47 protein-coding genes (1 of these 47 running past the window's edge) are annotated in these 57,671 nt (G+C 64.5%); 36 read left to right on the top strand and 11 right to left on the bottom strand.

The genetic code is table 11. From position 1 onward, the window contains the following. From J2D77_RS14860 to J2D77_RS14770, 19 genes are all read left to right on the top strand, one after another. On the top strand, nucleotides 1-1,695 hold the 3' portion of the coding sequence (locus J2D77_RS14860; protein ID WP_207847124.1) for a peptidoglycan D,D-transpeptidase FtsI family protein. It extends 477 nt beyond the left edge of the window; the window shows 1,695 of its 2,172 coding nt (coding positions 478-2,172); the start codon falls outside the window, past its left edge; it ends in the stop codon at nucleotides 1,693-1,695. Further along, nucleotides 1,692-3,179, top strand: a complete 1,488-nt coding sequence (locus J2D77_RS14855; protein ID WP_207847121.1) for a UDP-N-acetylmuramoyl-L-alanyl-D-glutamate--2,6-diaminopimelate ligase — start codon at nucleotides 1,692-1,694, stop codon at nucleotides 3,177-3,179. Before J2D77_RS14860 ends, J2D77_RS14855 begins: the two co-directional genes overlap by 4 nt. Continuing rightward, entirely contained in the window at nucleotides 3,176-4,597 is a 1,422-nt protein-coding gene (locus J2D77_RS14850; protein WP_207847120.1) for a UDP-N-acetylmuramoyl-tripeptide--D-alanyl-D-alanine ligase, read from the top strand. The genes J2D77_RS14855 and J2D77_RS14850 overlap by 4 nt, the downstream gene beginning before the upstream one ends. Further along, nucleotides 4,597-5,691, top strand: coding sequence for a phospho-N-acetylmuramoyl-pentapeptide-transferase (mraY, locus tag J2D77_RS14845; protein ID WP_207847118.1), 1,095 nt, complete (start codon nucleotides 4,597-4,599; stop codon nucleotides 5,689-5,691). The genes J2D77_RS14850 and mraY overlap by 1 nt, the downstream gene beginning before the upstream one ends. Continuing rightward, on the top strand, nucleotides 5,688-7,100 hold the full coding sequence (gene murD / locus J2D77_RS14840; RefSeq protein WP_207847117.1) for a UDP-N-acetylmuramoyl-L-alanine--D-glutamate ligase: 1,413 nt from the start codon (nucleotides 5,688-5,690) through the stop codon (nucleotides 7,098-7,100). The genes mraY and murD overlap by 4 nt, the downstream gene beginning before the upstream one ends. 3 nt (nucleotides 7,101-7,103) lie before the next feature. After that, nucleotides 7,104-8,267, top strand: a complete 1,164-nt coding sequence (locus J2D77_RS14835; RefSeq protein ID WP_207847116.1) for an FtsW/RodA/SpoVE family cell cycle protein — start codon at nucleotides 7,104-7,106, stop codon at nucleotides 8,265-8,267. Beyond that, nucleotides 8,264-9,409 carry an undecaprenyldiphospho-muramoylpentapeptide beta-N-acetylglucosaminyltransferase gene (gene murG / locus J2D77_RS14830; protein WP_207847114.1) on the top strand — a complete coding sequence of 382 codons (1,146 nt, stop codon included), beginning with the start codon at nucleotides 8,264-8,266 and terminating at the stop codon, nucleotides 9,407-9,409. The genes J2D77_RS14835 and murG overlap by 4 nt, the downstream gene beginning before the upstream one ends. Further along, entirely contained in the window at nucleotides 9,406-10,839 is a 1,434-nt protein-coding gene (murC, locus tag J2D77_RS14825; RefSeq protein WP_207847113.1) for a UDP-N-acetylmuramate--L-alanine ligase, read from the top strand. Before murG ends, murC begins: the two co-directional genes overlap by 4 nt. 65 nt (nucleotides 10,840-10,904) lie before the next feature. Continuing rightward, nucleotides 10,905-11,822 carry a UDP-N-acetylmuramate dehydrogenase gene (murB, locus tag J2D77_RS14820; protein ID WP_230975855.1) on the top strand — a complete coding sequence of 306 codons (918 nt, stop codon included), beginning with the start codon at nucleotides 10,905-10,907 and terminating at the stop codon, nucleotides 11,820-11,822. Next, a complete protein-coding gene (locus J2D77_RS14815; RefSeq protein ID WP_207847111.1) occupies nucleotides 11,819-12,784 on the top strand; it encodes a D-alanine--D-alanine ligase in 966 nt (321 codons plus the stop codon). The genes murB and J2D77_RS14815 overlap by 4 nt, the downstream gene beginning before the upstream one ends. After that, the gene (locus tag J2D77_RS14810) at nucleotides 12,781-13,800 is read left to right on the top strand and encodes a cell division protein FtsQ/DivIB (RefSeq protein ID WP_207847110.1); all 1,020 of its coding nucleotides are present in this window, start codon (nucleotides 12,781-12,783) and stop codon (nucleotides 13,798-13,800) included. Before J2D77_RS14815 ends, J2D77_RS14810 begins: the two co-directional genes overlap by 4 nt. Continuing rightward, on the top strand, nucleotides 13,793-15,229 hold the full coding sequence (gene ftsA, locus J2D77_RS14805; protein WP_207847109.1) for a cell division protein FtsA: 1,437 nt from the start codon (nucleotides 13,793-13,795) through the stop codon (nucleotides 15,227-15,229). Before J2D77_RS14810 ends, ftsA begins: the two co-directional genes overlap by 8 nt. Nucleotides 15,230-15,316: 87 nt before the next feature. Beyond that, nucleotides 15,317-16,921 (top strand): cell division protein FtsZ, encoded by a 1,605-nt coding sequence (ftsZ, locus tag J2D77_RS14800; protein WP_207847108.1) that lies wholly within the window; start codon nucleotides 15,317-15,319, stop codon nucleotides 16,919-16,921. A gap of 153 nt (nucleotides 16,922-17,074) precedes the next feature. Continuing rightward, nucleotides 17,075-18,058 (top strand): UDP-3-O-acyl-N-acetylglucosamine deacetylase, encoded by a 984-nt coding sequence (gene lpxC / locus J2D77_RS14795; protein ID WP_207847174.1) that lies wholly within the window; start codon nucleotides 17,075-17,077, stop codon nucleotides 18,056-18,058. 159 nt (nucleotides 18,059-18,217) lie between these two features. Then, the gene (locus J2D77_RS14790) at nucleotides 18,218-19,294 is read left to right on the top strand and encodes an outer membrane protein assembly factor BamD (RefSeq protein WP_207847107.1); all 1,077 of its coding nucleotides are present in this window, start codon (nucleotides 18,218-18,220) and stop codon (nucleotides 19,292-19,294) included. A 187-nt stretch (nucleotides 19,295-19,481) separates the two neighbouring features. Next, a complete protein-coding gene (gene recN / locus J2D77_RS14785) occupies nucleotides 19,482-21,200 on the top strand; it encodes a DNA repair protein RecN (RefSeq protein ID WP_207847106.1) in 1,719 nt (572 codons plus the stop codon). Continuing rightward, complete coding sequence (ligA, locus tag J2D77_RS14780) at nucleotides 21,197-23,329, top strand: NAD-dependent DNA ligase LigA (RefSeq protein WP_207847104.1); 2,133 nt, start codon at nucleotides 21,197-21,199, stop codon at nucleotides 23,327-23,329. Before recN ends, ligA begins: the two co-directional genes overlap by 4 nt. 200 nt (nucleotides 23,330-23,529) lie before the next feature. Continuing rightward, the gene (gene ppdK / locus J2D77_RS14775; RefSeq protein ID WP_207847100.1) at nucleotides 23,530-26,205 is read left to right on the top strand and encodes a pyruvate, phosphate dikinase; all 2,676 of its coding nucleotides are present in this window, start codon (nucleotides 23,530-23,532) and stop codon (nucleotides 26,203-26,205) included. A gap of 47 nt (nucleotides 26,206-26,252) precedes the next feature. Then, nucleotides 26,253-27,080: a pyruvate, water dikinase regulatory protein gene (locus J2D77_RS14770; protein WP_207847098.1), complete on the top strand. Its 828-nt coding sequence runs from the start codon at nucleotides 26,253-26,255 to the stop codon at nucleotides 27,078-27,080. Nucleotides 27,081-27,315: 235 nt separating this feature from the next. Here J2D77_RS14770 and J2D77_RS14765 read toward each other — a convergent pair whose 3' ends face one another. Continuing rightward, nucleotides 27,316-27,705: a hypothetical protein gene (locus J2D77_RS14765; protein WP_230975851.1), complete on the bottom strand. Its 390-nt coding sequence runs from the start codon at nucleotides 27,703-27,705 to the stop codon at nucleotides 27,316-27,318. Between the two features lie 145 nt (nucleotides 27,706-27,850). Between J2D77_RS14765 and J2D77_RS14760 the strand changes: the two genes are divergently transcribed. Next, nucleotides 27,851-28,447, top strand: a complete 597-nt coding sequence (locus tag J2D77_RS14760; protein ID WP_207847096.1) for an IMPACT family protein — start codon at nucleotides 27,851-27,853, stop codon at nucleotides 28,445-28,447. 19 nt (nucleotides 28,448-28,466) lie between these two features. Here the strand turns inward: J2D77_RS14760 and J2D77_RS14755 are convergent, their stop codons facing one another. Further along, a complete protein-coding gene (locus J2D77_RS14755) occupies nucleotides 28,467-28,877 on the bottom strand; it encodes a hypothetical protein (protein ID WP_207847094.1) in 411 nt (136 codons plus the stop codon). Between the two features lie 74 nt (nucleotides 28,878-28,951). Then, nucleotides 28,952-29,140, bottom strand: coding sequence for a hypothetical protein (locus J2D77_RS14750; protein ID WP_207847093.1), 189 nt, complete (start codon nucleotides 29,138-29,140; stop codon nucleotides 28,952-28,954). A 50-nt stretch (nucleotides 29,141-29,190) separates the two neighbouring features. Here J2D77_RS14750 and J2D77_RS14745 point away from each other — a divergent pair, with 50 nt between their 5' ends. The 4 genes from J2D77_RS14745 (at nucleotide 29,191) to gltX (ending at nucleotide 33,760) form a co-directional block, all read left to right on the top strand. Beyond that, a complete protein-coding gene (locus J2D77_RS14745) occupies nucleotides 29,191-30,582 on the top strand; it encodes a class II 3-deoxy-7-phosphoheptulonate synthase (RefSeq protein WP_207847092.1) in 1,392 nt (463 codons plus the stop codon). A gap of 85 nt (nucleotides 30,583-30,667) precedes the next feature. After that, entirely contained in the window at nucleotides 30,668-31,873 is a 1,206-nt protein-coding gene (locus J2D77_RS14740; protein WP_207847091.1) for a nicotinate phosphoribosyltransferase, read from the top strand. Next, nucleotides 31,870-32,334: a hypothetical protein gene (locus J2D77_RS14735; RefSeq protein WP_207847090.1), complete on the top strand. Its 465-nt coding sequence runs from the start codon at nucleotides 31,870-31,872 to the stop codon at nucleotides 32,332-32,334. Before J2D77_RS14740 ends, J2D77_RS14735 begins: the two co-directional genes overlap by 4 nt. Nucleotides 32,335-32,428: 94 nt before the next feature. Continuing rightward, entirely contained in the window at nucleotides 32,429-33,760 is a 1,332-nt protein-coding gene (gene gltX, locus J2D77_RS14730; protein WP_207847089.1) for a glutamate--tRNA ligase, read from the top strand. Between the two features lie 121 nt (nucleotides 33,761-33,881). Here gltX and J2D77_RS14725 read toward each other — a convergent pair whose 3' ends face one another. Next, a complete protein-coding gene (locus J2D77_RS14725) occupies nucleotides 33,882-36,353 on the bottom strand; it encodes a heavy metal translocating P-type ATPase (protein WP_207847088.1) in 2,472 nt (823 codons plus the stop codon). A 145-nt stretch (nucleotides 36,354-36,498) separates the two neighbouring features. On the opposite strand from J2D77_RS14725, the gene J2D77_RS14720 reads away from it, so the two are divergent. From J2D77_RS14720 to J2D77_RS14705, 4 genes are all read left to right on the top strand, one after another. Continuing rightward, a complete protein-coding gene (locus J2D77_RS14720) occupies nucleotides 36,499-37,059 on the top strand; it encodes a hypothetical protein (RefSeq protein ID WP_207847087.1) in 561 nt (186 codons plus the stop codon). A gap of 85 nt (nucleotides 37,060-37,144) precedes the next feature. Beyond that, nucleotides 37,145-38,857 (top strand): copper resistance system multicopper oxidase, encoded by a 1,713-nt coding sequence (locus J2D77_RS14715; RefSeq protein WP_207847086.1) that lies wholly within the window; start codon nucleotides 37,145-37,147, stop codon nucleotides 38,855-38,857. Nucleotides 38,858-39,156: 299 nt separating this feature from the next. Further along, complete coding sequence (locus tag J2D77_RS17560; protein WP_407927109.1) at nucleotides 39,157-40,041, top strand: copper resistance protein B; 885 nt, start codon at nucleotides 39,157-39,159, stop codon at nucleotides 40,039-40,041. A gap of 179 nt (nucleotides 40,042-40,220) precedes the next feature. Then, nucleotides 40,221-40,547: a metal-sensitive transcriptional regulator gene (locus J2D77_RS14705; RefSeq protein WP_207847084.1), complete on the top strand. Its 327-nt coding sequence runs from the start codon at nucleotides 40,221-40,223 to the stop codon at nucleotides 40,545-40,547. 66 nt (nucleotides 40,548-40,613) lie between these two features. Here J2D77_RS14705 and metF read toward each other — a convergent pair whose 3' ends face one another. Next, nucleotides 40,614-41,540: a methylenetetrahydrofolate reductase [NAD(P)H] gene (gene metF / locus J2D77_RS14700; RefSeq protein WP_207847082.1), complete on the bottom strand. Its 927-nt coding sequence runs from the start codon at nucleotides 41,538-41,540 to the stop codon at nucleotides 40,614-40,616. A gap of 334 nt (nucleotides 41,541-41,874) precedes the next feature. Between metF and J2D77_RS14695 the strand changes: the two genes are divergently transcribed. Further along, nucleotides 41,875-42,804, top strand: coding sequence for an ArsR/SmtB family transcription factor (locus tag J2D77_RS14695; RefSeq protein ID WP_207847081.1), 930 nt, complete (start codon nucleotides 41,875-41,877; stop codon nucleotides 42,802-42,804). Nucleotides 42,805-43,012: 208 nt separating this feature from the next. Here J2D77_RS14695 and J2D77_RS14690 read toward each other — a convergent pair whose 3' ends face one another. Then, entirely contained in the window at nucleotides 43,013-44,059 is a 1,047-nt protein-coding gene (locus J2D77_RS14690; protein WP_207847080.1) for an aldo/keto reductase, read from the bottom strand. Nucleotides 44,060-44,349: 290 nt separating this feature from the next. Between J2D77_RS14690 and J2D77_RS14685 the strand changes: the two genes are divergently transcribed. Beyond that, on the top strand, nucleotides 44,350-45,489 hold the full coding sequence (locus J2D77_RS14685; protein WP_230975849.1) for a PQQ-dependent sugar dehydrogenase: 1,140 nt from the start codon (nucleotides 44,350-44,352) through the stop codon (nucleotides 45,487-45,489). A gap of 261 nt (nucleotides 45,490-45,750) precedes the next feature. Next, nucleotides 45,751-46,701, top strand: coding sequence for a DMT family transporter (locus J2D77_RS14680; protein WP_230975848.1), 951 nt, complete (start codon nucleotides 45,751-45,753; stop codon nucleotides 46,699-46,701). Nucleotides 46,702-46,957: 256 nt separating this feature from the next. On the opposite strand, the gene ilvC is transcribed toward J2D77_RS14680, so the two are convergent. From ilvC to miaA, 4 genes are all read right to left on the bottom strand, one after another. After that, nucleotides 46,958-47,977 (bottom strand): ketol-acid reductoisomerase, encoded by a 1,020-nt coding sequence (gene ilvC / locus J2D77_RS14675; protein WP_207847166.1) that lies wholly within the window; start codon nucleotides 47,975-47,977, stop codon nucleotides 46,958-46,960. A 60-nt stretch (nucleotides 47,978-48,037) separates the two neighbouring features. Continuing rightward, nucleotides 48,038-48,556 carry an acetolactate synthase small subunit gene (gene ilvN / locus J2D77_RS14670; protein WP_207847079.1) on the bottom strand — a complete coding sequence of 173 codons (519 nt, stop codon included), beginning with the start codon at nucleotides 48,554-48,556 and terminating at the stop codon, nucleotides 48,038-48,040. A gap of 68 nt (nucleotides 48,557-48,624) precedes the next feature. After that, a complete protein-coding gene (gene ilvB / locus J2D77_RS14665; RefSeq protein ID WP_207847075.1) occupies nucleotides 48,625-50,475 on the bottom strand; it encodes a biosynthetic-type acetolactate synthase large subunit in 1,851 nt (616 codons plus the stop codon). 24 nt (nucleotides 50,476-50,499) lie between these two features. Further along, a complete protein-coding gene (gene miaA / locus J2D77_RS14660) occupies nucleotides 50,500-51,648 on the bottom strand; it encodes a tRNA (adenosine(37)-N6)-dimethylallyltransferase MiaA (RefSeq protein WP_230975846.1) in 1,149 nt (382 codons plus the stop codon). A 30-nt stretch (nucleotides 51,649-51,678) separates the two neighbouring features. Between miaA and J2D77_RS14655 the strand changes: the two genes are divergently transcribed. The 3 genes from J2D77_RS14655 (at nucleotide 51,679) to J2D77_RS14645 (ending at nucleotide 53,650) form a co-directional block, all read left to right on the top strand. Then, nucleotides 51,679-52,668, top strand: coding sequence for an HAD-IB family phosphatase (locus J2D77_RS14655; RefSeq protein WP_207847073.1), 990 nt, complete (start codon nucleotides 51,679-51,681; stop codon nucleotides 52,666-52,668). Nucleotides 52,669-52,720: 52 nt separating this feature from the next. After that, nucleotides 52,721-52,915 (top strand): hypothetical protein, encoded by a 195-nt coding sequence (locus J2D77_RS14650; protein WP_207847071.1) that lies wholly within the window; start codon nucleotides 52,721-52,723, stop codon nucleotides 52,913-52,915. Between the two features lie 294 nt (nucleotides 52,916-53,209). Next, on the top strand, nucleotides 53,210-53,650 hold the full coding sequence (locus tag J2D77_RS14645; RefSeq protein ID WP_230975845.1) for a DoxX family protein: 441 nt from the start codon (nucleotides 53,210-53,212) through the stop codon (nucleotides 53,648-53,650). Here J2D77_RS14645 and J2D77_RS14640 read toward each other — a convergent pair. Continuing rightward, nucleotides 53,647-54,573: a mitochondrial fission ELM1 family protein gene (locus J2D77_RS14640; protein ID WP_230975854.1), complete on the bottom strand. Its 927-nt coding sequence runs from the start codon at nucleotides 54,571-54,573 to the stop codon at nucleotides 53,647-53,649. The two genes, J2D77_RS14645 and J2D77_RS14640, sit on opposite strands and share 4 nt — an antisense overlap. Before the next feature lie 254 nt (nucleotides 54,574-54,827). Here J2D77_RS14640 and J2D77_RS14635 point away from each other — a divergent pair, with 254 nt between their 5' ends. Further along, complete coding sequence (locus J2D77_RS14635) at nucleotides 54,828-56,162, top strand: DEAD/DEAH box helicase (RefSeq protein ID WP_207847068.1); 1,335 nt, start codon at nucleotides 54,828-54,830, stop codon at nucleotides 56,160-56,162. Between the two features lie 215 nt (nucleotides 56,163-56,377). After that, nucleotides 56,378-57,523 carry a M14 family metallopeptidase gene (locus J2D77_RS14630; protein WP_207847067.1) on the top strand — a complete coding sequence of 382 codons (1,146 nt, stop codon included), beginning with the start codon at nucleotides 56,378-56,380 and terminating at the stop codon, nucleotides 57,521-57,523. Nucleotides 57,524-57,671: the final 148 nt, after the last annotated feature.

Genomic DNA, 57,671 nt, shown 5'->3' with positions numbered 1-57,671 from the left:
GACATAACCCCGCAGCAGGAACTGGCGATCAACAACCTGGGCATTCCGGGCATTTATTTCGAACCCGGCGAACGCCGCCATTACCCGCTGGGCCATATGGCCGCCCAGATCATGGGGGCTGTGGATATCGACGATCACGGCATTGCCGGGGTGGAGCGGTTTTTCGACAAGCGCCTGCTGGCCAGCCATCACCCGCTGCGCCTGTCGCTGGATATTCGTGTGCAGTCCGCCGTGCGTGAGGAAGTGGCCAACGCCATGCAGACCTTCCAGGCCATTGGCGCGTGCGGCATTGTCATGGATGTGCGCACGGGCGAAGTGGTGGCCATGGTCAGCCTGCCTGATTTCGACGCCAATAATTTTGCCCATGCCAGCAATGACGAACGCTTCAACCGCGCGGTGACCGGGCTTTACGAACCGGGTTCGACCTTCAAGCTCCAGACGGCGGCCATGGGGCTGGCGACCGGCACCATCCATATCTGGGACAGTTTTTCCTCCATCCCGCTGCGGATCGGTCGCTTCACCATCCGCGACATGAAGAACGACCATTTCGCCCCCTGGCTGTCCCTGCCCGAGGTCATGGCCTATTCGTCCAACCCGGCGGCGGCCCATATCGCGCTGGACGTGGGCGGGACCAGGCAGGCCGAATGGCTGCGCAGCATGGGGTTTTTCGCGCCCGTGCCGATCGAACTGCCTGAAGCCGCCCGCCCGCTGGTGCCGCGCCAGTGGGGCCTGGCCACCACCATGACCGTGGGCTTCGGCCATGGCGTGGCCGAACCCCCACTTTCCATCGTGCGCGGGACCGCCGCCACCGTGAATGGCGGCATACTGGTCACCCCCACCCTGCTCGACACCGAAGACGGGGCGGATACGGACGATACCCCGAACGCGGGCGCAAACGGCATGGCCCTGGCCGCCACGCCGGCCGTGCTCCAGCCAGGCCTCACCCAGAACGGCGCGCAGGCCGGAATATCCGGCGGTGCACAGGCCAATGCGCAGGCAGGTATGGCTGGCAGTCCGCAGGGTACCGGGCAGGTGGGTGTGCAGCCGGCATCGCTCACCACCGCCATGGCCGCGCACCCTGCCCCGGCCACCGGCGTGCCAGGGCCCGATGCCCCCGTAACCCCGCATGGCCCGCGCGTGATGTCCGAGAACGTATCGGCCCTGTTGCGGCGGCTGCTGCGGCTGGACGTGACCCAGGGCACCGGCCGCACGGCTGAATCGCCGGGCTATTTCGTGGGCGGGAAGACGGGTACTGCCGAGAAGATCGGCCCGCATGGCGGCTATCTCAAGCATGTCAATATTGCCGCATTCACCAGTATTTTCCCCATGAACGCGCCGCGCTACGCCGTGTATGTCATGCTCGACAGCCCCCAGGCCACGCCGCAGACCCATGGCTGGACCACTGCGGGGTGGAACGCGGCCCCCACCGTATCCAGGATCGTGTCGCGGATCGGCCCCATGCTCCAGATTTTTCCCGACATGGAGCACGCAGCCCAGATCGATGCGCAACTGGCCCTGCCCATGCACCCTGCCGTTCCGCGCGGTGTGCGGCCCCTTGGCCCCGGCAACGACCCCGGAGACCCGCGCAACCAGGTCGTGGAACACCGCGCCATCAAAGCGGGCGTGACCCGGCCCACCGGCAAACAGGTTCTGGCGGACCGCCGAAAACCGAACCAGGAGACGCTTTCCGAATGAGCCTGCCGCTTTCCAGTCTGTTGCTTGCGGCTGGCCTGCCGATATCCGGGCAGGACGATACATCTATAGACGCCATAACCGCGGATAGCCGGACCGTTCGCCCCGGCACGCTGTTCGCGGCCCTGCCGGGCGTGAAAATGGACGGCCGCGACTATATCGCACAGGCGGTGGAGCATGGGGCTGTCGCCATTCTGGCCCCCCTTGGCACGCAATGGCCGCAGGGCGTGCCCGCCCGCCCGCTTGTTCTGGCGGCACGACCCCGCCATGCCCTGGCCGTGATGGCGGCAAGCCTGGCCGGGCCGCAGCCGCCCTGCCTGGTCGCGGTCACGGGCACCAATGGCAAGACCAGCACGACCGATTTCGTGCGCCAGATCTGGACCATGCAGGGCCGCAAGGCTGCGGCGATCGGCACGCTGGGCCTGACCGGGCTGGAAGACATGGGCCCCGGTGCGGCGTCCATCGCCATGCCGCACCTGACCACGCCTGACCCGGTAGCCCTGGCCAACGGGCTTGCAGCACTGGAACGGCTGGGCGTGCACCATGTGGCACTCGAAGCGTCCTCCCACGGGATCGCGCAGGAACGCCTGGACGGGCTGGCGCTGAAGGCTGCGGCCTTCACCAACCTGACACGCGACCATCTGGACTATCACGGCACGGTGGATGCTTACCGACAGGCCAAGCTGGACCTGTTCCGCACCCTCCTGCCCGAAGGGGCGGTGGCAGTAGCCAATGCGGATATGGACCCCACCACACTGGAAGCCATAAAGGACATAGCCCGTGCGCGCGGGCTCCGGCTGCGCCTTGTGGGCGAAAATGGCACCACGCTGCGGCTTGTGGGCCAGCGCGCCCTGCCGGTGGGCCAGGAACTGAGTGTGGAATGCAATGGCAGCCTGCTGAACGTATCGCTTTCGCTGCCGGGGCGTTTCCAGGCGGACAACGCCCTGCTGGCCGCCTGCCTTGCAGCAGAAGATGAGGCCGACCTGCCCGCGATCCTGGGCCTGCTGCCCGTGCTCCAGGGCGTGCGCGGCCGCATGGAACGGGCCGCAGTCCTGCCCGGGGGGGCCTGCGCCTATGTCGATTACGCCCACACGCCCGATGCGCTGGCCCGGCTTCTGGCATCCCTGCGCCCGCATGCGCGCGGCAAGCTGGTGGTGGTGTTCGGCGCGGGGGGCGACCGCGACAGGGGCAAGCGACCGCTCATGGGGCAGGAAGCGCTGCGCGGGGCGGATATCGCCATTATTACCGACGACAACCCCCGTTCGGAAAACCCCGCCGCCATCCGGGCGGATATCTGGGCGGGTGCCCCCAGCGCACTGGAAATAGCCGACCGGCGCACCGCCATTGCCGAAGCCCTGTCCCTTCTGGGGCCGGATGACGTGCTGGTGGTCGCGGGCAAGGGGCATGAGCAGGGGCAGGTGATCGGCACCGAAACCCTGCCGTTCGACGATGTCGAGGTGATCAGGACACTGGTGGGGCAGGCATGAGCGTTTTATGGACCCGCGACGCATTGCAGGCGGCCACCGGCGGGCGTTTCATGGGCCGCCAGGTCGACCGGTTCAGGGATGGCGGGCACGCGGATATCACGGGTATTTCCATCGACACCCGCACGCTGCGCCCGGGCGACCTGTTCATTGCCCTTAAGGGCGATAGCAGCGACGGCCATGCCCATATCGCCACGGCACTGGAGAAGGGAGCCGCCGCCGTCATGGCGCATGACGGCGGCAGCCTGCGCGACGGGCGTATCCTGCTGGTGGGCGACACCATGGTGGGGTTGCAGGACCTTGCCGTGGCGGCACGCGCGCGTTTTACGGGCAAGGTGGCGGCCATTACCGGCAGCGTGGGCAAGACCACCACCAAGGACATGCTGCGGCTGTGCCTGCAGGCCACCGGCCCGACCCATGCGGCCGAAGCCTCCTACAACAACCATTGGGGGGTGCCGCTGACACTGGCGCGGCTGCCGCGCGATGCGGCTTTCTGCATCAGCGAGATCGGCATGAACCACCCGGGCGAAATCCTGCCCCTGGCCCGCATGGTACGCCCCGATGTCGCGGTCATTACCACCATCGGTTCGGCCCATCTGGGCCATATGGGCAGCCTGGACGCCATTGCGGCGGAGAAAGCCTCCCTCATGACCGCGCTGGCCCAGGGCGGTATCGCCATTATCCCCGATGACGCGCATGGGCCCGATATTCTGGCCGATACCGCGCAGAAGGCCGGGGCCGTGCTGTGGCCCGTGGGCGCACGCCCCGAAAGCACGGTGCATTTCACGCACCTGCACACAGGGGCCGATGGCTCGGACTTTACCGTTGTCTTTACGGGCCCGAAGGTGGAGGAAACGCTTGATGTGCATCTGGGGGCACCGGGCCTGCACCTGGTGCGCAACGCCGTGGCGGCCCTGGCGGCCTGTGCAGCCCTGGGTGCGAACACGCAGACCGCAGCGGCGGCCCTTGCCGCGTTCCAGCCCGGCAGGGGGCGTGGGGCGCTGACACGGATCGCGGGGGGCGATGTCACCCTGCTGGATGAAAGCTACAATGCGTCTGCCGCTTCTGTGCGGGCGGCGCTGGACGTGCTACGCCACATTCCGGCCAGCCGCCGCATTGCCGTTCTGGGCGACATGCGTGAACTGGGCGATTTTTCAACCACGGAGCATGGCGCACTGGCCGAACCGGCCGCCATGTCAGCCGACCTTGTTTTTTGCTGCGGACCCCATATGAAAACCCTTTTCGAGGCCCTTCCACCCGAACGGCGGGGTGTCTGGGCCCCTACTGCCGCCGCCCTTGCCCCCGATCTGTGCGCGGCTATCAGGAAAGGAGACGCCATTGTGGTCAAAGGCAGCCTTGGCAGCCGCATGCGCGACGTGATCGACGCACTTCAAGCCCTTGGCCCGATGGGAGAGGGCTGATGCTGTACCTGCTTGCGTCCGATGCAGTCCATGGCGGGCATGTCACGCTGCTGAACCTGCTGCGCTATATCTCCTTTCGTGCGGGTTGCGCGTGCCTGACGGCACTCGGCCTCAGCCTGCTGCTGGGCAGGCCCTTCATTGCCCGGCTGCGCCAGATTCAGCGCGGCGGCCAGCCCATTCGCGCGCTCGGGCCCGAACGCCACCTTCTGGAAAAAGCCGGAACCCCCACCATGGGCGGCGTGCTGATCCTGATCGCGCTGAGCGTGTCCATGCTGCTATGGGGCGATTTGCAGAACGGGTTTGTGTGGGCGGTGTGGCTGACCACGCTGGGCTTTGGCGCCATCGGCTTCATGGATGATTACCGCAAGCTGGCCCGGCGCAATACGGACGGGCTTTCCAAGCGCGCCCGGCTGGGGGGGGAATTCGCCATTTCTCTGGTCTGTGGCGTTTGGCTCCAGTCCATGATGCCGCCCGACCTTGCCAACCAATTGGCCTTTCCCTTCGCCAAGGACCTGCTGCTGCCGCTGGGCATTGTGTTCCCCGCCTTCGCCATGATCGTCATTACCGGCTTCGGCAACGCCGTGAACTTTACCGACGGTCTGGACGGGCTGGCCATCGGGCCGGTCATTATCGCAGCCCTTGTCTTCGCCATCCTGTCCTATCTGGTGGGCAACCACGTCTTTGCGGACTATTTGCAGGTGCATGCCGTGCCCGGCACGGGGGAACTTGCGGTGTTCTGCGCCGCCCTTGTGGGGGCCGGGCTGGGGTTTTTGTGGTTCAACGCGCCCCCGGCCTCGGTCTTCATGGGGGATACGGGCTCGCTTTCGCTGGGTGGGGCCCTGGGCTCGCTGGCCGTGGCCATCAAGCACGAACTGGTCCTGTGCATTGTCGGCGGGCTGTTCGTGGTGGAGACACTTTCGGTCATCATCCAGGTGTCTTGGTATAAGCGCACCGGGCGGCGGGTATTCCTGATGGCCCCGGTCCACCACCATTTCGAGAAAAAAGGCTGGGCCGAGCCCAAGATCGTCGTGCGGTTCTGGATCATCTCCATCGTGCTGGGCATGTGCGGCCTGGCGACACTGAAACTGCGATGACCGCCTTCCCCCCTACCCTGTTCGCGGGCAAGCGCTTTGCGGTGTTCGGCCTGGGCCGCAACGGCCTGCCCGCCGTGCGCACCCTGGCAGCCTGCGGGGCCAGCGTGCAGGCCTGGGACGACGGGGAAGCCGCGCGCCACGCCCTGGCCGAACATATCGCCCGTTCCCGCCATGACGGGGGAGATATCGCGCTATGGCCCTTCGATACGCTGGAGGGGTTCGATGCGCTGATCCTGTCCCCCGGCATCGCGCATGTCCTGCCCACCCCGCACCCGATCGCGCTGATGGCGCGCGACGCGGGCATTCCCATACTCAGTGACGCCGAACTGTTGTACCAGGCCGTGCGCATGGCGGGCAGCAAGGCGCGTTTCGCGGGGATTACGGGCACCAACGGCAAGTCCACCACCACGGCCCTGCTGGCCCATATCCTGTCGGGTGCCGGGGTGCCTGTCGCAGCGGGCGGCAATCTTGGCCCCGCAGCACTCAGCCTGCCGCTCCTGCCCGATGACGGCGTGTATGTGCTGGAAATGTCGTCCTACATGCTCGAACGCCTGCTCACCCTGCGCTTCGACACCGCCTGCCTTCTGAACCTGACGCCGGACCATCTCGACCGCCACGGCGACATGGCGGGCTATACCCGCGCCAAGTGCGAGATCTTTGCCCGCCAGAGTGCGCTGGACCATGCCGTGATCGGGGTGGATGATCCGCTATGCGCCCAACTGGCCACGACATTGGCCAGGGGCCCGGCCCGGTGCGAGAGCATTTCGGGCTCAGACCCCGCATGTTCCTATTACGGGAAGGATGGCGCGATCTGGCACGATGGCGCGACGGTGGCCCCCCTCGGCCCCACCCTGCCCGGCGCGCATAACGCCCAGAACGCCGCCGCCGCCCTGGCCATGGCGCATTTCCTGGGCGTTGCCGCGGCGGCTGCGGCACAGGGTGTGCTGTCCTTCCCCGGCCTGCCGCACCGCCAGCAGCGCGTGGCCGAATGCACGGGCGTGACCTTCATCGATGACAGCAAGGCCACCAATGCCGATGCCGCGTCCCGCGCCCTGAGCTGTTACGACCGGCTGGTCTGGATTGCCGGTGGCATGGCCAAAGCGGGCGGCATTGCCACCTTGGCACCCTATTTCGGGCGTATTGTCCATGCTTACCTGATCGGGCGGGACGCGGCCGTGCTGGGCGCCACGCTGGATGAGCACGGCGTGGCCTACACCGTGTCGGAAACGCTGGAGAACGCGGTGCCCGCGGCCTATACCCTGGCGTGCGAGGCCAGGGTGCCGGTAGTACTGCTTTCCCCCGCCTGCGCGAGCTTCGACCAGTTTGCGGGGTTCGAGGCACGCGGGGCACGTTTCGCGCAACTGGCCAAGGGGGTCTGCGCGCAGCATACGGACGCAACAGGAGCGTGACCCATGGCCGGTTCTTCCCGCACCGATGACTCGCCGTTTGGCCGCTGGTGGCGGCATGTAGACCGCACGACCCTTGTCTGCACCTTCATCCTGATCGGCTTCGGCTATATCCTGATGCTGGCGGCAAGCCCCGCCGTTGCCGTGCGTATCGGTGCATCGCGCAACATGTTCATTTTCAAGCAGGTCGCGTTCCTGACCATTGCCGGGCTGATCGTGGTCAGTGTTTCCATGCTGTCGCGCCGGGCGGTGCTGCGCCTCTCGCTTGTGGGGGGGGCACTCATGCTGGGGGCCACGGCCCTGACCCTTGTCCACGGTATCGAGATCAAGGGCGCACGACGCTGGATCGCCCTGCCGATGATGTCGCTCCAGCCATCGGAATTCCTCAAGCCCTGCTTTGCCGTGGTCACCGGCTGGCTGCTGACGCAGCGGCGGGTGGCGGGCATGCTGCCGGGCATGCTGGTCAGCTTCATCCTGTTCGGGGTGATTGTGCTTCTGCTCAAGTCCCAGCCCGATATCGGCATGCTGACGGTCATTACCGCCGTGTTCCTGACCCAGCTTTTCGTGAACGGGCTGAACCTGATCCTGGTGGGCATGGGCTTTGCGGGCATGATCGGCGCGGGTGTGGGGGCGTTTTTCATCTTCCCGCATGTGCGTTCCCGCGTTGAGCGCTTTCTCCACCCCGATGTGGGCGACCATTACCAGATCGACACCGCCCTGCGCGCCTTCGGCAATGGCGGGCTGCTTGGGCGCGGCCCGGGGGAAGGCCGCGTGAAGGATCTCCTGCCCGACGCCCATGCGGATTTCGTGTTCGCCGTGGCGGGGGAGGAATACGGGCTTGTCATCTGCGCGCTGATCATTACCGTGTTCGGCATTATCGTCGTGCGTACCCTGCTGCGCCTGATCCGCGAGGACGATCCCTTCGTGGTCATTTCCACCACGGGGCTGGTCACGGGTTTCGGCCTTCAGGCGTTCGTCAACATGGCATCGAGCTTGCATCTTATCCCCACCAAGGGCATGACACTGCCATTCATCTCCTACGGTGGGTCTTCCGCCATGTCGGTGGCGCTGGCCATTGGCATGGTGCTTGCCCTCACGCGGCAGCAACCGGGTGGCGCGCGGGCAGGCAGCGGTTTTGTCACCACCCTCAGACACTGGCGGTCAGTATGAGGCCCTGTACCATTGTTATCGCGGCTGGCGGCACGGGGGGGCATTTCTTCCCGGCCGAGGCCCTGGCCGGGATACTGGCGGCCCGTGGGCATACGCTGATCCTGATGACCGACGAACGCGCAGGCAAGCGCGCAAGCGGCGTGTTCGCGCAAGGGGCGCAATATGTGCTGCCCGGTGCGGGCGTTGCCGGGCGCGGGCCGGTGCGGGCCATCCGCGCGGGGCTGACCCTGCTGCGCAGCGCATGCAGGGCCCGGACCATCCTGCGCGATATCCGCCCTGATGCGGTGGTGGGCTTTGGCGGCTATCCTTCCGTCGCACCGCTTCTGGGCGCGCGCATGCTCGGGCGTGCCCACCCCCGCCTGATCATCCATGAAGGCAACGCCGTGCTGGGCCGGGCCAACGCCGTGCTGGCCCGCTTTGCCGATGCGATCGCCACCTCCTTCCCCACCGTTGCCAAGCTGCCCATCGGTTCGCCCACGGTGCTGACCGGCATGCCCGTGCGCCCGGCCATTGCCGCCCTGGCGGGTGAGCCCTGGCAGCCCCCGGGCGAGCGGATCAACCTGCTGGTCTGGGGTGGATCGCTGGGGGCGCGCGTGTTCTCCCAGGTGGTGCCCGCAGCCCTTGCCCGCCTGCCCGACGATATCAGAACCCGCCTGAACGTAACGCAGCAGGCCCGCGCGGACGATGTGCAGGGCGTGCGCACCGCCTACGCCCAGACGGGCATTGCCGCACGTGTCGAACCCTTTCTGGATGACGTGCCCGATCTGCTGCGCGCGGCCCATCTGGTCATTGGCCGGGCGGGCGGATCCTCGGTTGCGGAAATCACCACCGCCGGGCGCCCGAGCATTCTGGTGCCCCTGCCCATTGCCGCAAGCGACGAGCAGACCGAAAACGCCCGCGCCATAACCGAGGTGGGGGCGGGCTGGATGATCCGCCAGCCCGACTTTACGCCCACCACCCTTGCCGCCCATCTTGCGGACCTGTTCCACGCCCCGGACGAACTTGCCCGCGCAGCCCAGGGTGCGGCCAGCCTGGCCCGCCCGGATGCCGCCCAGAACCTCGCCAATGTAGTAGAAGAATGCCTCCAGTTTTTTCCATTTCCTGCTCACCCAGCCTCCAGCGGGGAGAAGACACGCCCATGAGAGCCCTCCCTCTTTCCATCGGAACCATTCATTTCGTCGGGATCGGCGGGATCGGCATGTCCGGCATCGCGGAGGTGCTGCACCTTCTGGGCTACAGCGTGCAGGGCACGGACATTGCCGAAAGTGCCAATGTCAAGCGCCTGCGCGCGGCGGGTATTCCGGTCACGATCGGCCACAACGCCGACAATCTGGGCAGTGCGCAGGTGGTGGTGATCTCCACCGCCGTCAAGCGCGACAACCCCGAGGTTGTGGCCGCCCGCGCGCGGCTGATTCCGGTCGTGCGCCGGGCGGAAATGCTGGCCGAGCTTATGCGCCTGCGCTGGGCGGTGGCCGTGGGCGGCACACATGGCAAGACCACGACCACAAGCCTTGTGGCAGCCGTGCTCGAAGCCGCCAAGCTGGACCCCACCGTGATCAACGGCGGCATTATCGAGGCCTATGGCACCAACACCCGCATGGGCAAGGGCGACTGGATGGTGGTGGAGGCCGATGAAAGCGACGGGTCGTTCCTGCGCCTGCCCTCGGTCATTTCCGTGGTCACCAACATGGACCCCGAACATCTGGACCACTGGGGCACGGCCGAGGCGATGGAAGCGGGGTACGACCAGTTCGTCTCCAACGTGCCGTTCTACGGCTTTGCGGTGCTGTGCATCGACCATCCTTCCGTGCAGCAGATGATCCCGCGCCTGTCCGACCACCGGATCGTCACTTACGGATTTTCGCCCCAGGCCGATGTGCGGGCCGAAAAGGTGATAACCGACAAGCTGGGGGCCACGTTCGAAGTCACGCTGACCGACCGCGTGACGCGCCGCACCCGCAAGGCCGGGCCGTTCCGCCTGCCCATGCTGGGCTCGCACAACGTGCAGAACGCCCTGGCCGCCATTGCGGTGGCGACCGAGATGGATATCAGCGACGATGTCATCCGTTCGGGCCTGGCCAGTTTCCGGGGCGTGAAGCGCCGCTTCACCCGCACGGGCGAGACCGCGGGCATTACCGTGATCGACGATTACGGCCACCACCCGGTCGAAATTGCCGCCGTGCTCAAGGCCGCGCGGCAGGCCGGTGCGAACCATGTCATTGCCGTCATGCAGCCGCACCGCTATTCGCGCCTGAAAATGCTGTTCTCTGATTTCTGCGCCTGCATGAACGATGCGGACACCGTGATCGTGAGCGATGTCTACGCGGCGGGGGAAGACCCCCTGCCCGAAGCCAGCCGCGACAAGCTGATCGAAGGCCTGCGCGAACGCGGGCACCGTTCGGTCGTCCCGCTGTCCAGCCCGGACCATCTGGCGGAAATGATCAACGCCATCGCCAAGCCCGGTGACTATGTGGTGTGCCTGGGGGCGGGAACCATCACCCACTGGGCGCAGGCCCTGCCAGCACAGCTTGCGGCCCTGAAGGCACAGAACAAGGGCGGCAGCGCGGCATGAGCGATCCGGTCCTGGGCACTTCCGCCAATGACGTGTCCATCGCAGGCGACCCCGTGCTGGGCGACATGGTGCGCCACGCGTTCGACGCCGCCCGCGGGCGGCTGACGCCACAGGCCCCGCTGGGGGCCCGCACCTGGTTCAGGGTGGGCGGTGCTGCCGAATGGCTCTACCAGCCAGCCGACGCGCAGGACCTGGCTTATGTGCTCGGCCGTCTTTCGCCCGAACTGCCGGTGACCACGCTGGGGGCATGTTCGAACGTGATCATCCGCGATGGCGGGCTGGAAGGCATTGTCATCCGCCTGGCCCGGGGCTTTGCCGATATCACCATCGAAGCCGATGGCATTGTCGCGGGCAGCGCCTGCCTGGACGCGACGATCGCCGAACACGCGGCCCAGGCCGGGCTGGGGGGGCTGGAATTCCTGGCCGGCATTCCCGGCTCCATCGGGGGGGCCGTGCGCATGAACGCGGGGGCTTACGGTTCGGACATGGCCGCCGTGCTGGACTGGGCGGAGGTCATTACCCGCGACGGCGCGCTGCTACGCCTCGATAACGCGGGTCTGCGCTTTGGCTACCGCCGTTCCGGCCTGCCCGAAGGGGCTGTGGTGGTGCGTGCGCGCCTGCACGCCACCCCCGACGACCGTGCGGAGATCGCGCGCCGTATCGCGGGTATCCGCACCGCACGCGAGGACTCCCAGCCCGTACGCGCCCGCACGGGGGGCTCCACCTTCCGCAACCCCGATGCATCCGTCAGCACACGCAAGGCGTGGGAGTTGATCGATGCGGCGGGCTGCCGTGGCCTGCGCCGGGGCGATGCGCAGGTCAGCGAAAAACACTGCAATTTTCTTATCAATCTGGGTGGGGCCAGTGCCGCCGACCTGGAAGGCCTGGGGGATGAGGTGCGCGAGCGTGTGGCCCGGCATTCCGGCGTAAGCCTGCATTGGGAAATCAAGCGGCTCGGCCGGATGGAGACAACGCCGCAATGACAGCCCCGACCCTACCGCAAACCCCCAGGGCACCGGCAAAGCGCATCACCGTGCTGATGGGCGGCATATCCTCCGAACGGGAGGTCAGCCTGTCCTCTGGCAAGGGGGCGCGGGAGGCACTGGCCAGCCTGGGCTATACCGTCAGCACGCTGGACCCGGGGGCCGATCTGGCCGAACTGGTCACCGCCCTGGCGGCGCAAAAGCCCGACGTGGTGTTCAATGCGCTGCATGGGCGTTTTGGCGAAGATGGCTGCATCCAGGGCGTGCTGGACTGGATGGGCATTCCCTACACGCATTCGGGCGTGCGGGCTTCGGCCACTGCCATGAACAAGGCCGCCGCCCGCAACGTGTTCCTGGCAGCCGGCCTGCCCGTGGCCGAAGGCCGGGTGATCGACATTGCCGAACTGGCGGAAAAAGACCCCCTGCCCGCCCCTTACGTGATCAAACCCGTGTGCGAGGGCTCGTCCGTGGGCGTGTCCATTATCCGCCCGGGTTCCAATTCCCGCCCCGCCATCGTGCGGGACTGGACATTCGGCACGCAGGCGCTGGTGGAACGCTTTATTCCGGGGCGTGAAATCACGGTGGGCGTCATGGGCACGCGCGCGCTGACCATAACCGACATCACCCCCAGTGCGGATGGCCATTTTTACGACTATACCGCCAAATACGCGGCAGGCGGGTCGCGCCATGTCCTGCCTGCGCAGATCCACCCCAAGGCCGCACAGCAGGCATTGGAGGTCGCTGTAGCGGCCCATCAGGCGCTGGGCTGCGCCGGGGCGTCCCGCGCGGATTTCAGGCTGGACGACACAAACCCCGACAGCCCGCAGCTTGTGCTGCTGGAGGTCAACACCCAGCCGGGCATGACCGCAACATCGCTGCTGCCCGAACAGGCGGCCTATTGCGGCATTCCCTACCCCGAACTGTGCAACTGGCTGGTTGAGCAGGCCGCCTGCCGCACATGAGGCCCCTTACCCCCCCGGACCGTCCATCGCGCCTGAAGCTGTTTCTGAAACGGCAGAAGCAGCTTGTGCGGCCACTGGCGGGGGTATTGGTGCTGGCCGCACTGGGCGGGGCGGCGTACAGGGCATTGCAGCTTCCCTCCATGCAGGCGCGGCTTGCGCCCTTGCAGACCAGGCTGCTCGGCGCCAACGCCCTGCGGGTGACCGCCATCAATATCGAAGGCGCGCAACTGACGGATGAAGCCGCCATACGCCGCGCCCTTGCCATTTCGGTGGGCGACCCGGTGTTGAGCTTCAGCGTCTCAGGCGCGCGGGATCGGCTGAACGCGCTGCCCTTTATCGACCATGTCACGGTCGCGCGGCACCTGTCGGGGGAGATCGATGTCTCCATTGTCGAGCGCCCCCCTTATGCCGTGTGGCAGCACCAGGGCCATTTCACGCTGATCGACCGCCAGGGCCAGCCCGTGCCGGACCAGGGCGCCAACGGCAAGGACGCCCAGGCCTTTACAAAACTGCCGCTGGTAGTGGGCGAAGGGGCCAACGAAACCGCGACCGCCCTGATCGAGACGGTCGCCCTCGAACCCGAACTCAAGGCGCGGGTGACGGCGGCCGTGCGCGTCAGCAACCGGCGCTGGAACCTGACCCTGCGGGACGGCACGACCATATTGCTGCCTGAGGGGGAGGAAACGGCGGCCATCCACCGCCTGGCACAACTGAACACCACGACACAGTTGCTTGACCGCCCGGTGGCGTTTATTGACATGCGCCTGCCCGACCGGCTGACCATACGCGAACGCCCCGCCCCCGCGAATGACGCCCAGCCCGGCAAGGACACTCAGGCAGAAGCGGACATGCAGGCCGGGGCCGAGACGACACACCCGGCAGCCGATACCCCGCCCGGCACGCCTGCGGCCCGGCACCCGGTGGCGGCGCCCATGGGTGAGGGCCCGGCCCATGCGGCCCATGCCCCGGCGAAAGCCGTTCAGAAGAAAGCACCGGAGGATACACAGAATGAATGACACGGCGCGTTCACCCTCCCCCAATTCCTCCGAACTGTCTGAACGGCTGCAACGCAAGCGGGGTACGGCATCGGCCAACCTGTCGCTGCATGTGGGCGGGGCGGAAGGTGCACTGCCCCTGCCCCCCAGCGAGAAAAAACGCCACGTGCCGCAATGGCGCAGCGGCTACAGTGCCGTGCTCGATATCGGGTCGAGCAAGATCACCTGCCTGATCGGCAAGGGGGAACCCAACGGCGCCCTGCGGGTGGCAGGCTATGGCTGGCGCAAGTCCGCAGGGGTGCGCAACGGTGCGATCACCGACCTGCGCGATGCGGAAGCCGCGATCCGCGCCACCGTCGCGCAGGCGGAAACCATGGCCGAGCGGCCCATAGACAAGGTTGTGGTCAACCTGTCCTGCGGGCACCCGGCCAGCCGCCTGTTCAACGTACACTGGCCCATTGGCGGGCGCGTGGTGACGGAAGCCGATATCCGCCGTGTCGTGACCGAAGGGCGCGTGCAGGCGGCCGTACAGGGGCGCGAGGTCATTCACACCCTGCCCATAGACTTCACGGTGGACGATACCGAGGGCGTGTCCGACCCCAGGGGCCATTTGTGCGAAACGCTGCGGGCAAGGCTGCATATCATCGATGCGGCGACCACGGCCCTGCTCAACCTGGAAACCGTGCTGGCCCGGACCGAGCTGAAAATGGAGGCCCTTGTGTCCTCCCCCCTGGCGTCGGGCCTGTCGGTGCTGGATGCCGATGAACGCGACCTGGGCACCACGGTGGTGGATCTGGGTGGCGGGACGACATCGCTCGCGGTATTCGGGGAAGGCCAGTTGCTGCACACCGCCCAGATCGGTGTGGGGGGGCTGCATGTCACGCGCGATATCGCACGCGGGCTGAGCACCTCGCTCGACAATGCGGAGCGGCTCAAGACAGTGTATGGCAGTGCCGATCTGTCCGCCGATGTGGAAGACGAGCTTGTGACAGTGGAACTGCTGGGCAATGACGTGCCGCAGTTCGAACAGATATCGCGCGCGCAGCTTGGCCGGATCATCCGCCCCCGCATGGAGGAAACGCTGGAACTGGTGCGCGAAAAGCTGGACGGTGCCGGGCTGGGCATGGCGGCAGGCGGGCGGATCGTGCTGACCGGCGGCGGATCGCTGCTTGAAGGCATCCGCCCCTTGGCCGAGCGCATACTGGGCGCCCCCACCACCATGGGGCGCGCGGGCGGCGCCAGCTTTACGCGCTCGGTGCGCCTGGGGCGGCCCAAGCACATTGTCGGCCTGCCCGAAAATACCGCCGCCGCCGCCGGGTTCGCCACGGTGGCGGGGCTGCTGTTCTGGGCCGCCAGTGCCGAGCGCCCATGCGGCGATGTTGAATTCCGTGAGGCGGCGCCAAGTGGTTTTTTACGTAAACTCGTCGCTTTTCTACGCGAGAGGGTTTGATCTGGCGACAGGAACACTGGTAGACTTTGTGCCAACAACGGTCTTGCGACCCTTCAAGATAACCCCGTTAACATTCGGGAGCCGCCCATGACGCTCAACCTCACTGTCCCGCCCCAGACGCATGACGATTTCTCCCCGAAAATCACGGTTGTCGGGGTTGGCGGCGGCGGCACGAACGCGGTTGACAACATGATCGCCTCCAGCCTGAACGGGGTGGAATTCGTCGTCGCCAATACCGATGCGCAAAGTCTGGCCAAAAGCCTGGCCGATAACCGTATCCAGCTCGGCCCGCACCTGACCCATGGCCTGGGTGCCGGGGCCAAGCCCGAAGTCGGGCGGGCGGCAGCCGAAGAAGCGGCCGATGAAATCGCCCGTTACCTGGACGGCGCGCATATGGTGTTCATTACCGCGGGCATGGGTGGCGGCACCGGCACGGGGGCTGCCCCCATCATTGCCCGCATGGCGCGCGAGCGGAATATCCTGACCATTGGCGTGGTCAGCAAGCCGTTCAAATATGAAGGCAAGCGCCGCGCCGACATTGCCGAGGACGGTATTCGCGACCTGCAGCAATATGTCGATACGCTGATCGTCATCCCCAACCAGAACCTCTTTCGTATCGCCAATGAACGCACCACCCTGCGCGAAGCCTACAAGCTGGCGGACGAAGTGCTGAACATGGGCGTGCGCGGCGTGACGGACCTGATGATCGAACAGGGCTACGTCAACCTGGACTTTGCCGATATCCGCAGCGTCATGGCCGAAATGGGCAAGGCGATGATGGGCACGGGCGAGGGCGAGGGCGAAAACCGCGCCGTGGAAGCCGCCGAGCGGGCCATTTCCAACCCGCTGCTGGAAGACACCTGCATGGCTACCGCCAAGGGCCTGCTGGTGAACGTGACCGGCGGCGAGGACATGACCTTCTTCGAAGCCGAGCAGGCGTTCAACCGCATCTGCGCGGAAGTGCCCGAAGAAGCCAACATGATCTTCGGCACCGTGATCGATGAAAAAATGAACGGGCGTATCCGCGTCTCCGTGGTTGCGACGGGCATCGACACCCCCCCCGCGGGAACGCAGGCAGCCCCCATGCAGCCCCATGCGCAGATGGCCCCGCAGGCCGAAGCCCCCATGGCACGCCACCCCAATGCCGCCCCGCAGGGTGGGGCACCCGCCCAACCGCAGTTCGACCCCGCCGCACAGCATGCCCCGGCTGCACAGCGCGCCAATCCAGCCCCATTGGGGGCCCCGATGGGTGCCCCCCTAGGCGCGCCGATGGCCGGGCAGCAGCCCGCACCGCAGCCCGGCATGGGGCAAGGCGGGCCATTTGCGGGCAACGCCTATCCGGGCAATATTTCCGGCACGGGCATGCCCAACGCATCGGCCCCGCCCGCGCATTCCGTGCCCGGGCAGGCAGGTGCCGCCCGGCTGCAGCCTGCCCCGGCACCTGCTGCGTCCAAGCACGCGAACCTGTTTACCGAACCGCCGCGCCCGGCCCCCTACCCGCAGCAGGATCCCGCATCGCGCAGCCTGTTCGGTCGCGTAACCGGTGCGTTCCGGCGTAATCCGGGCACCGATCCCCGGCAGGAACCCGCCCCCCAGACCCGCCCATCCGTCAGTCAGGCAGAACAGAATGAAGGATTGCGCCCGGGTGAGGGAGAAACCGGGCTGGAAATTCCGACTTTTTTAAGGCGCTAGGTCATCTTTTATTCATAATTTGGGCCGCCCCGCCCTCGGGCGGCCCTTTTTTTATGTAATAGAACGCAATAATCATTGACTCGCATTGGTCGGTGCCGGGCTTTAAGCATTATTACAGATATTTCGGCCATCTAGACTTGGGATACCCAGATGATGGACAGCCTGCTGAGGGAACCGCCCCCTTCTTCCATTACGGCGGAAACGCGGAACTCTGCTGCATTTCCACTGCGGGGCAAGCCTGCCCTGGCGGTGCAGAAAACGCTCCGCCAGCCCATTTCGGCCTCCGGCACGGGGCTGCATACCGGCCAGAGCATTCGCCTGATCCTTCAGCCGGCGCCGGCGGGCCATGGCATTGTGTTCCAGCGCACCGACCTGGCGGATGCCGCCCCCCTGCCCGCGCGCTACGACACTGTGGTGGAAACGCGCCTGAGCACGGTGCTGGGTGAAAGCGCCCGCCCCGAAAACCGTATTGCCACCATCGAACACCTGATGGCCGCCTTCCATGGCTGCGGCATAGACAATGCCTGCGTGCTGGTGGACGGCCCGGAAATTCCCGTATTCGATGGCTCGGCGGCGGATTTCGTCTTCCTGCTGGACTGCGCGGGCACCGTGGCCCAAGGCGCACCCCGGCGGATGATCGAGGTTCTCAAGCCTGTTCGCGTCGAACAGGGCGATGCATTTGTCGAATTGCTGCCCGCATCGGGCGGGCGGCTGCATCTTTCGCTCAGCATCGATTTCGCGGCGCGCGCCATCGGGCACCAGAGCTATACGCTGGACCTGGGTGCGCGGGCCTTCCGCGAGCAGCTTGCGCGCAGCCGCACCTTTACCCTACGGGCCGAAATCGAGGCCCTTCACAAGGCCGGGCTTGCCCGCGGCGGCTCGCTCGACAACGCCGTGGTGGTAGATGACGACCAGGTTCTCAACCCCGGCGGGCTGCGCTGCCCGGACGAATTCATCCGCCACAAGGTGATGGATGCGGTGGGCGATCTTTATCTGGCAGGTGGCCCGCTTACGGCCCATTTCCGCGGGCATCGTTCGGGCCATGGGCTGAACAATCAGGTGCTGCACAAGCTTTTTGCCGACCCAAGCGCCTGGGCCTACGCATCGGACCGTCAGGCCATTGTTGCCGCGGCGTGAGTGCGGGTGTGTGCCTGGACTTGCAGGGGTCGGGCGGGCCCTGCACGCATTATTTTTCAGGAACTGCCTTTTTTCCATGCACCGCTGACAAACTTTGTTTCCTGACTTTTCTTGACCAGCCGGCATGCTATAAGACCCTGTCTCTATCTGCGAGCCGGTATGTCTGATATTTCTGTAAAAGCTTCGCCAGCCCGTCTTGGTCTGTCCCGTCTTCTTGCCACCATCATGCTCGGCGGGCTTGCGGGTTGCGGCCTGTTCAAGTCCGACAAGCCACAGGCCGTGCCCCAGCTCGCACCGCCCGAAACGCTGTACAATAACGGCATCGATGCGCTGCAAACGCACCGCTACGCGCTTTCGGCCCTTGAATTTGAAGTCCTACAACAGAATTATCCGTATTCCGGCTACATTCCCAATGCGCAGTTGATGGAAGGCTACGCCTACTACCTGCAAGACAAATATCCGGAATCGGTCCAGCAGCTTAACCGCTTTATCAGCCTGCATCCGACCAGCACCGACGCGGCTTATGCCTATTACCTGCGCGCCCTGTGCTTTTACGAACAGATTGCCGATGTCCAGCGCGACCAGCAGGGCACGGCCGAAGCCATGGACGCGCTGGAGGAAGTGATAACCCGCTTCCCGCAAAGCAAATACGCCCGTGACGCGCAGTTGAAGATCGATCTGTGCCGCGACCATCTGGCCGGCAAGGAAATGCTGGTCGGCCGCTATTACCAGCGCGAAAAAAATTACGAAGGTGCCATCAACCGCTATCAGCGCGTGGTGCAGGACTTCCAGACCACCAACCACGTGCCCGAAGCGCTGGAACGCATGGTGGAGGTGTACCTGACCCTGGGCCTGACCGACCAGGCCCGCAAATCCGCCACGGTGCTGGGCTACAATTATCCGGGCAATGAATGGTATGCCTATGCTTACGACAAGCTGAAATACCATCACGCGCTAAGCAACAAGCTGCCCCTGCCCGGCACGCCCGCAGGTGCTACCCTGACACCGCACCCGCCCGAGCCCGGCACGCCAGAGGCCCAGAAAACCCAGGCCCCGGCCCCCACCGCCCTGAATGACGGCCACGGGGCTGCCGGGGCGAATGCGCCGACGGATCTCAAGAAAGCGCCGCTCACGCCCGTGAAGGCGGAACCCGCCCCCTCCGACGACGCGCAGCCCCCCGCCCCGACCATTGCCCCCGCTCCGGCACCGGTGACGCAGTCACGCGTGCTCAATTAAAGCTGTGTCACGTTCTTTTTTCTTGAAATAGGAACGTAACAAGAACATACAGATGTGCGAAAAAGCTGCCCGTACGGCAGCAGGAGCAAGGTGCCCTTGCCATTCAGGCGCGTGCCGAACCGCTTGCGCATGAAGGGTGCGGGAAATCCTGGTCAACAGGGTAGGAAGCGGGACGCCGGATGTCGCGATGCTGACAAATCTTTCCATCAGAGACGTGGTTTTGATTGAAGCGCTTGATCTGTCGCTTCATTCCGGCTTTACGGCCCTGACGGGGGAAACCGGGGCTGGCAAGTCCATCCTGCTCGACAGCCTGGGCCTTGCCATGGGCGAGCGGGGCAATGCCGGCCTGGTCCGCGCCGGAGCGACCGAGGCCCGGGTGACCGCGTGTTTCGAAATGCCTGCGGAACATGCTGCTTTTGCCATGCTGGACGAACAGGGCATTCCGGCCGAAGCAGGCGATCCGCTGGTCCTGCGCCGCGTGATCTCCAAGGAAGGGCGTTCGCGCGCCTGGGTGAACGACCAGCCTGTGGGGCTTGCCCTGCTGCGCCGTATCGCCATGACGCTGATCGAAATTCAGGGCCAGCATGAACAGATGGGGCTGGCGGACAGCACCACCCATCGCGGCCTGCTGGATGCCTACGGCATCAAACCATCGCTGGCGGGGGATGTCGCGCGCGCCTTCGAGACCTGGAAGAACCTGTGCGCGGAACTGGAAACCGCCCGGCGCGAACTGGATGAGGCCGCGCGCGAGGAAGAATGGCTGCGCCACACGGTAGACGAACTGGCGACCCTGGCCCCTCAACCGGGAGAGGAAAGCCTGCTGGCCGAACAGCGCCACGGCCTGCAACAGGCCGAACGACGGGGTGAGGCCGTAGCCGCCGCCCTTTCGGAACTGACATCGCGCGATCGCCGCAATCCCGGGCCGGGAGCAGCCCTGCGGGCTGCCAGCCGTGCGTTGCTGCGCCTTCTCCCCAATGCCGGGGCTGCCACCCCCACCCAGCCCGACACGCAGGAAAGCCTGGCTACAGAGGCGCTCACCGCCTTGGAAAACGCGGAAAATGCCCTGGCGGAGGCCGAAAACCTGCTCTCCCGCCTGGCGACCGATACCCAGGCCAATCCGCGCCTGCTGGAAGATACGGAAGAGCGGCTGTTTGCCCTGCGCACGGCAGCGCGCAAGCATAATGTGGCGGTGGATGACCTGGCCGGGCTGCTGGCCACGTTATCCGCGCGGCTGACAGGGCTTGAAAACGGCGCCACCCAGCTTGAGGCCCTGCAAAAGGCCACGGCGGAGGCCCGCGCCACCTATATCGAAACCGCCCGCCTGCTGACTGACGCCCGCACCCGCGCAGCCCGCAGGATGGAACAGGCGGTTACGGCGGAACTGAAGCCCGTCAAGCTGGAAAAGGCGCGTTTCCTGGTGGAAATCCAGCCCCTGCCCGCCGAACAGTGGAGCCGGCATGGGGTGGAGCAGGTGACATTCCTGATCGCCGCCAATCCGGGCCAGCCAGCGGGCCCGCTGGCCAAGGTGGCATCAGGCGGGGAACTGTCGCGCCTCATGCTTGCCCTCAAGCTGGTGCTGGCCGGGCAGTCGGGCATTGGCACGCTGATCTTTGATGAAATCGACGCGGGCGTGGGCGGGGCTACGGCGGCGGCCATTGGTGAACGCCTGCACCGGCTGGCGCAGAATGTGCAGGTTCTGGCTGTCACGCACAGCCCGCAGGTGGCTGCCAGCGCGGATGCCCATTTGCGTATTGGCAAACAGACCCGCAACGGCCAGACACAGACCCACGCAACACCGCTGAACCACACAGAACGACAGGAAGAAATTGCGCGGATGCTCGCAGGCGATACCATAACAGACGCGGCCCGCGCGGCCGCAGCCAGCCTGCTGGGGTCCGGCGCATGACCCTGCCCGATCAGGAAGACGCAATCCGCACCCTCCCGCCCGAGGAACTGGACAGCGCACAGGCCCGCGCCGAACTGGCCCATCTGGCCACCCTGCTGGCCCACCATAACGAGGCCTATTACCGCCACGATGCCCCCGAGATCAGCGACGCCGCCTATGACGGGCTGCGCCAGCGCTACAACGCCATTGCCGCCCTGCACCCGGATGCGGAACCCAAGGACAGCGCCGCCCAGGCCGTGGGGGCAGCCCCCGACAGCGCCTTTGGCAAGCACCGGCACCTTGTTCCCATGCTCTCGCTGGACAACGTATTCGACCGGGAGGATTTCGAAGGGTTCATAAGCCGTGCGACGCGTTTTCTGGGCCTGAATGCTGAAGGGGCCGAGCATCTGACCCTGGTGGGCGAACCCAAGATCGATGGGCTGTCCATCAGCCTGACTTACGAAAACGGTGTGTTCACCCGTGGCACCACGCGCGGTGACGGTGCCGAGGGTGAGGATGTCACGGCCAATCTGCGCACCTTGCGCGACCTGCCGCACCGCTTGGCCGGTCCCTGCCCCGAGCTGATCGAAATCCGTGGCGAGGTGTTCCTGTCCAAGGCGCATTTCCTGGCCCTGAATGCAGCACAGGAGGCAGCGGGCAAAAGGCTGTTCGCCAACCCGCGCAACGCAGCCGCCGGGTCCTTGCGCCAGCTTGACGCACGCATTACGGCCGAACGTCCGCTCTCGCTCTTTGCCTATGCGCTGGGGTTTTCCTCCGCCGCACCCACGCAAAGCCACTGGGCTTACCTGCAGCAGTTGCAGGACTGGGGTTTTCCGGTCAATCCGCTCTCGCGCCGGATCGCAGGGGCCGCACAGGCGGAAGCCTTCTTCGATCAGGTCAGCACCGAACGCGCCGCCCTGGCCTACGATATCGACGGCGTCGTGTACAAGATAGACGACCTGGCCCTTCAGGAACGGCTGGGCTTTGCCGGCCGCGCACCGCGCTGGGCCATTGCCTGGAAGTTCCCCGCTGAACAGGCCACCACCACCTTGCGCGAGATCGAAATCCAGGTCGGGCGGACCGGCGCGCTGACGCCCGTTGCCCATCTGGACCCGGTCAATGTCGGGGGTGTGCTGGTCACGCGCGCGACCTTGCATAACGAGGATGAAATTACCCGCAAGGATATCCGCCCGGGCGATCGGGTGTTTATCCAGCGCGCGGGCGATGTCATTCCCCAGGTGCTGGGGGTTACCCCGGGCGCCCTGGACGCGCCGGACCGCGCGGCACCCTACATTTTCCCCACCCATTGCCCGGCCTGCGGCGCGCTGGCCCTGCGCCCCGAAGGCGAGGCCGTGCGCCGCTGCACGGGGGGGTTGACCTGCCCGGCGCAGGTCGTGGAACGGCTGATCCATTTCGTGTCGCGCCAGGCCTTCGATATCGAAGGGCTGGGGGAACGCAGTATCCGCGAATTCTACGAAGCCGGGCTGATCCGCACCCCGGCTGATATTTTCAGGCTGCACACCCATGCCGCCGAACTGGAAAAGCGCGAAGGCTGGGGCGAGCAATCCGTCGCCAACCTGCTGGGCGCGATAGAAAGCCGGCGCACCATAGAACTTTCGCGCTTCATCTACGCGCTGGGCATTCGCCGCATCGGGGCGAGCAATGCCCGGCTGGTGGCCCGCCATTACGGGTCTTACGCGAACTGGCTGGCCCAGATGCAGGCAGCATCCATCATCGGTTCGGACGCGCGGCTGGAACTGGGCTCCATTACAGGTATCGGCACCACCACGGCCGAGGATCTGGTGGCTTTCGTGGCGGAGGAGCACAACCGCACCACGCTTGAGGAACTGCACGAAGCCCTGGACATTACGGATGAGGTCGCACCGCAAAGTGGCGCCCTGGCGGGCAAGACGGTGGTGTTTACCGGCACGCTGCTGACCATGACCCGGCCGGAAGCCAAGGCCACCGCCGAACGCATGGGAGCCAGGGTTTCGGACTCGGTGTCGAAAAAGACCGATCTGGTCGTTCTGGGCGAAAAAGCGGGCTCCAAGGCGAAAAAGGCCCTGGAACTGAATATCCAGACCATGGACGAGGCAGAATGGAACGCCTTCTGCAATAGCCGAAACAGCAGTCCTGCACCGACGGATTGATAAGGGACAGCTTTGGTGCAGAGATTGCTCGACGCGGGAAATTGCGGCATGTTATGGTGACGTCAAGGGTGGATATATTCGTCGTCCAGAACCAAAAATAAAAATTCGTGCGCAATGCGGCCCCTTACCCCGGTACACACACCACCCTGACATCCGGGATTGTGGCCCTGCTGCACACAACAATGAAGTGAACGGCAAACATGACCAAGTGGATCTACAGTTTCGGTGCGGGCCAGAGCGAAGGCAACGCCGGAATGCGCAATCTTCTAGGCGGCAAGGGCGCCAATCTGGCTGAAATGGCCAATATCGGCCTGCCCGTGCCCCCGGGGTTTACAATCACCACTGAGGTCTGCACCGCCTTTTACGAAAACGGACGCAAATATCCGGCCGATCTGGAAGCCCAGCTCGAAGCGGCGATGGGCCTGATCGAAAAGGCCATGGGCCTGCGTTTTGGTGACGCCAAGGCCCCGCTGCTGGTTTCCGTCCGCTCGGGTGCGCGCGTGTCCATGCCGGGCATGATGGATACGGTCCTCAACCTGGGGCTGAACGACAGCACGGTCGAAGGGCTGGTCCAGTCCTCGGGCGATGCGCGTTTCGCGTGGGACAGCTACCGCCGTTTCATCCAGATGTACGGCTCCGTCGTTCTGGGTGTGGCCCATCACAGCTTTGAAGACCTGCTCGAACAGGTCAAGCGCGCGACCGGCAAGCATGACGATACCGCGCTGAGCGCCGAGGAATGGCAGGAAGTCGTCAAGGGCTACAAGCAGATTGTCGAGCGCGAGACCGGCAAGGCTTTCCCCGAAAACCCCAAGGATCAGCTCTGGGGTGCGATCGGTGCGGTGTTCGGATCGTGGATGAACCCGCGTGCGAACACCTACCGCAGGCTGCATGACATTCCCGCAAGCTGGGGCACGGCTGTCAATGTGCAGTCCATGGTGTTCGGCAACATGGGCGATGACTGCGCCACGGGTGTATGCTTCACGCGTGACCCGTCCACGGGCGAGAACATTTTCTACGGCGAATATCTGATCAACGCCCAGGGCGAGGACGTGGTGGCCGGTATCCGCACGCCGCAGCCCATGGCGGCCAGCCGCGCGGTCGAAGGCCAGTCCCCCATGGAGACGGTCCTGCCCGGCGCCTATCAGGAACTGCTCAAGGTTCGTGACCTGCTTGAACGCCACTACCGCGACATGCAGGATATCGAATTCACGGTGCAGGCCAACAAGCTGTACCTGTTGCAGACCCGTTCGGGCAAGCGCACCGCCGCCGCCGCCCTGCGTGTTGCCATCGACATGGCCAAGGAAGGGCTGATTACGCAGGAGGAAGCGATAACCCGCGTGCCTCCGGCATCGCTCGACCAGCTTCTGCACCCCGTGCTCGACCCCAAGGCCCAGCGCCAGTTGCTGACGCGCGGCCTGCCTGCCTCCCCCGGGGCTGCGACGGGTGTCATCGCCTTCTCCGCGGAGGATGTGGAAGACCGTGCGGCCAAGGGTGAGGATGTCATCCTTGTCCGAATCGAAACCTCCCCCGAAGACGTGCATGGCATGCACGCCGCGCGCGGTGTGCTGACCACACGTGGCGGCATGACATCGCACGCCGCCGTGGTTGCCCGTGGCATGGGCCGTGTGTGCGTGGCCGGTGCCGGCGGCATTGCCGTGGATTACGCCGCCCAGACGCTGAGCGTGGATGGCCATGTTCTCAAGGCCGGGGACTGGATCACGCTCGATGGCGGCACGGGTGCGGTCTATAACGGCCGCGTGCCGACCATTCCGCCCACGCTTTCGGGCGATTTCGCAACCCTTATGGGCTGGGCCGATTCCGTGCGCCGCCTTGGCGTGCGCGCCAACGCCGAAACACCCGAAGACGCCCAGACCGCCCGCCGCTTCGGTGCGGAAGGGATCGGCCTGTGCCGTACGGAGCACATGTTCTTCGGCCCCGACCGGATCGGCCATGTGCGCCAGATGATCATGGCCGATAGCGAAGCCGCGCGTGCCAAGGCGATCGATGCCCTGCTGCCGTTCCAGCGTTCCGACTTCGCCGATCTGTTCCGCATCATGGCGGGGCTGCCGGTGACCGTGCGCCTGCTGGACCCGCCGTTGCACGAGTTCCTGCCCCATGGCGAAAGCGAACTGGCTGAAATTGCCAAGGCCTTGGGCAAGGACGTGGAAAGCCTGCGGGCCCGTCGCGCTGCCCTGTCTGAAGCCAACCCGATGCTGGGTCATCGCGGCTGCCGTCTGGGGATCACCTACCCCGAGATCTACGCCATGCAGGTGCGCGCCATTGCCGAAGCGGCACTGGACGTTTCTGCTGAAACGGGCAAGGCGGTCATTCCCGAAATCATGATCCCGCTGGTGGGCACCAAGGCTGAGCTTGATCTGGTGCGCAAAGCCTGCGAGGCGACGCTGAACGCCGTGCTGGACGAACGCAAGGCCAAGCTGACCTACACTATCGGCACCATGATCGAACTGCCGCGTGCGGCCATTACGGCGGACCAGATTGCCCAGAGTGCCGATTTCTTCTCCTTCGGCACCAATGACCTGACGCAGACCACGCTGGGGCTTTCGCGCGATGACGCGGGTTCGTTCCTGCCGGAATACGTGGAAAAAGGCCTGCTGCCGCAAGACCCCTTCATTTCCATCGACCGTGAGGGCGTAGGCGCTCTGGTGCGCATGGGTGTGGAAAAAGGCCGTGCGACGAAGCCGGACCTCAAGCTGGGTATCTGCGGCGAACATGGTGGCGACCCGCTCTCGATCTCCTTCTTCGAGGAAGTCGGGCTGGACTATGTCTCGTGCTCGCCTTTCCGCGTGCCGGTGGCCCGGCTGGCCGCGGCCCAGGCCGCCCTTGCCGAACGCCGCAACAAGGCTGTCAAGGCCTGAGACCATAATGGCCGCCCTGCTGGGGCGGCCATTTTCAATCAGACATCATGCAAAACAAACTCACCCTTCATCTCGTTTCCGAAGCCACAGGCCAGACGCTCGATTCGGTTGCCCGGGCCTGCATTGCGCAGTTCCCCAATACCGATGTCAGGCTGCGGCACTGGAACCTTATTCGTACCCAGATCCAGCTCAGGCGCGTGCTGCGCAATATCGCGCTTGATCGCGGGCCGGTCATGTCATCCCTGACGGACCCGACCCTGCAGGCCGATATGGAGGCGGGGTGTGCCAGCATGCAGGTCCGCCTGCTGGACGTGCTGGACAACGCCCTGCGCTTCCTGACCGAGGAAACGGGGGAAGCCGCGACCCGCCACCCCGGCGGCCAGTACATCATGGATGAAAGCTATTACCAGCGCATTGAGGCCATGCATTACGTGCTGGCCCATGATGACGGGCAGGAGACCAAGGGGCTCGACAACGCGGATGTGATCCTGGTGGGTGTTTCACGTGTATCGAAAACGCCGACCTGCTTTTACCTGGCCAACCGGGGCATAAAAGCCGCCAATGTGCCGCTGGTCATGGGGCTTGAACCGCCCGCCCCGCTTTTTACCACCAAAAGACCCGTGATCGGGCTGACGATCGACCCCGAACGGCTGATTGAGATCCGCCGCAACCGTCTTTCGCAAATGATGCCGAGCGGGCGACAGGCTGCCTCGGCCGCGGATTACGCCTATGTCGATCTGGAAAAAGTGCAGGAAGAACTGCATTGGGCGCGCAGGCTGTGCCGCCGCCATAACTGGCCGGTGATCGATGTCACGCGCCGCTCCATCGAGGAGACATCGGCCGCCATTCTTGATCTCGTGGATATGAACAACTAGGGGCTGCCGCCCTCGAAGTCGGACGGTGCCGGCCCAGGAATTTCAGGCAGAAAAGTGCGGCCCGATCGCTCCGGCCGCCATAAGGGCACTTTAACAGGGCAGCCGCCCTGAAGCGTGTTTCAGAAGATAAAAGTTTTTGGGTGTCGCCTTTTTTCAAAACGGTGAGGGTCTTTGAAGCTCTTTGAAAAAAAAGCTTCACCAAAAACTTTTATCTTTATTCCACAAATCTTTACCTCTATTCCGCCATTTCGGCGGCGGTCAGGTGCTGGATCTGCGTGGCCTGACCCTGGGCGTTGTAGTAAATGACACTGCTGCCGCGCCGCTGGGCGTAGCCATCGGGTTTGCCATCCTGTGTCCAGAACAGCAGGCGGTTGTTTTCAGGCTGTTCCATCACCTTGTCGCCGGGCGGGCGAAACTTGTATTTGGCAAAATCCCTCTGCGCGCGGGGCAGCGGCGGCTTGGCGGCAAGCCTGCGCATTTCCGATGGGGTATGCACGCCCTCCCCGTCCGAGTCGTCATCCGCCATGGCGACATTGCCTGACACCACCGGCAGGGCGAACACCCACAGGCTGGCCAGCGCCATCCATATTTTCAGGCCCGGTTTTTTACGGCGTAACGGCATCATGCCCCATAAGTCCCTCTTGCTTTGGCGTCTGGCCAGAACATTGCCATTCTTTGGTCCATAGCCGCAATATGGGCACACCCACAGGCCCTGCAAGTAGGCCCGCCTGCCCTTGCTGCGCCACGGGCCGAGATTGTATGCCTGTCCCATGACCCAGACCCTTACCGGCCCCTTTTCAGCGGAGCTGGATATCAAGAAAAGCCGGTTTCTGGCCAACGCCATGCCCGTGGGCTCGGTGGCGGAGGCCGAAGATTTCATAGCCCGCGTGGCGGCAGGCGCGCCCGAGGCCACGCACCATTGCTGGGCCTGGCAGGTCGGACCGCATTGCCGCTGCCATGACGATGGCGAGCCCTCGGGCACGGCGGGCAGGCCTATCCTGCAGGTCATCACGGCGCAAAAGCTGGACCGGGTGGCGGTTGTCGTAACCCGCTGGTACGGCGGGATCAAGCTGGGTGCAGGGGGGCTGGTGCGGGCCTATGCGGGCACGGCCGCCGAATGCCTGCGCGAAGCCCCGAAGGAAGAACTGATCGAACGCGTGCGGCTGAGCTTCCATTGCCCGTTTTCGCTGGTCGGGCTCATGCAGGGCCGCGTACCCGAATGGGAGGTCGAGGTCGAACCCCCGACGTTCGACGCCAGCGGTGCGCAGTTCGTCCTGCTGCTGCCCGCCGGACGGCAGGAGGAGATCACCGCGCGGATCATGGACCTGACAAACGGCCAAGCCCGGATCCATCTGCTGGAAGACTGAAAACCCGCAGGGGCGTGTTTTAGCGCGGAATAACCCAGCCGCTGCCCGTGGAATCGCCCACCTGGCCGGACCCGAACGGGCCGGAACTCTGGTAAGCCGAGCCATAGCGCGAAATATCGGCACCCGTTACGGAATCGCGCTGCACCTTGGCCAGATGGTCCGGATCGTCCCCATGTTCGAAATCCATGGACGGCGCGTCCTGGTAGCCCGGCGGCAGGCTGCGATGCCCGTGCACGGTCTTTTTCTCGGACCCCGCGCTGGCGGTGCTGTCGGGCGCCATGTTCGAGTTCGAATTGCCTTCGGAAAAGGAGACGTTGTCGTCCGGCATCATGGTGGGGTCCGCGTACGCGGCAGAAACGCCGCCAAGCAGGCCGACGCCCATGCACAAACCGCACGTAGCGGTTACAAATCGTTCACGCAGCAGCGCCATCGCGCATCACCCCGCAGTCTAAAGGAACACTCCCACCCCGCACGCAGTATCGGGTGCAGTGGTGGACTTCTTTTTCAGTATGGCATCGTGTTCACAAAAATCCAGACTTTCCGGCCCGGAGCCCTGTTGAACGCATGGCTCGCCACCGCGCAGGGCATATCGCAATCCGCACCGGCCAGATCGGATTTGCCTAATTCATGCATTTTGGACATAAAGGCACTCCTTTCCGGCGGATCGTCCTTCGCCGGGTTGTTTTCACCCATCCCCTCACTATGTGCCTAGACATAGATATGGAACTGACAGGAACCGCGTTATGAGTGCAACGCTCACCCAGCCCACCCCGACGTCTGCGACCTGGATGCCGGACAGCTGGCGTTCGTTTCCTGTCAAGCAGCTTCCCACCTATCCCGACGCGACAGCGCTGAGTGCTGTGGAAGAACGGCTTGGCGCTTATCCGCCGCTGGTTTTCGCCGGGGAAGTGCGCCGCCTGCGCAACCATCTGGCCCAGGCGGGCCAGGGCAAGGCCTTTGTGCTGCAAGGTGGGCCCTGCGCTGAAAGCTTTGGCGAATTCAAGGCCGATATCGTGCGCGACACGTTCCGCGTGCTGTTGCAGATGGCCGTTGTGCTGACCTTTGGCGCCAAGGTGCCGGTCATCAAGATGGGGCGCATGGCCGGGCAGTTCGCCAAGCCGCGTTCATCGGACATGGAAACGGTGGACGGCGTCAGCCTGCCATCCTACCGGGGCGATATCATCAACGGGCCGGACTTCACGCCTGAAGCGCGTATTCCCGACCCCGTGCGCATGGAAACCGGTTATTTCCAGTCCGCCGGAATCCAGAACCTGCTGCGCGCCTTCTCACGCGGGGGGTATGCCAACCTGCATGAGGTGCATCGCTGGAACCTGGGCTTTGTCAAGCGCTCGCCCCTGGAATCGCGCTACCGCGCCATGGCCGAACGCATTGGCGAGACCCTGGCCTTCATGCAGGCCTGCGGGATCGATGCGGCGTCCTCCGCACAGGTGGATGAGACCGAGTTCTACACCTCGCACGAGGCCCTGCTGCTGCCTTACGAGCAGGCGCTGACACGCGTCGATTCCACATCGGGCGAATGGTACGACTGTTCGGCCCATTTCGTCTGGATCGGGGATCGGACCCGCCAGCCCGATGGCGCGCATGTCGAATTCCTGCGCGGGGTGCGCAACCCCATCGGCATCAAGGTGGGCCCCACGAGCAGCGTAGACGATATCAGGCGCCTGACCGAGATCCTGAACCCCACGAACGAGGCGGGGCGTATCACGCTGATCTCACGCATGGGGGCCACGAAGATCGAGGAATTCCTGCCCCCGCTCATGCGCGCGGTCAAGGAAACGGGCCGGGCCGTCACATGGCTGAGCGACCCCATGCACGGCAATACGATCTCCACTCAGCAGAAAGTGAAGACACGTTCGTTCGACGCCGTCATGGGCGAGGTCAAGGGCTTTTTCGCGGTCTGTGCGGCCGAGGGCGTGCCCGCGGGCGGCGTGCACCTGGAAATGACCGGCCAGGACGTGACGGAATGCGTGGGCGGCGCCCATCGCCTGACGGAAGACGATCTGGGTGACCGGTACGAAACCTTCTGCGACCCGCGCCTGAATGCGGAACAATCGCTCGAACTCGCCTTCCTGATTGCCGAGGAACTGACGGGCAAGCTTTCCGCCCGGGGCTGATCACACACGCGGGTGGTGGCTTTACGCCACTGCCCGCAATGCCCATCATGCCGACAGTGCCCATGGCAAAAAGAGCAGACCGCGCATGACATCTTCCTCACCCACCGTGCCCCCGCCCGGCGTGGCCAGCGCCCAGGCGGCGGCGGCCCTTGCAGAACCGGACATTCGCGCCCGGACCGATTCGTACTTCAACCGCACAAGGCAGATTGTCAGCCGCTTCGGGGACTGCACCGTCACCTATGCGTTTTTCATCCGCCGTCCGGTGGTGTCCGCCCCCGCGATCATGCTTGCGTGGTTGCAGAACGTCATGGCCGAACGCCAGAGCCCGTATTCGGTGGAGGTTGTCCACCCTGAAGGCGAATGGGTGGGTGCGGGGGAACCGCTCGTCTATATTACCGGTTCCTTCACTCATCTGGCGGATCTGGAAACGCTTTTGCTGCAAAAGCTGGGCAGCCCCTGCGTTGCCGCCCACCGCGCCTACCAGATTGCCCTCTCGCTCCCGCGCACGCGTTTTCTTGCCATGGATGCGCGCCATTGCGCGGGGTATGAAATGCAGGAACTCATGGCCTATGCCGCCTCTGTCGGGGGGCGTGCCGCCCAGCGCGATGGCGCCATAGGTTTTGTCGGCACCGCCAACGACGCAGTCGCTCCGTTTTTCGAAACCAGCCATGGCCTTGGCACCATGCCCCATGCGCTGATCGGTTATGCGGGATCCACCGTGCGGGCGGCGGAAATGTTCCATGAGGAATTTCCCGAAACCGATCTTGTGGTGCTGGTGGACTATTTCGGGCAGGAAATTACCGACGCGCTGGCCGTATGCCACCGTTTTCCCGACCTTGCGGCCGAAGGGCGGCTGTCGGTGCGGCTGGATACGCATGGCGGCCGCTTCATGGAAGGGCTGAACCCGCAGGAATCCTACGCCGTGGTGAACCGCCACGCACCCGGCGCGCTGCGCCGTTTTCGTTCCGACAAGGAACTGCGCTACCTGATCGGCACGGGCGTATCCGCCGCCGCGATCTGGAAAATGCGCGAAGCCCTGGACGAAGCGGGCTTCCCCAAGGTGCGCATTGTCGCCTCATCCGGCTTCGGGGTGACCAAATGCGCCTGCATGGCCGACGCACGCGCCCCGGTGGACGTGGTGGGCACGGGTTCCTATATACCCGAATGGTGGAACGAGACGTACGCCACAACCGATATTATTGCCTATGACGGCGTGGAACGGGTGAAAATGGGGCGGGAATTTCTTTTCCCCTCCTCCCGGCCCCCCAAGGCGGAGACAAGTGGACCATGACAGAAGACGCCAGCACGCAAGACCAGCCCACCGGCGGGGCAGAGGCCGAAGGCTGGAAGGTCCGCATTCTGGACCTGTCCGGCCCGGAGGATGATAACACGCTTGAAACTGTTGGCGTTTTCCACGACCTGGCCCATGCCAACGCCTTTGCCCGGGCCTATGTGCGCGACAGTGTCGAACGCTGCCGCACACCGGGTGCATCCGCCCGCGACGTGCTGGAAGCGTGGTTCACCTTCGGGGAAGACGCGCAGGTGATCGATGCGGGGGACGATGGCTGGCGTTCGGCCAATGAACTGGACGACTTCACGGCCACCCCGGCCACGACCATGGAGCGCGACTGGCGCATGCTCGACCCGCGCCGCCTGATCGAAGACGATGAAGCCGCCATTGCCGAAGCCTACGCCGAGGGGGATGAGGAGGAGGATGGTTTTGTCCCGCCCCGTGGCCCCGATCATCTGTAAACCGGTCATCTGCAAATAGGCCATGGCCACGCGCCTTGCCTCTGGCTTTTTGGCCTCTGGCGTTTTTGCACCATTCGCGGCATAAGCCTCGGTCATGAAACTTCGCTTCGCGCCCAGCCCCACCGGTCTTTTGCACGTTGGCAATGCCCGTCTTGCCATTGCCAACGCCCTGTACGCCCGCAAACATGGCGGACAGTTTCAACTCCGCATCGATGATACCGACACCGCCCGCTCGCGCGAGGATCTGGTCGATGCAATCCGCCAGGACCTGTCATGGCTGGGTGTGCAGTGGGATGAAACCTTCCGCCAGAGCGAACGTCTGGCGCGCTATGCCCGCGCCATCGAGGTGCTGAAGGAAAGCGGTCGGCTTTATCCCTGCTTTGAAAGCGAGCATGAACTGGCCGCCAAGCGCGAAACCCAGATCCGCCAGCGCCGCGCCCCGGTTTATGACCGCGCAATGCTGAAAATGACCGCCCAGCAGCGCGCACAGGCCGAAGCCAATGGCAAGGTGCCTTACTGGCGCTTCAAGCTGTCGGGCACCATCATGCGCTGGCGCGACATGGTGATGGGCGATTGCCAGGTCAAGCTGCCATCGGTCTCCGACCCGGTTCTGGTGCGCACCGATGGCACGGTGCTGTACACCCTCGCCTCGGTCGTGGATGACCTGGAAAGCGGGATCACCCATATTATCCGTGGGGAAGACCACGTGACCAATACCGGCGTGCAGATCGACATTGCCGACGCATTGGGTGCGCGGCCCGAGCATTTCCGCTTCGCGCACCTGCCCCTGCTGCTGGATGAAAACGGCGGCAAGCTGTCCAAGCGTTTCGATGCGTGTTCCCTGCGCACCCTGCGCCAGGACGGGGTGGAAGCCGAAGCCCTTGTGGCCTATCTGGCCCGCCTTGGCAGTTCAGACGACCCGGCTCTTCTGCCCTTTGCCGAACAGGCGCAGCACTATGACCTGTCGCATATCTCGCGCTCTGCCGCGCGGTTCGATACGCGCCAGTTGCTTGCCCTCAACCACAGGCTGCTGTCGCAGACCCCCTTCGCGTCCGTTGCCGACCGCCTGCCGCCCGGTGCGACAGAGGCGTTCTGGCTGGCCATTCGCAGCAATATCGAACTGCTTTCCGAAGCAAAGCTGTGGTTCCAGGTCACGACGGAGGACATCGTGCCCCCCGTGCAGGATGGGGAAGACAGTTTCCTGAAGGAAGCGGCAGGCCTGCTCCCCCCCGAACCCTGGGACCAGACCACCTGGAAAAGCTGGACCGCAGCCGTGCGCGACCATACCGGCCGGTCGGGCAAGGGGCTGTTCCACCCCCTGCGCGTCGCCCTGACGGGGGAAGAACACGGCCCCGAACTGCGCGATCTTTTGCCGCTGATCGGGCGGCAACGCGCCTTGGCACGGCTGCTTCCCAGCGGGGCCTGAAGCCCGTAGGCTGGGGGTGCCCCTTGCTGCGCTAAAAGTTTTTGGGTGTCGTCCTTTTTAACAAAGGTGACGGCCTTTGAAGCTTTTTGGAAAAAGCTTCACCAAAAACTTTTATCTTTTTTCAAAATGTTGTTTTGGTATGGGGTTTCCAGCGGTTGAGCAGCAGCGAATTGCTGACGACCGAAACCGAACTCAGCGCCATGGCGGCACCCGCCACCACCGGGTCCAGCAGGCCGAAAGCCGCCAGCGGCAGGCCCAGAATGTTATAGATAAACGCGAAAAACAGATTCTGGCGGATTTTACCCACCGTCGCGTGCGACAGTTCTATGGCATCGACCACCGCCATAAGGTTGCTGCGCACCAGCACGATATCAGCCGTTTCAAGCGCTATGGCCGCACCCGCCCCTATGGCAAAGCTGACATCGGCACTGGCCAGGGCCGGGGCGTCGTTAATCCCGTCCCCCACCATGCCCACGCACCGCCCGGCCCCTTTCAGCCTGCCGATTTCAGCCGCTTTTTCGCCCGGCAGCACCCCGGCCAGGACGGTTTCAATCCCGACCTGGCCTGCCACCAGCCGGGCGTTCCGTTCGTTATCGCCGCTCAGCATGATCACGTTCAGGCCGCGTTGCTTCAACGCCGCAACCGCATTGCGTGCTTCAGGGCGGATCTGATCGGCAAGGGCCAGATAGCCGACAACGCTCCCACCCCGGGCCACGCCAATAACCGTGCGCCCCTGATCCTGCCAGCCATGGACCAGGGGCAGATCCACCACGCAGCCGCCGGCTTGCAAAAAATCGGGGGAACCCAGCAGTACGGCCTGCCCGTCCACCACCCCGGTAACACCCTTGCCCGGTACGGCCTTGAAATCGGCCAGTTCGGGCACGGCAATGGCCTGGCTTTTCGCATGATCCATGATCGCGCGGGCCACGGGATGTTCGGAATTCTGTTCCAGCGCGCATGCCAGGCGCAGCAGATCGGCAGGGGTAGCACCCCCTACCGCCTGCAGGGCCGCAACACCGGGGCGACCCCGGGTCAGCGTGCCGGTTTTATCCAGCACCAGTGTTGTCAGCCTGCGGGCCTGTTCCAGCGCATCGGCATTGCGGAACAGGATGCCAACCTTTGCCCCAAGCCCCGTGCCCACCATAATGGCCGTAGGCGTGGCCAGCCCCAGCGAACAGGGGCAGGCAATGACCAGAACCGACACCGCATTGACCAGGCTTGCACTCATGTTCCCCATGATCAACCAGCCCAGCCCGAAGGTGAGTGCCGCCAGACCCAGCACGGCGGGGACGAAGATGGCCGAAACCCGGTCAGCCAGGCGCTGCACGCTGGCCTTGCTGCCCTGCGCCTGCTGCACCATGCGCACGATGCTGGCAAGAACCGTCTGCTCCCCCACACCGGTCGCCCCCACGCGCAGCGCGCCGGTCTGGTTCACGGTGCCCGCGAACACCCGAGCCCCCACCGCCTTGGCCACGGGGTTGCTCTCCCCCGTCAGCATGGCTTCATCCACCTCGGACGCACCACCCTGCACAGTGCCATCCACCGGCACGCTTTCACCGGGCTTGACCACGAACACGTCGCCCACGCCCAGATGTTCGACCGGTTCATCCACCACCACACCGCCCCGTTCGACATGGGCCATGCGCGGTTGCAGCCGCAAAAGGCTTTCCATGCCCGCGCGCGCACGGGCCTTGGCGCGGGCTTCCAGCAGGCGGCCGAGCAGCACAAGGGTAACGACCAGGGCCGCGGCCTCGAAATAGACCGGCTGGTCCAAGCCCAGTAGCGTGACCACGGTGCTGAAGACAAAGGCAACACCCGTGCCCAGCACGACCAGCACATCCATGGTGGCGGCACCGTTGCGCACCGCGTGCCAGGCGGCGGCATACATGCCGCGCCCACACCAGAACAGCACCACCGCCGCCAGCCCGAGCTGGAGCAGGCGCGGCATTTCGCCGCCATGGGTTTGCCCCGCATTCATTGCCCCCGCAGGCATTGTCCCTGTGAGCATGCCACCGGCGGGCATTCCCCCCGTGTGGTAGCCCACCATCATGGCCAGCATCTGCACGACAAAAGGCAGGCTCAGCACGGCTGCGAGCGCAAAATTGGCCCACTGAGCCCGCATTTTTCCATCAGGCCCGTCTGCCGCCTGTCCAGCGCCGTGCTGGCCGTCCGCTTCGGGCTGATAAAGCCGCGCGCCGTACCCCGCTTTTTCTACGGCGGCGATCAGGGCGGCGTTATCCACCACCCCTTCGGCAAAAGTCACATGGGCGCGCTCTGTCGCCAGATTGACCGTGGCCGTTACGGATGGCAGGGCGTTCAGCACTTTTTCCACCCGGGTGACACAACTGGCACAGCTTAACCCTGTCAGGGCCAGATCCACGCTGTGGCGTTCGACCGTAAAACCCGCCTTGTCCACGGCATCGAGGACGGTGGCCAGCGGGGCCGTACCATCGGCCAGACTGACCTGCGCGCGACCCGTCGCGAAATTGACCGAGGCCTGAACGCCGTCGAGCCGGTTGAGCACTTTTTCGACCCGGGCCGCACAGCTTGCGCAGGACATGCCGCCAACCGGGAAACTGACAGTCTGGCTCATAGGCACGATACTCCGCTCATCCGGCCCGGCTGGACCGCGACACGACAGGGCACTGGCCTGCCCACCGGTTACCCGAAAAGGCCCAGGAGGCATGCCTGGATCCTGACCTGTTGCTATATATGCCCCCCAGGGGTATATTCAAGCCATGATACGCTGGCTTCGTGCGACTGTAACATTCCTGTTCTGCTTCGGTATCGCGGCGGGCATGGTGGGGGCTGCGCGCGCCATGCCCGGCTTTGCGCAGGCCAGCAGCACCATCTTCCACACGCCACGAACCCAACTGACCGCCCCCTGCGATATGCTGCATGCCCATGCCGTACCGCCCATTCATGCCGTGGCCCGCGCCACAAGCCAGATCACAGGCCCCATCATAGGCCAGTCCGCCGGTTTTTCACACTCCGCGGCCCACACGCCCCTGACCCCCTGCCCTCTTTGCGATACTGGCCCCGCTTCCGCATCCGGCCATGCGGGAATTGGAAATATGGCGGCCCCGCATCCGGCAGACCTGCACGCGCACGGGCACCCCCAAGCCATGCCGTGCTGCGAGACGACCTCCCTGTTTTCCGCAGCTTTTATCCAGCCTGCCGGTATCTTGCCCGTGTTTGCCCTGCCTGCGCGCGCGCCCGTGCCGCTGAGCGCCGCGCCCATTCTGGCAGGCCAGCGCACGGCACCGTTACTGCCCCCGCCCCGACCGCACGCCGCCTGACTGAGTTGAAGGGGCAGCCCCCTTCGCGTAACAGCCAAGAGCCGTGCCGTTCTTTCGGCATGGCGTGCAGAACGGATGACCAGCCATGCCTGTTTTCCCGCCATCGGGCGCAAGTGGGCCCACACGCCGCCGGTTCCTGGGCGGTGCTGGCGCGCTTGCCGCCATCAACGCCCTGCCCGTGCATAACGCCGCCCAGGCCACTACCTTGCCGGTCGGGCAGGTGCCGCCCGATCCTTCCAGCACATACGACCTTGTCATAGGGCACGCACAGATCCGCATTCTGCAACGCCCCCAGCGCGCGCCAACGGTCAATGGCAGCGTGCCCGGCCCCATCCTGCGCTGGCGCGAGGGCGATACGGTCACGCTGAATGTCCACAACACATTGGCGGAGGAGACATCCATCCACTGGCATGGCATTCGCTGCCCCGCCGATATGGACGGCGTGCCGGGGCTGAGCTTTGGCGGCATTGCACCGGGGTCGACCTTTACCTACCGCTTTCCCATCAGGCAAAGCGGCACATACTGGTACCACAGCCATTCCAACATGCAGGAAGCGCTGGGCGTGTATGGCGCCATTGTCATCGACCCGCTGGAAGGCGAACGCCAGCAATACGACCGCGATTACGTGATCCTTCTTTCCGACTGGTCGGACGTGGACCCGCGCGATATTGCCAGCAACCTGAAATTCCAAAGTGATTACTATAATTTTCGCCAGCGTACCGTGGCGTCCTTTTTCCCCGACGCGGCCCGTCAGGGGCCGGGGCCCGTGCTGCGTGACCGCCTGCAATGGGCAGGCATGAACATGTCGGCCACCGATATTTCCGATGTCAGCGGCATTATCTACACCCAGCTGCTGAACGGCCACGCACCGGATGCCAACTGGACAGGACTGTTCCGCCCGGGGGAGCGTATCCGGCTGCGGTTTATCAACGCCTCGACCATGACATTCTACGATATCCGCATTCCCGGCCTTGCGATGGAGATGATCCAGGCCGACGGCAATGCGATCGAGCCCGTAATGGTCGATGAATTTCGCATAGGCGTTGCCGAAACCTATGACTGCATCGTGCAGCCGCCCGACAGCCAGGCCTACACCATTTTTGCCCAGAGCGAGGACCGCACCGCCTATGCGCGCGGCACACTGGCCACGCGCATGGGCCAGTGTGGGCCCATACCCCCCATGGACCCACGGCCGGTCCGCAGCATGGTGGATATGGGCATGGCCCATGGGCATATGGTCGGGATGGGTAACATGGCGGGAATGGGGGGCATGGGCCGCGCCGCATCCGCAAAGCCCCCGCCGCTGAATGTGGAAAACCAGAATGTAGCCCCCATGCCCACCAACCGGCTGGCCGATCCGGGCGACGGGCTGGGGGGCGCGGGCCGCCGTGTCCTGACCTATGCCGATTTGCGGGCCGTGCGCCCCGGCGTGGACCCGCGCCCGCCTTCGCGCGAGATCACCCTGCACCTGACCGGCAATATGGAGCGCTATATCTGGGGGTTCGACGGGCGAAAATTCTCCGAAGCCGATCCCATTCCCCTGCGGCTGGGCGAACGCGTGCGCTTCGTGCTGATCAACGACACCATGATGGAACACCCCGTTCACCTGCACGGATTATGGAGCGAGCTTGAAAACGGCCAGGGGGCCTACAACCCGTTCAAGCACACGATCATCTCCCAGCCGGGCAGCAGGCTGAGCTATCTGGTCAGCGCCGACACGCCGGGACTATGGGCCCTGCATTGCCACCTGCTCTACCACATGGATCTGGGCATGTTCCGCACGGTGGTGGTGTCATGACCATACGCCCGATCCCCCGCCGGTTTTCCATGATCGCCGGTATCCTGCTGCTGCGGATCTGCGCTGGCGGGGCCGCGCTGGCCGACACGCTCCAACCCGGCGCGGCCCCCACTCCCGTGGCGCAGGACATGGCCGCCATGACCATGCCTGTCCCGACCACGGCCAGCACCATGGACATGAAAGACATGGACATGAAAGACACGGGCGACATGGAAGGAATGGACGACATGCCCGGCATGGAGCGAAAGAAGCCGCTCCGGCAGAAGCCCCCGAAAGCGGGGAGCCAGCCAGCAGGCGGCATGCACGCACCCTCCCCCGCCCTGCCCCATGCGCACGACATGAGCGGGCATACCACCATACCCGAAGCATCGGCCCCGGTCGCGCGCGGTAGCATGGCAGCGCCCACACCAGCGACACAGGCCATGCCGGGGGGGGCGATGCATGTCTCGCTCCCTGCCCTGGCACCCAGTGCGCGCTGGCCCGCCACCCCCCCGCCCGTGCCGCATGTGCGCTATGTGCACGACATGCCCCCCGTCATGGACCATGACACCTATTTCCATGTGCTGATGGACCAGCTTGAAGGCCGCTACAGCGCGGGGAACAGCCTGTTCCGCTATTCCGGCCAGGCGTGGTTCGGCACCGATTACAACAAGCTGTGGCTCAAATCCGAAGGGCTGGTGAACGGGCATGGCACCATGGCCGACGGGGATCACGAACTGCTTTATGATCGCGCCATTTCCACCTATTTCGATGTGCAGACCGGCCTGCGGCTGGACCTGGACAGCGGGCCTGTGCGGGCGTGGGGCGCAGTCGGCGTGCAGGGGCTGGCGCTGTATTTTTTCGATGTCTCGGCCACGGCTTATTTCAACAACCAGGGTGTGGCGGGCAAGCTCGAAGGTTCCTACGACCTGCTGATTACCAACCGGCTGATCCTTCAGCCCCAGGCGGAACTGAACTTTTATTCCCATGCCGATGCGGCGCGTGACACCAGCACGGGGTTTTCGGATATCGATGCGGGATTGCGCCTGCGCTACGAATTCACGCGCAAGGTGGCCCCCTATATCGCCTTCACCTATATGGGCCATTACGGCGATACGCGCGGCCACGCGGCTATGGGCCGACAGATGCCTGCAAACGGGCCCGAGGACTTGCGCTTCACCTTCGGCATTCGCACCTGGTACTGAACACGAAAGGCAGGATTGGCAGCCAGCCCGCCCCGGTCCTGGCCATGGTTTTGTCCGGATGTTTGCAGCAGGCGTTAAAGTTTTTTGACAAGGCAGGTTTTACCCAACCCCTGCTTTGTCAGACCCGCCTGTTCGCTCTACAACCGTACCGCACACAGATCATATAAGGCGCACGACCCATGGCGACCGACAAACCCGGATGCGGAGCCTGTTCACCCGGCCAGACAGGCGAACGACACGTGATCCAGCCTGACAAGACAGCGCTGATCAACCGCCTGCGCCGGATCGAAGGCCAGATCGGCGGTGTTACCGCCATGGTGCGCGAGGACCGCTACTGTGTGGATATCCTGACCCAGCTTTCCGCCATCCGCTCGGCGGTTGATGCGGTCAGTATCCGTATTCTGGAAACACATGCCAAAGGCTGCGTGCGCCAGGCCATGCGCGACGATGACGGCGATGAAACGCTTGAGGAACTGATGGGCGTAATCCGAAAAATGATCCGCTGATACATCAGGTTTTCGTAACACCTGACGCCGCAGGCGGGGAGCACAGCCCGGCCCCGCCATGTGCGTTCAGGCCTGCACCACCTGCCGGGCACGGCCAGCCGTGCTTTGCGCGGCACTGGCCGCGGGCAGGCCGAGCAGGCGGCACAGGGCCGCGCTGGAGAGAGCGCGGTTGAGCGTATAGATATGAAAATCCTCCACCCCGTGCCGGCGCAATGTGGCGCATAGCTGGGCGGCGATGGCGGTCGTGACTTCGGCCCGCAAGGGCGGGTCCGCATCCAGCCCGTCGAGCTGGCGCAGGAGTTCGGGCGGCATATGCGCGCCACACTGCGCGGCAAAGCGGCGGGCCTGGGCGACATTGGCGATGGGCAGGATACCCGGCACGATCGGGGCTGTAATGCCCGCACCCGCAGCCTTGTCGCGAAAGCGCAGGAATGTCTCGGGCGTGAAAAAGAACTGCGTGATGGCGCGCGTGGCCCCCGCATCCAGCTTGCGGCGCAGGTTATCGAGATCGGCCTGCGGGCTTGCGGCCTCGGGGTGGGTTTCGGGATAAGCGGCGACTGAAATTTCAAAAGGGGCGATGGCCCGCAGCCCCGCCACCAGTTCAGCCGCATTGCGATACCCCGCCGGGTGGGGCGTAAAGGCCGACCCCGGTTCGGCTGCATCCCCCCGCAGCGCGACAATATGGCGAATGCCGCAGTCCCAATAGGCACGGGCAACGGCATTCACCTCCTCCCGGGAAGCGCCCACGCAGGTCAGGTGCCCCGCCACGGGGGTACCCGTGGCACGCACCAGCGCGGCTGCGGCCTGCAGGCTCCGCTCCCGCGTGGAACCACCTGCACCATAGGTCATGGAAACAAACTCCGGCCCGAATGCCGCAAGCTTTTGCGCTGTTCCCATCAGGGTTTTTTCCGCCTCGTCCGAACGGGGTGGAAAAAACTCGAAAGAAACGCGGGCAGTCGCAGGCGGCACGATAGGGCTGGGGGAGTCTGTCATGTCTGTTTTCTCTTACTGCTGTTTGCACGCCGGCCCGGGCGCAGGGTGCTGGCTGCCCCAATCCTGATGACAAGGGTGGGTTCAACTGCGGCCCATTGACGGGTCTTGCGCCCGCAATCGGGGTTGAGCCAGATCTGCCCGGCGGGACGTCACTGCGCGGTCCGATGCATCCGCACCGCACGCGCCGTCACACCCCGTTCAAGGACCGTGGCAAGACTGCTCCGCCCCTGCCTTGCCCATGCACGGACAACCCTGGCGAAGGGCAGATAAAACTAACCAGATCATCCTGTCAAACTGATTGTGTATATAAGGTTATAGTTATATAGAATGATCCATGACCCAAGCCGTAACCCTTTTCCAGGCCCTGGCCGACCCCACGCGCCTGAGAATTCTCCTGCTCCTGCATGAAATGGAGCTTTCGGTTGGCGAACTTGCGCACGTGCTGGGCCAGAGCCAGCCGCGTGTATCGCGCCATATCAAGATCATGGATCAGGCGGGACTGATCGTCCGCCGCAAGGAAGGCAACTGGGTGTTCCTCTCGCTCGGGGACAGGGCAATCACCGCCCCGGCCCTTGCGGCCCTGCATGCGTGGGACCGCGAACCCGTGCCAGAACGCGTGGCCGACCATGCCCGGCTGGCAGCTGTCAGATCAGTACGCGCGATGGAGGCCGAAGACTGGTTCGAAACCCACGCCACACAATGGGACGCCCTGCGGTCCCTGCATGTGCCCGAAGCGGATGTTGAAGCCGATATCCTGCGCCTGCTGGCCCCCTGGCCCACGGGCCGGCTGCTTGACATCGGCACCGGCACGGGGCGGATGATCGAATTGCTGGGGGGCCAGGCCGAAAACGCGATTGGTGTTGACCGCAGCCCAAGCATGCTGCGGCTGGCGCGGTCCAAGCTGGATGAAAACCCCGCCATTCGCGTGGAATGGCGCCAGGGCGATCTATACGCCCTGCCCCTGCCCGCGCAGACGGTCGATACCGCCATCATGCACCAGGTGCTCCATTACGCGCAGCACCCCGCAGCCGCCATTGCAGAGGCCGCCCGCGTGCTGGCACCGGGCGGGCGGCTGCTGGTGGTCGATTTTCTGACCCATAACCGCCAGGACCTGCGCGAACGCGCGGCCCATGCATGGCTGGGCTTTTCCGACACGCAGATGCGCAGCTGGCTGGCCGATGCCGGTTTTGAAAAAACCCGCTCCGTGGAACTGCAGGGCGCATTGCATGTCATGCTCTGGCTGGGGCTGCGCCAAAGCCCGTGACAGAACCTTGCATGCCACTGAAACAACCCGCGCCACCGACAAGAGTGCTTACAGGAATGTTAAAAGTTTCTGGACGTCGCCTTTTTTTCAAAAAAAATTGACGTTTCCTGAAGCTTTTTGAAAAAAGCTTCACCAAAAACTTTTATGCATTACCACGATATTTCGGGGTCGAGTTTTGAAATAGCCCTTCTTGCGGCACGATGCCGCGTTACGGTGCGGGGTTGGAATGCACCTGATGGATGGCGTTGATTTTCTCTTCCAGTTCGGGGGTAATGACAAGATCGACAGAGCCAAGAATGGTCTGAAGCTGCTCGATACTCGTCGCCCCGATAATGTTGGACGTAACAAACGGGCGCGATGTCACAAACGCCACGGCAAGCTGAACCGGGTCGATCCCTTCCGCCCGCGCCAGGGCCAGATAGGCCTCGATCGCATCGTCCACACCCGGCTTTTCGTAACGCTGCCCACGGTTGAACAAGGTGGTGCGGGCACCGGCCGGGCGCGCGCCGTTCAGGTATTTGCCGGTCAGATACCCCTGTGCCAGCGGTGAATAGGCCAAAAGCCCCACCTTTTCGCGCAGGGCCATTTCCGCAAGCCCGATTTCGAACGTGCGGTTGATCAGGTTATAGGCGTTCTGGATGGAGACCACGCGCGGCAGGCCCGTCCTGGACGCCGCCAGAAACTCCGACACGCCCCAGGCTGTCTCGTTCGACAGGCCGACATGGCGGATCTTGCCTTCGGATACCAGATCACCCAGAACCGCCAGCGTTTCTTCTATCGGCACTTCGTCCGCAGTCGCGATATCACTGAACGTGGTGCCGCCCGCGCCGAACAGGCCAATCTGGCGATCCGGCCAGTGAAGCTGGTAAAGGTCGATGTAATCCGTGCCAAGCCGACGCAGCGAGCCTTCCAGCGCGTAGCGGATCTGGCGCGGTGTCAGCCGGGCTTCCTCCCCACCGGGGCGAAACCAGGGGGACGTGCTGCGCCCCACCACCTTGCTGGCGATCACCAGCTTGTCCCGTCCGCCCCGCGCCTTGAGCCAACTGCCGATAATGGTTTCCGTCGCCCCATAGGTCTCGGCCCGGGGCGGAATGGCATACAATTCAGCCGTGTCGATGAAATTGATGCCGCGATCCACTGCGAGATCGAGCTGGGCATGGCCTTCGGCTTCGGTGTTCTGCTGGCCAAATGTCATCGTGCCCAGGCAGATTTCACTGACCGCAATACCGGTTCGTCCGAGTTCGCGCTGTTTCATGTGAGAGACCCGATTGAAAATTACGTTCAAAAACAAGTCTCCCATCATGGAAGCAATGGGGCCCATGTTCAAGGCCGCCCCCCTTGTCCCGCCTGCCTTGCCCCGCCTGCCTTGCCCCGCCTGCCTTGTCTGTGCCGGCCCATCACATCGGGCGGAACAGCCTTGAAATCGGCACCCCGTTTCCGGCACGCTGTCAGGCCCGTGCCACCCGCCAGGGCGGTCAATCGTTCATCATGCCCAAGCGTGGAACCGCAACGCCGCACCTTCGGGTCATGCGAAGGAGGATGACAATGGAGCGACTGTTGTCAAAGATACGATCAGTCCTGCCGCACCGGCTGGCTGCCGCCCTGCTGGCTGCCTGTTGCGCCACAGGCATGGCGCAGGCCCGTCCGCTGCCCAGTGTTCCCCCCGGCTTCACCCTGAATGTGCTGAGCGATCAGGTGCCCGGCGCGCGGGAGATCGCACTGGGCCCGCCGGGTCTGGCCTTTGTCGGCACGCTGAGCGAAGGCGTGGTTTACGCCGTATCGTGGGATGCCGCCCAGCCCGAAAAACCCGCACGCGTGCGTATTATCGCCCGCGACCTGGATGCCCCTGCGGGTGTGGCGTTCCACGATGGCGATCTTTTTGTTTCCGCCACCACCAGAATTGTGCGGCTGCGCGACATTGCGCACCACCTGGACAGCCCGCCGGCCCCCGAGGTGGTAGCGGATCACCTGCCGTGGAAAGAAGGCGATCATTACTGGAAGTTTATTGCCTTCGGGCCTGACGGCAAGCTGTATGTGCCCATTGGTTCGCCGTGCAATATCTGCGAAACCGGGCATGATTTCGGCAAGCTGATGCGCATGAATGCCGATGGCACCGAGCGTGAGGATATTGCATTCGGGCTGCGCAACAGCGTGGGGCTGACATGGCCCGTAGGGGCCACCGCCCCTTTCCCGCTATACCTGACCGATAACGGCCGCGACTGGATGGGCGATACCAAACCCAGCGATGAACTCAACCGGCTGGACCGGCCGGGGCAGGATTTCGGCTTTCCGCACTGCCACCAGGGCGACCTGCCAGACCCCGAATTTGGCGCAGGCCATTCCTGCGCCGACTACACCGCGCCGATCTTTCTCCTTGGCCCGCATGTGGCGGCGCTGGGGCTGAGGTTCTATGAAGGCAGCATGCTGCCCCCCGCCCTGCGCGGCAGCCTGATCGTGGCCGAGCATGGATCGTGGAACAGTTCCACCCCTGTCGGCTACCGGGTGGTGGCCGTGACGATGCAGGGTGGCAAGCCGGTGGGCGAGAACGTGCTGCTCAACGGGTTGAGCGAGCGCACGCCCCTGGCCCGCCCGGCGGATGTGCAACCCCTGCCCGACGGTTCGGTGCTGATTTCCGATGAAATGCACGGCAGGCTCTTCCGGCTGACTTACACGCAAGCCCGATAAAACATGGCCGGCAAAACAGAACCGGTAAAAGCGCGGGTAACGGGGGAATAGACCGCCCCCGTACACCAGTCTCTATCGTGGCTGCCGCGCATATGCGCCATCGTGTCAGAACAGTGCTGATGCAGCCAGAACGCATGGCGAACGGAATCCGCTTTCATTTTCGTGGTGTTGTGCGTAAGACCCCCCAAGGACCGGCAGCGGCTTGTAAAGCGGATGTGGGCTGCCGTTTCTTGTTCCTCCACTACATGGCGTTTTTTGGCGATGGACCCCAGGACTCTTATTTCCGGCATGGCGCTGGCATTGGGGGCTTATGCCTCCTTTTCGATCAGCGACGCCTTTTCAAAGCTGCTGGCGGGGCAACTGGACCCCTTTGAAGTCGCGTTTTCGGGCGGGGTCTTCGGCTTTCTGATTCTGCCGTTCATCCGAAAGCCGCATGAATCGTATCTGGACGTGTTCCGCCCCAAGAAGAAAGCCATGTGGGTGTTGCGCGCGGCCTGCGTCTTTGTCGCCACCGCCGCCAGCGTGGAAGCCTTCATGCTGCTGTCCATGCCCGAAGCGCTGTCGCTGATGTTCCTGATGCCGCTCTTCGTCACCATTCTCTCGGTCGTGCTGCTGAAGGAGAAAGTCACGCTATGGGCCTGGCTTGCGGTCGTGCTGGGCTTTATCGGGGTGCTGATCGTCCTGCGCCCTGGCGTGCGCCCGCTCAATATGGGGCATCTCTGCGCGCTGGTGGCGGCCTTCGCCAATGCGGGCAGTGTCATCGCCTATCGCCTGGCCGACAAGGAAACCGTGCGCCTGTCGCTGTTCGGATCGAGCCTGATCGGCCCGCTGGTGGGCAATGGCCTGCTGATGGGGCTGCACGCGACATGGCCCGCCACCATAACCGCATGGGTCTATCTGTTCGGCTACGGGTTCCTGGCAGCCCTTGGCCAGTTGCTGATGATGCTGGCCACGGCCCGCGCACCCGCCAACCGCGTGGCCCTGCCGCAATACACCCAGATGGTCTGGGGCGTTGTGCTGAGCTACGTGGTGTTCCACCAGCCGCTGGATGGCTGGACCTTCGTGGGTATTTTCGTGCTTACGGCATCGGGCATGCTGAACTGGATCCGCCAGCGGATCCGCTACGAACACATGGCCATGAAAGAACGCCTTGAACGCAAGAAAGCCCGCAAGGCCGCCAAATGGCAGGCCAGCCAGGCCCAGAAAACCTGACGGCCTGCATGGGCAACCGGCGCGTTGACTTAGCGCCTGTTTCAAAAGCCAGCCAGATCGGTCTGAGCGGGTCTTTTCGGGCCTGAATGCGTTGGCTTCTTGCCCCGATACCCCCGTCGCGACTGCGAAGCCGCCTTTTGGAACGCTGTCCGATATCGTCCCGGCTTTTATTCCGTTCCGAAAGAAAAAGGGCTCTCCCTCATGATGAGGGAGAGCCCTTTTCGTGCGTTCTCAGCCCTTGCGGGGCAGGACGGCTTTAGTTCTTGCTCTTGTCCACCAGGCGGGACTTGGCGATCCACGGCATCATGCCGCGCAGCTTTTCGCCAACCGCTTCGATCTGGTGGGCGTCGTTGCGTGCACGGGTAGCCTTGAAGAACACGTTGCCGGACTGATTTTCCAGCACGAAGTTGCGCACGAAGGTGCCGTTCTGGATATCCGTAAGGATTTCCTTCATGGCCTTCTTGCTTTCCGCCGTGATCACACGCGGGCCGGACACGTATTCACCATACTCCGCCGTGTTGGAGATGGAGTAGTTCATGTTGGCAATGCCGCCTTCGTAGATCAGGTCCACGATCAGCTTCATTTCGTGCAGGCATTCGAAATAGGCCATTTCCGGCGCGTAACCGGCTTCGACCAGGGTTTCGAACCCGGCGCGGATCAGTTCGACCAGACCACCGCACAGAACGGCCTGTTCACCGAACAGATCGGTTTCGACCTCTTCCTTGAAGCTGGTTTCGATCGTGCCCGCACGGCCACCACCGATGGCGGAGGCATAGGACAGGGCAATTTCAAGCGCGCTGCCGGACTTGTCCTGCGCAATGGCGACCAGGCAGGGCACGCCGCCGCCACGCTGGTATTCGGAACGCACCGTGTGGCCGGGGCCCTTGGGGGCGATCAGGAACACGTCCAGATCGGGACGGGCTTCGATCAGGCGGAAATGGATGGACAGACCATGCGCGAATGCCAGGGCGGCACCCTGCTTCAGGTTCTTTTCCAGCGATTCCTTGTACAGCGCGCCCTGGCCTTCATCGGGGGTCAGCACCATCACCACATCGGCCCAGGCGGCGGCCTTGTCGGGTGTCATGACCGTAAAACCGGCATTGCGGGCCTTTTCAGCCGCGGTGGAGCCTTCACGCAGACCGATCACAACGTCCTTGACGCCGCTGTCCTTGAGATTGTTGGCATGGGCGTGGCCCTGGCTGCCATAGCCGATGACCGCGACCTTCTTTGTCTTGATCAGGTTAACGTCGGCGTCACGATCGTAATACACGCGCATGGCCATTTCTTCTTCTCCCTCCTGCCGGAGACACCCTCCGGCGTTGCTGTGTGCTATACTTCAGAAATTCTGAATTGTCTGCGGTCCCCGGCAGATGGAAGCCACGCCCGTGCGTGAGACCTCGACCAGCCCGAGCGGACGCATCAGCTCGATGAAACTGTCCAGCTTGTCGGTCGAGCCGGTCAGTTCGAAAACAAAGGACGTGGCTGTCGTATCCACGGCCCGGGCGCGAAAGGCCTCGGCAATGCGCAGGGCTTCCGTGCGGGGCTCGCCCGAGGATACGACCTTCACCAACGCCATTTCCCGCGCGACATGCGGGCCTTGTGCGCTCAGGTTCACCACGCGTGAGACCGGGACCAGGCGTTCGATCTGCACCTTGACCTGGCCTATGGCCGAAGGCGTGCCCGTGGTTACGATATTGACCCGCGAGATCGCCCCGATCTCATCCACCGGGGCGACTGTCAGGCTCTGGATATTGTAGCCCCGCCCAGAAAACAGTTCGACAATGCGGGCCAGGGCGCCGCTTTCATTGTCCACCAGAAGCGATATCACGGCAGAGCCGGAAATTTCGTGCTGCATTACCCAGAATTCCCCAAATCAGGCCAGACGGAAGACAAACATGGGGTGCACCGGGCACCCCGTGGCGTTCAGACCAGCATCTGCCCTTCCTGGCTGATCTGCGCCCCGCTGTCTTCCTGTTCGGGGCCAAGGATCATTTCGTTATGCGCGGCCCCGGACGGGATCATGGGAAAGCAGTTTTCCCCTTCCGCAACACAGATATCCACCATGACCGGCCCGTCATGGGCCAGGGCTTCGCGAATGGTGTCGTCAAGCTGGTCCAGCCGGGTCACGCGCAGGCCACGGGCATGGAAGCTTTCCGCCAGTTTCACGAAATCGGGCAGCGCATCGCTATAGCTTTCGGAATAGCGCGAACCATGCAGCAGTTCCTGCCACTGGCGCACCATGCCCATGTAATGGTTGTTGATGATGAAGATCTTAACCGGCAGGCGGTACTGCGCGATCGTGCCCAGTTCCTGGATGTTCATCAGGGTCGAGGCCTCGCCCGCGATATCCATCACAAGCGCATCGGGATGGGCCACCTGCGCGCCAACGGCCGCGGGCAGGCCGTAGCCCATGGTGCCCAGCCCGCCCGATGTCAGCCAGCGATTGGGCTTGTCGAACTTGAAGAACTGGGCCGCCCACATCTGGTGCTGCCCCACCTCGGTGGAGACATACATGTCCCGCCCGGTCTGGCGCCCCAGTTCGAAAATACGGCTGATCGCCTGCTGCGGCTTGATAACGGCATCGGGGGCCTGGTCCTGCTTGAAGCGCAGGCAGTCCAGCGCGCGCCAGCCTTCGATCTGCGCCCACCAGGCGGTCAGGTCCGCCGCATGGGCATAGGCCGGGGGCTTGAGCCATTCCTCGATCATCATGGCAATGGTCTCGCCCACGTCGCCCACGATGCCTTCATCCACATGCACGATCTTGTTGATCTGCGACGGATCGATATCCACATGGATTTTGAAGGAGCCGGGCGAAAACGCGTTCACGCGGCCCGTCACCCGGTCGTCGAACCGGCTGCCAAGGGCCACCAGCACATCGCAGCCATGGGTGGCCAGGTTGGCCTCGTACGTGCCGTGCATGCCCAGCATGCCCAGGAACTGGCTGTCCGTCGCCGGATAGGCGCCAAGGCCCATCAGGGTCGATGTCACGGGAAAACCCGTCAGCTTCGCCAGCTTGCGCAGCGCCTCGCTCGCCTGCGGGCCGGAATTGATAACGCCGCCGCCGATATAGAACAGCGGCCGCCTGGCGGCCTTCATGGCGGCCACGGCGCGGGAAACGGCGGCGCGGTCGGGTGTCGTGCGGATCTTGCCGGTGCGCGGTGTCACCGCCTGCGCACTTATATAAGGCGCATCCCCCACCGTGATATTCTTGGGCAGGTCCACCAGAACGGGGCCGGGCCGGCCGGAGCGGGCAATGGCGAAGGCCTCATGCACCGCGGGGGCCAGGTCTTCGGGCCTGCGCACCAGGTAGTTGTATTTGGTCACCGGGCGGGTAATGCCGGTCGTATCGGCTTCCTGAAACGCGTCGTTACCGATCAGGGCCGTAGGCACCTGCCCGGACAGGCACACCAGCGGGATGGAGTCCATCATCGCATCGAGCAGGCCGGTCACGGCGTTGGTGGCACCCGGGCCGCTGGTCACCAGCACCACGCCAACCTTGCCGGTGGAACGGGCATAGGCTTCCGCCGCGTGCACGGCCGCCTGTTCGTGCCGCACCAGAATGTGGCGTATATGGTTCTGGCGGAACAGCGCGTCGTAAATCGGCAGCACCGCGCCGCCAGGATAGCCGAAAATGACCTCGACCCCCTGCTCGACCAATGCGCGCAAAAGCACTTCCGCACCCGGAAGGGTAACAGTGGCCTGGGCGGCGGATGGGGCCGGAGCGATGGTCGTTGTCATGGTGTCCTCTCTTCCCTGATTGGGAGCAGGGCGCATGTTTATGCCTTGTTACAATGGGCGTCAACCCCGTTGTGTAATAAAAGAAATGATATCGCTTTGGTTTCTTTCCAAAAATTGCGTAAAATCAGAAAAATCAGCGTCAGAAAAACACGCATCGCGCGTACAGGTCAGGTTTTCGGCCGCGAGATCGTGATGGGCGAGCCACGTGGCCTGGCGTTTCGTATACTGTCCCGTCGCGACAATGGCCCGGCGGGCCGCTTCCCCGATCGTCAGGTCTCCGGCCAGCATGGCGGCAATTTCGGGCACACCGTGGGCCCGCATGGCAGGCAATGCGGGATCAAGCCGTTGCGCCAGCAGGGCGCGCACTTCCTTCACCGCGCCACGCGCCAGCATGGCCTCGAACCGCGCGGCTATGCGCGCGCGCAGCACGGCGCGATCGGGCAGGAGGCGTATGGCCGCAAAGCGGCAATCCGCCGGTGGCAGGCCCGGCTGCGCCTGCCACCACGCAAGGCTGCGGCCGGTGGCCTGCCAGACCTCCCACGCGCGGGTGATGCGTTGGGAATCCTCCGCCCGCAACTTTGCCGCCATGTCCGGGTCGCATTCCGCCAGCCGGGCATGCATGGCGCGCGGCCCCTCACGCGCCATCAATTCGCGCGCGGCAGTGCGGATATCTTCCGGGCACGGGGGCACAAGGGACAGGCCATGCGTGAGCGCACGCAGGTACAGGCCGGTGCCCCCGCATAATATGGGCAGGCGGTCACTTGCCCATGCCTCCTCCATGGCGGCCAGGGCGTGGTTACGCCACCAGGCCACGCTCCCGGTCTCGGACGCGGGCAGGACACCATAAAGACGGTGGGGAACCTCGGCCTCCTCCGCTGGGGTGGGGCGCGCGGTCAGCACGCGCAGATCGCGATAGACCTGCATGGAATCCGCGTTGATGACCGTACCGCCAACATGCCGGGCAAGCGCCAGCGCAAGGGCGGATTTGCCCGAACAGGTCGGCCCCGCCACGATCAGGGCCCGGCTGGGCGCAGCATCGCCCCCCTGCACACCGGACGACGCAGCATGGGGCGCGCCAGAAGGCACATTATCGACCCCGCTGGCCGCACTTTCCCCGCCCGTCGGGCTGGCTGGCCTGTTCGCGGCGGACATATCGCCCATGAATGGGCCGCCAGGGCGCGTATTTGCGGGGTGTTCTGCTTGCTTCATGCCCGTATTCCTGCCACACACCCACCTGCCATGACGAGCCTTGTTCTGACCCTTGTCGCCCGGCGTGAGGCAACATCCCTTACCCCCGCGACCATCGCCCTTGCCCGCGACGCCGTGTCCGCCACGGGCGAGACAGTGACCCTGAGCGCTGGCGAGGCCGTGGACATACCCTCCCCAGCCACGGCATGGGACAGCCTGCCCGCCCTGCGTGCGGAACTGGATACGCAGGCGGTGGATGCGATTCTTACCCCTGCGCAAAACCGCCGCAAAACCCTTCTGGTTTCGGACATGGACAGCACCATTGTCGCCAATGAAACGCTGGATGACATTGGCGTCCATGCGGGGCTGGGTGACAAGATCGCGGCCATTACCACCCGCTCCATGAATGGCGAACTGGATTTTGCCGCCTCGCTGCGCGAACGCGTGGCCCTGTTGCAGGGACTGCCGACATCGCTGCTGGAAAAAGCCTGGCGCGACGTGACACTCAACCCCGGTGCGGTCGAACTGGTGCGCACCATGCGCGCCCATGGTGCCAGAACAGCGCTGGTTTCAGGCGGGTTCACCTTTTTCACCGCCCGTGTGGCGGCCCTTTGCGGCTTCGATGAAAACCACGCCAACACGCTGCTGACCGATGCGGCGGGCACAACCCTGACCGGCCAGACCGGCCAGCCCATTCTGGGGCCCGACGCCAAGCTGCACCTGCTGGAAACCCTGGCCCGTTCGCAGGCCGGCCTTTCTGCCGCGCCGCTGCCCCCCCACCGGACCTCCCCCGAGGGAACTATCGGGGCCGCTGCCCCGGCTAGCAAGCTGACTGGCACATGGGCTGGCACGCTGGCGGGCACCCTGGCCATTGGCGATGGTGCGAACGACCTGCCCATGCTGCGCAAGGCTGGCCTTGGCCTGGCGTTTCATGCCAAACCGGTGGTCAAACGTGATATCATGGCCCAGATCAACCATACCTCACTGCGCACGGCCCTGTTCGCGCAGGGCTATCCGGCTTCGGCTTTCGTTTCCGGGTAGGGGTAGGGCAAGGCGGCGCAAGGCAGCGAACACGACGACAGGAAGGCAGACCATGCAGTTCGACCCGCGTGATATTTCAAACTACCCTATTGTCCGTGTCATTTGCGCAATTCTGGGCTGCGGTCTGGTCATATATTGCCTGACCTTCTACATCGCTTTGCCGCAGGACACGCCCGAACACGTCATGCGCCACATCGCCGCCCTGATCGTGGGCACGCTGCTGCTGCTCGGCACGATCTGGGCCTGATCGCCGTTTCCCCTCAAAACCGGCCCCCCCCCCCCCCGCGCCTGGCAAGCAGGTAGCGGGCGTTTCCTGTGCCCGCACCGATACGCAATGCGCCCCCGCCAACCGGCCGCGCGATTTGTGAGGCATTCAGATGCGCGACAGGCCGGCAGAGTCGCGCCATATAGTAAAAAACAGAAACCATAGTTTTATATTGTTTCTATATAAGCCTATGCGCGTTCTTCCTATCGTGGGGCTACAGCCTGGCACCGTGAATGGTGCCGGCGCGTTGCACCCATGAACCGAAGGACCATGACCATGGCCAGTTATTCCCCCGTTCGCACGTCCGCCTGGCGCGATTCCGCCCTGCTTTTCGCCCGCCTTGCGCTGTCCAGCCTGTTTATTGTCATGGGCTGGGGCAAGCTGAGCGACTATTCAGGGGCCGTTGCGTATATGACGCAGACCAGCGCGCCGTTTCCGGCCCTTGCGGCCATTGTTGCGATCATCGTGGAACTGGGCCTGGGGCTGGCCCTTGCCCTGGGCGTTCTGGTCGAACCGCTGGCCATCGTGCTGGCACTCTACACGATAGTCACCGCCTTTATCGGACACCATTTCTGGACCATGAGCGGCATGCTCCGCTACGATATGATGATCCATTTCTACAAGAATATCAGCGTGGCGGGCGGGCTGATCGCTCTGGCGGCAGCAGGGCCCGGCCGCTACCGGCTGGCCGGGCCCCACATGCCCGCGCGGACCTAGAACCCCAGCCTTCTGTGGATTTCCTCGACCAGTTCGGGCGTGTCGTCCAGCGGCCCGGTCTCCCACGGGGGGGGCAGGCGGTCATCCGCGTCGTCCAGCACGCGCACGCGCCCGCTCAGTTCCAGTTCCTCGACAAAGCTGCTGATACGGCGCGAGCGGCCGGGCAGCGGGAATATGGTCACCGGCGCATGGCCCGCCACGGCTTCTGACATCATGGACACGCTGTCTATGGTCACCACCAAATTATCGGCGCAGGCGATCAAGCCGATATAGGGGTTTTCCCCCGTGCCGTCCCATACCTGGCCGCCGACATCGCGCGTGCAGTCGTTCAGCGCCTGCCGCGCCGCCGGGTCGGTCCGGCGTGAAGGGGTAATGACAAGGCTGCCGCCCTGGGTGCGCACCGTCTGCGCCAGGATCTGCCCCAGCCTGCGGGCTTCGACTTCCCCAAAGCGGAAGCGCCCGTTGGAACCCCCGACCAGGGCTACGGTCAGCGGGCGCGGCAGATGGGCCAGGCGCGGTTCCCAGACCTTGCGAGCTTCGGCCAGGATTTCGGGCGTCAGCCCATGCACGGCCGTGCGGCCGAGCAGCACGTTGGGGCCGGAAATATCGTCATGGCGGCAGGCCACGACCAAGTCGAAGCGCGACAGGCGCTGGCGCGGGTTCTGCACCTGTATCACGGGCCGCCCCATCGCACGCAAGGCCGCGCCCATGGCCCCACCCTTGCCGCCCACGCTGATCACGACATCGCAGGCCTTTAAGACCGGGTTATGTTGCAGGTCCTGCCCGTCATGATCGCGCAGGAAGGACCGGCCCAGCCAGCGCGGGCCGCCCAAAGCCAGGCGCGCCACGCGGTCGGGGCGGACGGGGCAGAACACTCCGTGCCAGCCGGCCCGTTCCATCAGCCCCAGGGCCTGCGAGCGCATGCCCGCGAAATCTTCCCCCACCACAAAGGCGTTGGGTACGGCACCACCATCCGCATTATCGGCAACCGGGCCGAAATGCGGGTTTGCTTCTGTTTCCAGCTCAGCATAGTTTGCGCTCGTCATGTCGCGCTTTCCCCTGCTACACCCTGCCCGGGCGAGCAAGCTGCGCGCCACATGGCCTGCTGTCCTTGCAGCCTGCACAGGGGATATGCAAGGCATGTTTGAGCATTCCAGACCATTGATAAGGCGATACTATGTCCGGCGGCTTCGAGGATACGGGCCTTTCTCCCGCTTTATGCGCCCTGGCCACGCAGGCGGGCATGACGGAACCCACCCCCATCCAGCAGGCCGCCATACCCGCCATTCTGGCCGGGCGGGATCTTCTGGCCACCGCCCCCACCGGCACGGGCAAGACGGCGGCCTATGCGCTGCCCCTTATCCAGAAACTGCTGGCCGCCCGCCGGCCCCGCAGCGCGCTGGTGCTGCTGCCCACGCGTGACCTGGTGCTGCAAACCGCAAAGGTGTTCCGCGCCTGCACGGGGGCTGCGACAAAAACCACCAGCGTGAAGGCGGGCGCGGCCAAAGGGCCCGGCAAGGGCGGAGCGGCGAAAGAGCACGCGGGCAAGACAGCGGGCACGGACAGTGCCGGTGCGGCCGGGCTTCTGCCGATCATTCCCATTTTCGGCGGTGTGGACAAGATCGAACAGACCGCAGCCCTTGACGCCATGCTGGACAGCCCGGCCACCCGCAACGCCAGCCATGTGCTGATCGCCACCCCTGGTCGCCTGCTCGACCTCGTGCGCGCGGGCATATGCAACCTGGACGACTGCACCCATCTGGTGCTGGACGAAGGGGACAGGCTGCTCTGCCCCGAATTCCTTGAAGAAACCTCGGCCGTGCTCGATTACTTACCCAAGCCGCGCCAGACGCTGGTTTTTTCCGCCACCCGGCCCGATGAGCACAAGGCCATGCTGGCTGCCCTGCTGCACAAGCCCGAAGATATTGTGGTCGAACGCACGCCCGGTCGGCGCGGGCCGATCCGCCAGGGGGCCCTGTTCATCGAGAACACCCATAAGCCCGATTTCCTGAAAACGTTTTTCCTGCGCGCCCCCAAAATGCGCAGCATCGTTTTTGTGCGCACCAAGGCCGAGGCCGACCAACTGGCCGCAACCCTCAGGAAAGCAAAGCTGGCCGCCGCCCCCCTGCATGCCGACCTGACGCAGGACAAGCGCACCAGCACGCTGGCCAGCTTTGCCTCCGGCCGCCTGTTCATTCTGGTGGCGACCGATGTCGCCGCACGCGGGCTGGATATTCCCTCCGTCAGCCAGGTGATCAATTACGACGTGCCCGACCAGCCCGAAACCTACCTGCATCGGATCGGCCGCACGGGCCGGGGCAGCCAGAAAGGCTCGGCCCTGACGTTGTGCGCCGCCGCCGAACGGGCACGCCTGCGGCAGGTGGAAGTGGGGGTGGATGTCAAGCTCCGGATTCTCAGCGAAAGCCAGGCCCTCCCCGCACCGGCCCCGGACAGGACCGCGACAAAAGCCGCGCGGCCAAAAACCACGCCCGCCAAAAGCCCCGGTCGATAAGCGCCTTTATGCGCCAAAACCCGGCCTGAACGCCCACCCGGCACCTGATTACGCGGTACGCGCAAGTGTTGGGGCGGGTGCCGCTGCCCGCCGGGGGATTGCAGCCTGCGCCCAGCCGAACCATACTTCGGCGCGATGCAGCCCGGCCCATTCCTTCCCCACCCGCCTTGCTGGAGAATAACGGCCCCAGCCTTGCCGCATGGGGCGGGCCGTTCATGACGTGCGCATCCAAACGCCACACGCAAACGGGGCATCGGGTCCGCTTTCGCGCTTTGTCCGAAACCCTGCCCCCGCCCCTGCCACCGTTGCCCAACGGCACGCCGGAATTCGAACTGCCCGACCTGTCGGCCTGGCTGGGGGGGAATTGCGGCATCCGGGGCGTGCAGCATTTCGAAAGCAGCAAGCCCGGCCCGCATGCCGTCATCACAGCGCTGATGCATGGGAACGAACCCACGGGCGCTTATGCCTTGGCCCGCCTGCTGGCGGAACAGACTACCCCGCGCCATGGCCGGCTGAGCCTGATTTTCCTCAATCTCGACGCCTATGCGATGTTCGATCCCGCCAAGCCCATGCAGTCGCGCTTTATCGATGAGGACCTCAACCGCCTGTGGCAGCCCGACCTGATCCGCTCGGCCCATGCCTCGGTTGAAATGCGGCGGCTGCGCGAGGTGCTGCCAGTGATAGAAACCGCCGACCTCCTGCTTGACCTGCACACCATGCCCTGGCCCGGCCACCCGCTTTTCCTGACCAATGCGGCGCGCAGGAACCTCGCCCTGGCCCGCCTGCTGGCCGAAGCCCAGGCTGGAACACCCGCCCCCAATAACCGGGTGCTCGATCAGGCCCTGCTTCAAACCCCATCGCAGGGGCCTGCCACCCGGGGTGGCCCGCGCACCCCCGCCCGCCCGCCGACCGTGGTGCAGGATAACGGGCATCATGACGGTATGCGGCTGATCGATTACGGGCGGTTTTCGGGCATGCGGGGGCAGGCCCGGGCGTGCCTGCTCGAAGCCGGGCAGCATTGGCAGGGCAGTGCCGCCGAACAGGCCCTGCTGAGTGCCCGCCTGTTCCTGGCCCAGGCTGGGCTGTGCGCGTTGCCCCCCGCCACGGCGCAAGCCCGGCGCGAAAACGCCCCCCAGCCCCGATCCGCCGCCGTGACGGATTGCGTCAAGGCGCTGACAGCGGGGTTTACCTTCATACGCCAGTTCCAGAGCGGGGATATCGTGCCCACGGCAGGCACGGTCATCGCCTTTGATGGCGCGGATGAAATCCGCACCCCCTACGATGACTGCCTGCTGGTCATGCCCAACCTGCGCCCCCGGCGCGGCCACACGGCCGTAAGGCTGGCACGGCTGAGCGCCTGAGCGCCTGAGCGCGAGCGGGACGGAGGCGGGCTTCCGCGCCCAGCCCCTTAACGGTTTTGCAAGGCTGCACGGGCCATGATGCCAATAAAAAAGGGGTGCGGAGCATTACAGCCCCGCACCCCCGTTTTTTACGTGCTACCGATTTTAA

This window comes from Acetobacter garciniae, from assembly GCF_017377735.1.
In the GTDB taxonomy this organism is placed as follows: domain Bacteria; phylum Pseudomonadota; class Alphaproteobacteria; order Acetobacterales; family Acetobacteraceae; genus Acetobacter; species Acetobacter garciniae.
Note: the sequence above shows the minus strand (reverse complement) of the source record. Positions and strands in the feature narration are given on the sequence as shown.

Excerpts from the sequence above, each read along its gene's own strand:
- J2D77_RS14855 (WP_207847121.1), top strand. The coding sequence starts at position 1,692 with ATGAGCCTGCCGCTTTCCAGTCTGTTGCTTGCGGCTGGCCTGCCGATA.
- J2D77_RS14850 (WP_207847120.1), top strand. The coding sequence starts at position 3,176 with ATGAGCGTTTTATGGACCCGCGACGCATTGCAGGCGGCCACCGGCGGG.
- mraY (WP_207847118.1), top strand. The coding sequence starts at position 4,597 with ATGCTGTACCTGCTTGCGTCCGATGCAGTCCATGGCGGGCATGTCACG.
- murD (WP_207847117.1), top strand. The coding sequence starts at position 5,688 with ATGACCGCCTTCCCCCCTACCCTGTTCGCGGGCAAGCGCTTTGCGGTG.
- J2D77_RS14835 (WP_207847116.1), top strand. The coding sequence starts at position 7,104 with ATGGCCGGTTCTTCCCGCACCGATGACTCGCCGTTTGGCCGCTGGTGG.
- murG (WP_207847114.1), top strand. The coding sequence starts at position 8,264 with ATGAGGCCCTGTACCATTGTTATCGCGGCTGGCGGCACGGGGGGGCAT.
- murC (WP_207847113.1), top strand. The coding sequence starts at position 9,406 with ATGAGAGCCCTCCCTCTTTCCATCGGAACCATTCATTTCGTCGGGATC.
- murB (WP_230975855.1), top strand. The coding sequence starts at position 10,905 with ATGGTGCGCCACGCGTTCGACGCCGCCCGCGGGCGGCTGACGCCACAG.
- J2D77_RS14815 (WP_207847111.1), top strand. The coding sequence starts at position 11,819 with ATGACAGCCCCGACCCTACCGCAAACCCCCAGGGCACCGGCAAAGCGC.
- J2D77_RS14810 (WP_207847110.1), top strand. The coding sequence starts at position 12,781 with ATGAGGCCCCTTACCCCCCCGGACCGTCCATCGCGCCTGAAGCTGTTT.
- ftsA (WP_207847109.1), top strand. The coding sequence starts at position 13,793 with ATGAATGACACGGCGCGTTCACCCTCCCCCAATTCCTCCGAACTGTCT.
- ftsZ (WP_207847108.1), top strand. The coding sequence starts at position 15,317 with ATGACGCTCAACCTCACTGTCCCGCCCCAGACGCATGACGATTTCTCC.
- lpxC (WP_207847174.1), top strand. The coding sequence starts at position 17,075 with ATGGACAGCCTGCTGAGGGAACCGCCCCCTTCTTCCATTACGGCGGAA.
- J2D77_RS14790 (WP_207847107.1), top strand. The coding sequence starts at position 18,218 with ATGTCTGATATTTCTGTAAAAGCTTCGCCAGCCCGTCTTGGTCTGTCC.
- recN (WP_207847106.1), top strand. The coding sequence starts at position 19,482 with ATGCTGACAAATCTTTCCATCAGAGACGTGGTTTTGATTGAAGCGCTT.
- ligA (WP_207847104.1), top strand. The coding sequence starts at position 21,197 with ATGACCCTGCCCGATCAGGAAGACGCAATCCGCACCCTCCCGCCCGAG.
- ppdK (WP_207847100.1), top strand. The coding sequence starts at position 23,530 with ATGACCAAGTGGATCTACAGTTTCGGTGCGGGCCAGAGCGAAGGCAAC.
- J2D77_RS14770 (WP_207847098.1), top strand. The coding sequence starts at position 26,253 with ATGCAAAACAAACTCACCCTTCATCTCGTTTCCGAAGCCACAGGCCAG.
- J2D77_RS14765 (WP_230975851.1), bottom strand. The coding sequence starts at position 27,705 with ATGATGCCGTTACGCCGTAAAAAACCGGGCCTGAAAATATGGATGGCG.
- J2D77_RS14760 (WP_207847096.1), top strand. The coding sequence starts at position 27,851 with ATGACCCAGACCCTTACCGGCCCCTTTTCAGCGGAGCTGGATATCAAG.
- J2D77_RS14755 (WP_207847094.1), bottom strand. The coding sequence starts at position 28,877 with ATGGCGCTGCTGCGTGAACGATTTGTAACCGCTACGTGCGGTTTGTGC.
- J2D77_RS14750 (WP_207847093.1), bottom strand. The coding sequence starts at position 29,140 with ATGGGTGAAAACAACCCGGCGAAGGACGATCCGCCGGAAAGGAGTGCC.
- J2D77_RS14745 (WP_207847092.1), top strand. The coding sequence starts at position 29,191 with ATGAGTGCAACGCTCACCCAGCCCACCCCGACGTCTGCGACCTGGATG.
- J2D77_RS14740 (WP_207847091.1), top strand. The coding sequence starts at position 30,668 with ATGACATCTTCCTCACCCACCGTGCCCCCGCCCGGCGTGGCCAGCGCC.
- J2D77_RS14735 (WP_207847090.1), top strand. The coding sequence starts at position 31,870 with ATGACAGAAGACGCCAGCACGCAAGACCAGCCCACCGGCGGGGCAGAG.
- gltX (WP_207847089.1), top strand. The coding sequence starts at position 32,429 with ATGAAACTTCGCTTCGCGCCCAGCCCCACCGGTCTTTTGCACGTTGGC.
- J2D77_RS14725 (WP_207847088.1), bottom strand. The coding sequence starts at position 36,353 with ATGAGCCAGACTGTCAGTTTCCCGGTTGGCGGCATGTCCTGCGCAAGC.
- J2D77_RS14720 (WP_207847087.1), top strand. The coding sequence starts at position 36,499 with ATGATACGCTGGCTTCGTGCGACTGTAACATTCCTGTTCTGCTTCGGT.
- J2D77_RS14715 (WP_207847086.1), top strand. The coding sequence starts at position 37,145 with ATGCCTGTTTTCCCGCCATCGGGCGCAAGTGGGCCCACACGCCGCCGG.
- J2D77_RS17560 (WP_407927109.1), top strand. The coding sequence starts at position 39,157 with ATGCACGCACCCTCCCCCGCCCTGCCCCATGCGCACGACATGAGCGGG.
- J2D77_RS14705 (WP_207847084.1), top strand. The coding sequence starts at position 40,221 with ATGGCGACCGACAAACCCGGATGCGGAGCCTGTTCACCCGGCCAGACA.
- metF (WP_207847082.1), bottom strand. The coding sequence starts at position 41,540 with ATGACAGACTCCCCCAGCCCTATCGTGCCGCCTGCGACTGCCCGCGTT.
- J2D77_RS14695 (WP_207847081.1), top strand. The coding sequence starts at position 41,875 with ATGACCCAAGCCGTAACCCTTTTCCAGGCCCTGGCCGACCCCACGCGC.
- J2D77_RS14690 (WP_207847080.1), bottom strand. The coding sequence starts at position 44,059 with ATGAAACAGCGCGAACTCGGACGAACCGGTATTGCGGTCAGTGAAATC.
- J2D77_RS14685 (WP_230975849.1), top strand. The coding sequence starts at position 44,350 with ATGGAGCGACTGTTGTCAAAGATACGATCAGTCCTGCCGCACCGGCTG.
- J2D77_RS14680 (WP_230975848.1), top strand. The coding sequence starts at position 45,751 with ATGGACCCCAGGACTCTTATTTCCGGCATGGCGCTGGCATTGGGGGCT.
- ilvC (WP_207847166.1), bottom strand. The coding sequence starts at position 47,977 with ATGCGCGTGTATTACGATCGTGACGCCGACGTTAACCTGATCAAGACA.
- ilvN (WP_207847079.1), bottom strand. The coding sequence starts at position 48,556 with ATGCAGCACGAAATTTCCGGCTCTGCCGTGATATCGCTTCTGGTGGAC.
- ilvB (WP_207847075.1), bottom strand. The coding sequence starts at position 50,475 with ATGCGCCCTGCTCCCAATCAGGGAAGAGAGGACACCATGACAACGACC.
- miaA (WP_230975846.1), bottom strand. The coding sequence starts at position 51,648 with ATGAAGCAAGCAGAACACCCCGCAAATACGCGCCCTGGCGGCCCATTC.
- J2D77_RS14655 (WP_207847073.1), top strand. The coding sequence starts at position 51,679 with ATGACGAGCCTTGTTCTGACCCTTGTCGCCCGGCGTGAGGCAACATCC.
- J2D77_RS14650 (WP_207847071.1), top strand. The coding sequence starts at position 52,721 with ATGCAGTTCGACCCGCGTGATATTTCAAACTACCCTATTGTCCGTGTC.
- J2D77_RS14645 (WP_230975845.1), top strand. The coding sequence starts at position 53,210 with ATGGCCAGTTATTCCCCCGTTCGCACGTCCGCCTGGCGCGATTCCGCC.
- J2D77_RS14640 (WP_230975854.1), bottom strand. The coding sequence starts at position 54,573 with ATGCGCTCGCAGGCCCTGGGGCTGATGGAACGGGCCGGCTGGCACGGA.
- J2D77_RS14635 (WP_207847068.1), top strand. The coding sequence starts at position 54,828 with ATGTCCGGCGGCTTCGAGGATACGGGCCTTTCTCCCGCTTTATGCGCC.
- J2D77_RS14630 (WP_207847067.1), top strand. The coding sequence starts at position 56,378 with ATGACGTGCGCATCCAAACGCCACACGCAAACGGGGCATCGGGTCCGC.